This is a genomic window from Solibacillus sp. FSL K6-1523, from assembly GCF_038005225.1.
Taxonomy (GTDB): Bacteria; Bacillota; Bacilli; order Bacillales_A; family Planococcaceae; genus Solibacillus.
In genome coordinates this window covers 1,090,418-1,148,088 of record NZ_JBBOSU010000001.1, presented here as the reverse complement: position 1 = coordinate 1,148,088, position 57,671 = coordinate 1,090,418, and the positions used below count along the sequence as shown (strand labels likewise).

General features: G+C 36.7%; 50 protein-coding genes. 4 read left to right on the top strand and 46 right to left on the bottom strand.

Annotated features, from left to right (window positions below):
• Positions 1-169: 169 nt before the first annotated feature.
• From rfbB to MHI10_RS05055, 44 genes are all read right to left on the bottom strand, one after another.
• The gene (gene rfbB, locus MHI10_RS05270) at positions 170-1,213 is read right to left on the bottom strand and encodes a dTDP-glucose 4,6-dehydratase (RefSeq protein WP_340783613.1); all 1,044 of its coding nucleotides are present in this window, start codon (positions 1,211-1,213) and stop codon (positions 170-172) included.
• 42 nt (positions 1,214-1,255) lie between these two features.
• Positions 1,256-2,146 carry a glucose-1-phosphate thymidylyltransferase RfbA gene (gene rfbA, locus MHI10_RS05265; RefSeq protein WP_340783611.1) on the bottom strand — a complete coding sequence of 297 codons (891 nt, stop codon included), beginning with the start codon at positions 2,144-2,146 and terminating at the stop codon, positions 1,256-1,258.
• Positions 2,147-2,198: 52 nt separating this feature from the next.
• Positions 2,199-3,326 (bottom strand): DegT/DnrJ/EryC1/StrS family aminotransferase, encoded by a 1,128-nt coding sequence (locus tag MHI10_RS05260; RefSeq protein WP_340783608.1) that lies wholly within the window; start codon positions 3,324-3,326, stop codon positions 2,199-2,201.
• Positions 3,327-3,335: 9 nt separating this feature from the next.
• Complete coding sequence (locus MHI10_RS05255; protein ID WP_340783607.1) at positions 3,336-4,307, bottom strand: hypothetical protein; 972 nt, start codon at positions 4,305-4,307, stop codon at positions 3,336-3,338.
• Positions 4,308-4,427: 120 nt separating this feature from the next.
• Positions 4,428-5,648, bottom strand: a complete 1,221-nt coding sequence (locus MHI10_RS05250) for an ATP-grasp domain-containing protein (protein WP_340783604.1) — start codon at positions 5,646-5,648, stop codon at positions 4,428-4,430.
• Positions 5,649-5,663: 15 nt separating this feature from the next.
• Positions 5,664-6,878, bottom strand: coding sequence for an ATP-grasp domain-containing protein (locus tag MHI10_RS05245; protein ID WP_340783602.1), 1,215 nt, complete (start codon positions 6,876-6,878; stop codon positions 5,664-5,666).
• Positions 6,879-6,982: 104 nt separating this feature from the next.
• Positions 6,983-8,089 (bottom strand): GNAT family N-acetyltransferase, encoded by a 1,107-nt coding sequence (locus MHI10_RS05240; RefSeq protein ID WP_340783600.1) that lies wholly within the window; start codon positions 8,087-8,089, stop codon positions 6,983-6,985.
• Positions 8,090-8,219: 130 nt separating this feature from the next.
• Complete coding sequence (locus tag MHI10_RS05235; protein ID WP_340783598.1) at positions 8,220-9,695, bottom strand: lipopolysaccharide biosynthesis protein; 1,476 nt, start codon at positions 9,693-9,695, stop codon at positions 8,220-8,222.
• On the bottom strand, positions 9,680-10,651 hold the full coding sequence (locus tag MHI10_RS05230) for a glycosyltransferase family 2 protein (protein WP_340783596.1): 972 nt from the start codon (positions 10,649-10,651) through the stop codon (positions 9,680-9,682). The genes MHI10_RS05235 and MHI10_RS05230 overlap by 16 nt, the downstream gene beginning before the upstream one ends.
• Positions 10,652-10,706: 55 nt before the next feature.
• Positions 10,707-12,086: a sugar phosphate nucleotidyltransferase gene (locus MHI10_RS05225; RefSeq protein ID WP_340783594.1), complete on the bottom strand. Its 1,380-nt coding sequence runs from the start codon at positions 12,084-12,086 to the stop codon at positions 10,707-10,709.
• Positions 12,087-12,182: 96 nt separating this feature from the next.
• Positions 12,183-13,385, bottom strand: coding sequence for an O-antigen ligase family protein (locus MHI10_RS05220; protein WP_340783593.1), 1,203 nt, complete (start codon positions 13,383-13,385; stop codon positions 12,183-12,185).
• Positions 13,386-13,711: 326 nt separating this feature from the next.
• Positions 13,712-14,782: a glycosyltransferase family 4 protein gene (locus tag MHI10_RS05215; protein WP_340783591.1), complete on the bottom strand. Its 1,071-nt coding sequence runs from the start codon at positions 14,780-14,782 to the stop codon at positions 13,712-13,714.
• A 7-nt stretch (positions 14,783-14,789) separates the two neighbouring features.
• Positions 14,790-15,608: a WecB/TagA/CpsF family glycosyltransferase gene (locus MHI10_RS05210; RefSeq protein WP_340783590.1), complete on the bottom strand. Its 819-nt coding sequence runs from the start codon at positions 15,606-15,608 to the stop codon at positions 14,790-14,792.
• 50 nt (positions 15,609-15,658) lie between these two features.
• Positions 15,659-16,735 carry a GDP-mannose 4,6-dehydratase gene (gmd, locus tag MHI10_RS05205; RefSeq protein WP_340783589.1) on the bottom strand — a complete coding sequence of 359 codons (1,077 nt, stop codon included), beginning with the start codon at positions 16,733-16,735 and terminating at the stop codon, positions 15,659-15,661.
• 14 nt (positions 16,736-16,749) lie between these two features.
• The gene (fcl, locus tag MHI10_RS05200) at positions 16,750-17,700 is read right to left on the bottom strand and encodes a GDP-L-fucose synthase (RefSeq protein WP_340783588.1); all 951 of its coding nucleotides are present in this window, start codon (positions 17,698-17,700) and stop codon (positions 16,750-16,752) included.
• A 14-nt stretch (positions 17,701-17,714) separates the two neighbouring features.
• Positions 17,715-18,407, bottom strand: a complete 693-nt coding sequence (locus tag MHI10_RS05195) for a sugar transferase (protein ID WP_445683211.1) — start codon at positions 18,405-18,407, stop codon at positions 17,715-17,717.
• Between the two features lie 195 nt (positions 18,408-18,602).
• Positions 18,603-19,571, bottom strand: a complete 969-nt coding sequence (gene galU, locus MHI10_RS05190; RefSeq protein ID WP_340783586.1) for a UTP--glucose-1-phosphate uridylyltransferase GalU — start codon at positions 19,569-19,571, stop codon at positions 18,603-18,605.
• 253 nt (positions 19,572-19,824) lie between these two features.
• Complete coding sequence (galE, locus tag MHI10_RS05185) at positions 19,825-20,832, bottom strand: UDP-glucose 4-epimerase GalE (protein ID WP_340783583.1); 1,008 nt, start codon at positions 20,830-20,832, stop codon at positions 19,825-19,827.
• A 197-nt stretch (positions 20,833-21,029) separates the two neighbouring features.
• Positions 21,030-21,827, bottom strand: coding sequence for a TIGR00282 family metallophosphoesterase (locus MHI10_RS05180; RefSeq protein WP_340783581.1), 798 nt, complete (start codon positions 21,825-21,827; stop codon positions 21,030-21,032).
• A gap of 137 nt (positions 21,828-21,964) precedes the next feature.
• On the bottom strand, positions 21,965-22,699 hold the full coding sequence (locus MHI10_RS05175) for a PHP domain-containing protein (protein WP_340783579.1): 735 nt from the start codon (positions 22,697-22,699) through the stop codon (positions 21,965-21,967).
• Between the two features lie 97 nt (positions 22,700-22,796).
• Positions 22,797-24,098: a glucose-6-phosphate isomerase gene (locus MHI10_RS05170; RefSeq protein ID WP_340783577.1), complete on the bottom strand. Its 1,302-nt coding sequence runs from the start codon at positions 24,096-24,098 to the stop codon at positions 22,797-22,799.
• Positions 24,099-24,269: 171 nt separating this feature from the next.
• Positions 24,270-25,178 (bottom strand): LCP family glycopolymer transferase, encoded by a 909-nt coding sequence (locus tag MHI10_RS05165; protein ID WP_340783575.1) that lies wholly within the window; start codon positions 25,176-25,178, stop codon positions 24,270-24,272.
• Between the two features lie 94 nt (positions 25,179-25,272).
• Positions 25,273-26,037: a tyrosine-protein phosphatase gene (locus MHI10_RS05160; RefSeq protein WP_340783574.1), complete on the bottom strand. Its 765-nt coding sequence runs from the start codon at positions 26,035-26,037 to the stop codon at positions 25,273-25,275.
• Between the two features lie 339 nt (positions 26,038-26,376).
• On the bottom strand, positions 26,377-27,930 hold the full coding sequence (gene rny, locus MHI10_RS05155; protein ID WP_340789148.1) for a ribonuclease Y: 1,554 nt from the start codon (positions 27,928-27,930) through the stop codon (positions 26,377-26,379).
• A gap of 329 nt (positions 27,931-28,259) precedes the next feature.
• Complete coding sequence (gene recA / locus MHI10_RS05150; RefSeq protein WP_340783572.1) at positions 28,260-29,333, bottom strand: recombinase RecA; 1,074 nt, start codon at positions 29,331-29,333, stop codon at positions 28,260-28,262.
• A gap of 177 nt (positions 29,334-29,510) precedes the next feature.
• Positions 29,511-30,764, bottom strand: coding sequence for a competence/damage-inducible protein A (locus MHI10_RS05145; RefSeq protein ID WP_340783571.1), 1,254 nt, complete (start codon positions 30,762-30,764; stop codon positions 29,511-29,513).
• 185 nt (positions 30,765-30,949) lie between these two features.
• The gene (pgsA, locus tag MHI10_RS05140; RefSeq protein WP_340783569.1) at positions 30,950-31,528 is read right to left on the bottom strand and encodes a CDP-diacylglycerol--glycerol-3-phosphate 3-phosphatidyltransferase; all 579 of its coding nucleotides are present in this window, start codon (positions 31,526-31,528) and stop codon (positions 30,950-30,952) included.
• A gap of 47 nt (positions 31,529-31,575) precedes the next feature.
• Positions 31,576-32,490 (bottom strand): helix-turn-helix domain-containing protein, encoded by a 915-nt coding sequence (locus tag MHI10_RS05135; RefSeq protein ID WP_340783566.1) that lies wholly within the window; start codon positions 32,488-32,490, stop codon positions 31,576-31,578.
• 64 nt (positions 32,491-32,554) lie between these two features.
• Positions 32,555-33,352, bottom strand: coding sequence for a DUF3388 domain-containing protein (locus MHI10_RS05130; RefSeq protein WP_340783565.1), 798 nt, complete (start codon positions 33,350-33,352; stop codon positions 32,555-32,557).
• A 434-nt stretch (positions 33,353-33,786) separates the two neighbouring features.
• Positions 33,787-34,515 (bottom strand): elongation factor P 5-aminopentanone reductase, encoded by a 729-nt coding sequence (gene ymfI / locus MHI10_RS05125; RefSeq protein WP_340783564.1) that lies wholly within the window; start codon positions 34,513-34,515, stop codon positions 33,787-33,789.
• Entirely contained in the window at positions 34,512-35,816 is a 1,305-nt protein-coding gene (gene yfmH / locus MHI10_RS05120; RefSeq protein ID WP_340783563.1) for an EF-P 5-aminopentanol modification-associated protein YfmH, read from the bottom strand. The genes ymfI and yfmH overlap by 4 nt, the downstream gene beginning before the upstream one ends.
• A 3-nt stretch (positions 35,817-35,819) precedes the next feature.
• Positions 35,820-37,082, bottom strand: coding sequence for an EF-P 5-aminopentanol modification-associated protein YfmF (yfmF, locus tag MHI10_RS05115; RefSeq protein WP_340783562.1), 1,263 nt, complete (start codon positions 37,080-37,082; stop codon positions 35,820-35,822).
• Positions 37,083-37,259: 177 nt separating this feature from the next.
• Positions 37,260-38,219: an ABC transporter permease gene (locus MHI10_RS05110; RefSeq protein ID WP_340783559.1), complete on the bottom strand. Its 960-nt coding sequence runs from the start codon at positions 38,217-38,219 to the stop codon at positions 37,260-37,262.
• Position 38,220: 1 nt separating this feature from the next.
• On the bottom strand, positions 38,221-39,267 hold the full coding sequence (locus tag MHI10_RS05105; RefSeq protein ID WP_340783557.1) for an ABC transporter permease: 1,047 nt from the start codon (positions 39,265-39,267) through the stop codon (positions 38,221-38,223).
• Positions 39,268-40,809, bottom strand: a complete 1,542-nt coding sequence (locus MHI10_RS05100; protein ID WP_340783555.1) for an ABC transporter ATP-binding protein — start codon at positions 40,807-40,809, stop codon at positions 39,268-39,270.
• 423 nt (positions 40,810-41,232) lie between these two features.
• Complete coding sequence (locus MHI10_RS05095) at positions 41,233-42,315, bottom strand: BMP family lipoprotein (RefSeq protein WP_340783553.1); 1,083 nt, start codon at positions 42,313-42,315, stop codon at positions 41,233-41,235.
• Between the two features lie 61 nt (positions 42,316-42,376).
• Complete coding sequence (locus tag MHI10_RS05090) at positions 42,377-43,105, bottom strand: GntR family transcriptional regulator (protein WP_340783552.1); 729 nt, start codon at positions 43,103-43,105, stop codon at positions 42,377-42,379.
• Between the two features lie 206 nt (positions 43,106-43,311).
• Entirely contained in the window at positions 43,312-45,615 is a 2,304-nt protein-coding gene (locus MHI10_RS05085; protein WP_340783550.1) for an FtsK/SpoIIIE family DNA translocase, read from the bottom strand.
• A 184-nt stretch (positions 45,616-45,799) separates the two neighbouring features.
• Positions 45,800-47,467 (bottom strand): ribonuclease J, encoded by a 1,668-nt coding sequence (locus MHI10_RS05080; protein WP_340783548.1) that lies wholly within the window; start codon positions 47,465-47,467, stop codon positions 45,800-45,802.
• A 256-nt stretch (positions 47,468-47,723) separates the two neighbouring features.
• Positions 47,724-48,638: a 4-hydroxy-tetrahydrodipicolinate synthase gene (gene dapA, locus MHI10_RS05075; RefSeq protein ID WP_340783547.1), complete on the bottom strand. Its 915-nt coding sequence runs from the start codon at positions 48,636-48,638 to the stop codon at positions 47,724-47,726.
• Between the two features lie 15 nt (positions 48,639-48,653).
• Positions 48,654-49,694 (bottom strand): aspartate-semialdehyde dehydrogenase, encoded by a 1,041-nt coding sequence (locus tag MHI10_RS05070; protein ID WP_340783546.1) that lies wholly within the window; start codon positions 49,692-49,694, stop codon positions 48,654-48,656.
• An 82-nt stretch (positions 49,695-49,776) separates the two neighbouring features.
• On the bottom strand, positions 49,777-50,367 hold the full coding sequence (locus MHI10_RS05065) for a dipicolinate synthase subunit B (RefSeq protein WP_340783545.1): 591 nt from the start codon (positions 50,365-50,367) through the stop codon (positions 49,777-49,779).
• A complete protein-coding gene (locus tag MHI10_RS05060) occupies positions 50,360-51,136 on the bottom strand; it encodes a dipicolinate synthase subunit A (RefSeq protein ID WP_340783544.1) in 777 nt (258 codons plus the stop codon). The genes MHI10_RS05065 and MHI10_RS05060 overlap by 8 nt, the downstream gene beginning before the upstream one ends.
• Positions 51,133-51,402, bottom strand: coding sequence for a YlmC/YmxH family sporulation protein (locus MHI10_RS05055; RefSeq protein ID WP_340783542.1), 270 nt, complete (start codon positions 51,400-51,402; stop codon positions 51,133-51,135). Before MHI10_RS05055 ends, MHI10_RS05060 begins: the two co-directional genes overlap by 4 nt.
• Before the next feature lie 151 nt (positions 51,403-51,553).
• Here MHI10_RS05055 and MHI10_RS05050 point away from each other — a divergent pair, with 151 nt between their 5' ends.
• From MHI10_RS05050 to MHI10_RS05035, 4 genes are all read left to right on the top strand, one after another.
• Positions 51,554-51,925 (top strand): GntR family transcriptional regulator, encoded by a 372-nt coding sequence (locus tag MHI10_RS05050; protein ID WP_340783540.1) that lies wholly within the window; start codon positions 51,554-51,556, stop codon positions 51,923-51,925.
• A gap of 2 nt (positions 51,926-51,927) precedes the next feature.
• Complete coding sequence (locus MHI10_RS05045) at positions 51,928-52,773, top strand: ABC transporter ATP-binding protein (RefSeq protein WP_340783539.1); 846 nt, start codon at positions 51,928-51,930, stop codon at positions 52,771-52,773.
• 191 nt (positions 52,774-52,964) lie between these two features.
• Complete coding sequence (locus MHI10_RS05040; protein ID WP_340783538.1) at positions 52,965-53,366, top strand: hypothetical protein; 402 nt, start codon at positions 52,965-52,967, stop codon at positions 53,364-53,366.
• On the top strand, positions 53,363-53,983 hold the full coding sequence (locus tag MHI10_RS05035) for a hypothetical protein (protein ID WP_340783536.1): 621 nt from the start codon (positions 53,363-53,365) through the stop codon (positions 53,981-53,983). The genes MHI10_RS05040 and MHI10_RS05035 overlap by 4 nt, the downstream gene beginning before the upstream one ends.
• Positions 53,984-54,025: 42 nt before the next feature.
• On the opposite strand, the gene MHI10_RS05030 is transcribed toward MHI10_RS05035, so the two are convergent.
• Positions 54,026-55,252: a M16 family metallopeptidase gene (locus MHI10_RS05030; protein ID WP_340783534.1), complete on the bottom strand. Its 1,227-nt coding sequence runs from the start codon at positions 55,250-55,252 to the stop codon at positions 54,026-54,028.
• Positions 55,253-55,417: 165 nt separating this feature from the next.
• Entirely contained in the window at positions 55,418-57,529 is a 2,112-nt protein-coding gene (pnp, locus tag MHI10_RS05025) for a polyribonucleotide nucleotidyltransferase (protein ID WP_340783533.1), read from the bottom strand.
• Positions 57,530-57,671 lie beyond the last annotated feature (142 nt).

The following is a 57,671-nucleotide window of genomic DNA, read 5'->3' as shown; positions in this document are numbered from 1 at the left end:
TGACCTGCATCACGCAGGCCTCCTTAAAAATCTGTGACATCCGCCGGAGCTTGGGCCAACACGATGTTGGTCACTCAGGCATTGCCACACGATGTGGCGTTCTTAGCCTGGGTTCATCTCCTTCAGCCAGGGTTTGAACCTCCACTGAATAAAATTACCTTTTTGGCATTCATCTCCCACTTATAGAAGTAGGGGATTTCTGCTGAATTAAGTTAAAAGAGCTTTGATATTGCTTACTTATTATGTGCTGCCACCATTCCTCATGTTTTATATACCAATGAATCGTTTGAATCATACCTGTTTCAAATGTATAGGAAGGGTTCCAGCCCAATTGTTTTAACTTCGTCGAATCAATGGCATAACGCTTATCATGACCTAAACGATCTTCGACAAATTCAATCAGTTCTTCGGATTTCCCTAATGCTTGAATGATTGTTTTCACAACTTCTAAATTGGTCCGTTCATTATTTCCACCTACATTATAAACCTCACCATTCACACCTTTGTGCAATACTAAATCAATCGCCGCGCAATGATCAAATACATGTAACCAATCTCGAATATTTTGCCCGTCTCCATATATAGGAACCTTCACATCATTTAATGCGCGCGAAATAGTTAAAGGAATTAACTTTTCTGGAAAATGATAAGGTCCATAGTTATTTGAACAACGCGTAATATTAACGGGTAAACCATATGTTTCGTGATACGCCCTAACTAATAAATCTGAAGATGCTTTACTTGCGCTATAAGGGCTATTTGGTTGTAATGGGGTTTCTTCTGAAAAAAAGGTTGTTGGGTCAAAATCCAATTCCCCGTATACTTCATCTGTTGAAATATGAACAAATTTTGTAAGCTCCACTCGCCTCGCTGCTTCTAACAATACTTGGGTCCCTAATACATTTGTTTGAACAAATATACCAGGATCAGTAATAGAACGGTCCACATGACTTTCAGCAGCAAAATGGACGACATAATCGAATTGTTCTTTTTCAAAAAGGGAAAGAACCACATCATAATCCACAATATTAGCTTTGATAAAATGATAATTATCCTTCATTTCAATCATATGATGTTTTGTTAAATCTCCAGCATACGTTAAGGCATCTAAATTATAAAGATCATATTCAGGATATTTTCTGTCCATAAACTGAACAAAATTCCCTCCGATGAAGCCTGCTCCACCTGTTACGAGGATTTTTTTCTTTTTCACCTAGCTCACCACTTTCAAACTTGTTCAACTGAATAAACAACGCTACATTGTCACATGTGCGTTGTTTATTGAATGTGAAACTTCTACCAAATATTTACCGTACTCTGTTTTCAAAAGCGGTTGAGCGAGTTCAATTAATTGTTGTTTTGTAATATATCCGCTTCTAAACGCAATTTCTTCAATACAAGCAATGTATAATCCTTGTCTTTTTTGTATCGCCTCAACAAAATTTGACGCTTTTAAAAGGGATTCGTGAGTGCCTGTATCTAACCATGCCAACCCGCGTCCAGGTAATTCCACCTTTAATTCATCCCTCCTCATATATTCCTTAATAATTGAGGTAATTTCCACTTCTCCTCTCGCTGAAGGCTTTACGCTTTTGGCTATCTTAACAACTTTATTATCAAAAAAGTAGAGACCTGGTATTGCATATGATGATTTAGGATTTTCTGGTTTTTCTTCTATTGAAATGGCGTTCTTTTGTTCATTTACCTCTACGACACCATATGCTCTTGGATCATTTACATAACATCCAAAAATGACGCCTCCATTCGTTAATGACGCAGCATCTTTTAATACATCACTCCAATTAGAGCCATAAAAAATATTATCCCCTAATACTAATGACACTGGAGAATCACCGATAAACTCCTCACCAATAATAAAGGCCTCCGCTAAGCCATTGGGATATTTTTGAACAGCATATTCAAAGCACATCCCTAATTTACTTCCATCTCCTAATAGTTCTTTAAATAAGTCAACATCTCTAGGGGTGGAGATAATTAATATTTCCCTTATTCCTGCCAGCATTAAAACAGATAGCGGATAATAAATCATCGGCTTATCATATACCGGCAATATTTGTTTGGAAACCGACTTTGTTAGTGGATACATCCGCGTTCCCGAACCTCCGGCTAAAAGTATACCTTTCATATTTCACATCCTCCTCTTGGATTTTTACTGAACTTTCTAATCGATCAATATCTCACCTTGGGATGATTAATTGTAAGTTCTGATGATGTGTTTTAATGATGGCACAAATTTTATCAACATCTTCTAGGTTCAAATCTGCATATAATGGGAGCGTTAAGACATTTTCAGCGATATATTCTGCGACTGGGGTATGATTAGGAATGAATTTTCCTTGGTAACATTCCAAACTATTTGTTAAGGGGTAAAAATACTTCCGTGCAAAAATATTTTGTTTCTTTAGTTCTTCAAATATTTCATTTCGTGAACGTGAGAAGCCATCAAATACAACAGGTAAATAGGCAAAATTGCTTTTCGTGTTTTTTGGAGGTAATGATAATTTAATGCCTTTCATTTCACTGAGATGTTCAACATACCGATTGTAATTTTTTTCTCTTTTCTTTATCTCTTGATCTACATTTCGTAAATTGCAAATGCCCATAGCTGCCTGAAACTCATTCATTTTTGCATTGCCACCAATGTACTTGACCGTTTCTGGTCCAGTTATACCGAAATTTTTATAGGTGTTTAGCAATTCACTTATGCTAGAATCTGCACACGTTATTGCCCCACCTTCTATCGTATTAAACACTTTCGTCGCATGGAAACTGAACATAGAAGCATCACCAAAGTTAGCTACACCTTCCCCATTCACAGTAACCCCGAAAGCATGAGCAGCATCATATATGACCTTAAGTTTATATTTTTTTGCTATTCTCTCAATTTCCTTTACATTACAAACGTTGCCGTAAACATGCACTGGTATAATTGCCGATGTTTTCTCTGTTATTAAACTTTCAAGATATTCCGTTTGAATCGTATAATCATCTGGATTAATATCACAGAAAATGGGCGTTAAACCATTACGGACAATTGCATGGGTTGTTGAGGCAAAAGTGAAAGGTGTTGTAATGACCTCTCCTTTAAGATTTAGGGCAGCAATTATATATTCAAGTGCAAGATGACCATTTGCAAATAAAGCAACGTTTGAGGTGTTTAAATACCGAGCTAACTCTACTTCTAATCGTGTATGTTTAACCCCCATATTCGTTAGCCACTGTGTTTCCCATAGTTCCTTAATTTCTTCTATATACTCATCAAAGCCCGGCATTGATGAACGTGTCACTTGTACTGGATGATTCATCTAACTACCTCATTTCATGGTCGTTGAAATTTCTATTTCTTCATTTATACATCTTACAATATACTCCATATCATCTTCTCCATAACGTTGATCACATGGTAACGGTAATATATTTGAGGAATATTGATACTCAACACTATTTTCTAATGTAGATTCAAGTACATTTGGCCATAACGTTGGAATAAACAACTTCTTCTTAACTAATTTCACTCTAATTTCAACTGCATTTTCAGCATAAAAGGGATATGCAAATGCTCCATAAGGCGTTATGAGTTTCAATTTATTTTTTTTCTTAAGTGTTCTTTCCAAAAACGCATAGTTATCACGTCTGACTTTACGTACATTCTCGTAATCAATTGCACCGAGAAGGTTATGCGTAAGTTTTGACATATACTTTAAGGGTTCTCTATCAAGCAACTTATCTGCTTCTTGATAGTTAAAATAATAATCCGATGCTGCCCCTTCATAACGTCCCAAAATATGTGTCATTCTCTCTTTGGAAACATCCGTCTCTAGTACTTCACTTAGTTTGGTATTCGTTGAAAGATACGCTCCATCAGGCACCCCAAAAAACTTTCTGCAAGAATAGATTGTATCTACCCCATTCAAAGGTTTTTGAAAAAAGGCATGCGTATTATCGATTAATACATGCTTATATGTTTGTTTCAACAGAAGGATTTTTTCATTAGAAAGCTGTCCATAGTAATTGACAATATAAAGAATCTCATCGTCATCAATATTTTTATTAAAAATAGGGCTAAAATGTGCGTCTATTTTATAATAGTCAAATTCATAGTTATTTTTATTCAACATATTGCTTACTGATTCACATAAGTAGTAAGGGATATATACTTTCCGAATTTTTTTTGACTTAAGTAAGTATAACAAGGCATTCCGTGCATTATTTAATGCAACTAACCCCTCATGATATTCATTATTTACTAACTGCTCCATACCAAAGTAACCACCTAAGTCTTTCATTCCATCACCTCTAAGAAGATAAAAAATCCGATGTCTATTTTTGGTAAGCTTTAAAATATTTAAATTTTCAAAAAATTCGAATTAAAAAAATTCTTCAAAATCCACATGTACGATATATTATTAGTTATTCGTAATGGACGGTTCTTCAACGATAAGCTTCACCCAGTCAGACATGTTATTTACTTTATCTAACATTTCTTCGGTTGATGAAAATTTCAATATCATGATTCCAACTTTATCATGCGCTCCTGTAAGTGCAGTAATCTCATCACCTAGTTGTACTACTAATTCATGTTCTACAAGATTGTTATTTTTAAAATCTTCCTGAATCTCAATCCCTTTAAAAATCCCACTTTTCCCACTATTCAATACATAACTCCCCCAATATCCTCGAGGTTCTACCATAGTTAAATTACTACAATCTTCACCCAATGCTGCCTTCATCGCATATTCAATCGTATCTATACCCGTTGCGTATTTTATTACATTAGGATTCCAATCTCCACCATTTCTTGGGGCAATTTCTATAAGATATACATTTTCATTGTTATCAACACGAACATCAAAATTGTAAGCACCTGTTTGCATATTGAGTAAACTTAATGCTCTTTGAATTTCCCTATGAATCTGATTGTGTAAACGCGCCGGCATCATATATGGCCAACTCGCAAATATCGAAACAAATGGATTAAAATTAGTCGTTGAAAAATATTCATTTGAAAAACAACGAAATACAAGTTTACCATCTACAGAAAAGCCATCTCCTCCAACATGAGGACCAAAATTTTCGATATACTCTTCTATAAGAAAACGTTTGGCTCTAGAAAAACTTAAAGCAGTCTCTACTTTTTCTTCAAGCAGTGTGATTGAATCAATTTTCGAAACGCCTTTACTCCCTGACGAATCAACGGGTTTAATCATGACAGGCATGTTAAAGTTATGAAAATCAGCTTTAGCTTCTTCCAATGTGAAATATCCCTTTGCCCTAGGTATATTAAAACCGTTTTCCTTTTGGAACTCTCTAAATTTATCCTTATTAGTTAGTATTTCCACAGATTTATATGGATGTGACGGCAATCCTAATTGCTCAGCAACATAGGCTACTGTTGGTGCTCCTGAATCCGCTGCATAACAAACAATTCCGTCTATTTCCAACGACTTTGCTAAATGTAAGACAGCCTCTTTATCAGTAGTGCTAATATTATAGGATTCATCAGCGAATTGGTGGCCTGGATTATCTTCTAAATAATCACAAGTTATTACGTAATAGCCCATCTCTTTTGCTTTCTTTATCGCAGGAATTTGAAAATGTGAACCACCTAGCATAAGTAATTTTTTCATTTTGCACCTCGTTTATTATTTCAAAACATCGCTCACTATACTTTCTTCAACAATTACATTCAACGAATTTTCTATATTTTCCATTTTGTTTAGCATATCCTTCATTGAATCAAATTTTAATATCATTTTCCCCAATAAATCACCGGGTTCTACCAATTTACTTTCTTGATTTAATTGAACTTCTAATTCAATAATATTATGTTTAAGAAACTCATCTGCAATAGTAATCCCTCTGAATAAACCACTCTTCTCACTAATCACTGAATAATTTGACCAATATTCTTCTGTTTGGCCCATCATTAAAGACGTACAATCCTCGCCCAATGCCGCTTTAATTGTAAATTCGATTAAGTCAATGTCATCTGCATACTTTATTATTTGCGTTAAATCTCCACTATTTCGCACACCAATATCCAAAATATAAACATTTTCTTTGTCATCAAATTGAATCTCTACATTACAAGGACCCGTCTTTAAATCTAACAATTCGATTAATCTTTGAATTTCATGATGAACTTTATTCTGCATACCCTTCGAAATATTACTAGGATAACTTTCTCCTACTGGAAAAAATGGATTGCTCAGTCGGGATTCAAAATGGTTATTTGCAATTCCGGAAAAAACTAAACTTCCATTTACAGAAAAACAATCTACCCCAACCTGAAAACCGGATTTTTCAATATATTCTTCAATAATAAAACGTTTAGCTCTTGAGAAATGTAAAGCATATTCGACCTTTTCTTTAAGTAACTCCGGTGAATCTATTTTCGAAATCCCTCTGCTTCCTGATGCATCAATTGGTTTAATCATCACCGGCATTTTAAAGTGATGAAAATCTGCAGTTGCTTCTTCTAACGTGGAATATCCTTTTGCATGTGGAACGTTAAAATTATTTTCCTTTAAAAAGGAGCGAAACAAATCTTTACTAGACAGGATTTCAACAGATTTATATGGAAATGCTGGCAAACCTAACTGTTCCGCAACATAGGCTACTGTGGGCGCTCCTGAATCTGCCGCATAACACATAATTCCATCTATTTGTAATGACTTGGCTAATGCTAAAACTGCTTCTTTATCTATCGTGCTAACATTGTAGTATTCATTAGCAAATTGATGGCCGGGATTCTTTTCAAGATAGTCACATGTTATAACAAAAATCCCCATCTCTTTTGCTTTCTTAATAGCTGGAACTTGTGATGGTGCACCACCTAGCATTAATAACTTTTTCATTTTCTACACCTCTATAAAAAAATTTAAGTACTATGACAGTAATCCAAAATTTGTCACACCCGCATTTTTGTGATGAACGAAGTATTTCTTGCAATTACTAAAGTTTAGCTTCTATAGATTGGAAAATACTGTGTTTCTTCATTAAAGTCATCTGCTATTCTTCTAATTTCAACTAACTCCCCATACTTCTCTTCATTAAAAATTTTTTTTCCGAGTATGAAATTAGTTGCCGAATTTTTGTTGAACGCCTTTTTAAAATGATATAAACTATCCTCTTTCCCTCCTACACCTCCACCCATATGAAGCGTTTTATACCCATTTTCGCTCCCCCAACAAGCGACTTCATACATGATTAAATTAGTTAGTGCAAGATGATCAAGCTCTTTATTTGATGCAGACAAGAAACAGTTAATTTGTTCGTTTATATATAAGAAAATTGCCATTGCTACGATGTTTTCTTTATTATCAACAGCATAAAATACGGATGAATTGTATTTTAAATCATAAAGAATACTTTCAAAGAATTCACTTGTAAAATAGTAATAATCTGCAGCATGATTATTCTCCATCGTAGAATTATACAAACGTATAAATTCAGCAATTAATTTTGGTGATCTGCCCCAATAAATTTCAAATCCTAATTTCTTCGCTTTTCTAATCCGTTTTCTTTTTTCACTTGTAAGGTTACTCAAAATTTGATTTTGTGAACTTAATGGCATTGTAATCGTTTTTCCAAGTAGTGAAATATCATAAATCTCCTTCATATACTCACTATTGTTTTTAACAGGATGAAAACGAACAAATTCACTAATAATTCCTTCTTTTAGGCATAGGGTACAATAAGCATGTTCAAGTTTCTTTAAGCTTGCTTGTGTTACATTTCCTTCTATTAAAAAACCACCATAACCATATGGCGTCATAATATCATAAAAAACATTCGACTCTATTTTCCCTCTAAACCGCATATCATTTGATATATCTCTTTTCATCACAACATTGATAGCCTTAAAATTTTCATCGTCATAATAGAACAGCAATGGTACACCATCTCCATGGATTTCGAACGCTTTTATATAACTGGTGAGGTAATAAATATCAAAATTAGTAAAGCTTTTTACAATTGCATCCCATTTTTCCTTTTCATCAAAATTTATTAGATCAAGCTCTGATTTCCGGTTTTTTGTCCCATCAATTGCTTTTATAGTTAACATGTATTCACTTCCCTTACTAATGGTTCGCTGTTCCTATCTTAAATTGAAATCGATTTTTCCATCTGTTTCGCCGTTTTATTGTTCGTACCTATGAAAGCGAACTACCTGACATTATTCGTTTTGATTTATTTTAATAAAGTTCTTTAACCGCTATACCTTTCTTTCTACCAAGCATTTCTCTTATCGTCTCTAATAAATACGTAAAGCACTCTAGTTTGAAAATAGTCGCTAAACTAATATAAAGTACGACTCCCGTTCCGATTTGAATGGTAACTGTTAGCATATCCGACATTCCGAACCACTGAATGGGGTAAATGATCCCCCCCATAACGAACGAAATAAGTAAAGAAGGGAGTATATCTTTCCATTGTTCTTGAATACTATAATTTAATAAATTCAAATTGGGATAGGCATTAATAAATAATCCTATGATACCACCAATGAAAATGCCAATAGCCATCGCATGAACGCCAAATGGCAAGCTTATTCCTAAAATAAGTAGTCCTACTAGTTTCTTAACAATTTCTAATTTCAAAAAAATATCACTTCTACCTAAAGCATTAATCGCTTGTAAGTTCGCTGTATGAATTGGCCATAAAGCATATATAAAACAAAAAATTTGTAAGAATGGAACAGATGGAAGCCACTTTTCGGTTAATAAAATTTTAACAAGTGGTTCTGCAATGACAGCCAAACCAATCATCATTGGAAATACAATAAATGCGCTCGTAACAATCGATCGCCGTACAATGTCCTTTACTCGTTGTTTATCATCTTGATAGGATGACAATGTTGGAAGCATGACAGACTGAATCGAACCATTAATATTACTAACAAGAAAGCTTGGAAATTGATCCCCTCTATTATAAAAAGCTAGGGTCGCGGGGCTATATAATTTACCGACCAATACGTTGCGTATATTCGAGTAAAGCGCATCAATCAATGATGACACCATTAACTTCCAGCCAAATGAAAATAATGTTTTAATTCTTTTCACTGAGAAGTGCAGCTGCGGTCTCCACGTAACGGTAAACCACAAAAATAGCGTGATCATAAATTGATTCAATAATTGGTGTCCAACTAATGACCAAACGCCGAAACCGTTATAGGCCATCCATACTCCTGCTATCCCTGAAATTATATTCGCGCCTAAACTACTCATAAATAGTTTTTTAAACTCCATTTTTTTAGCAATAATCGCATTTTGAATGGAATGAAAAGCGCCTAAAAATAATGTACAGGATAGAACTCGCAAAACCGTCATGAAATTTGGTTGCTCAAAAAAGACGGCAATTAATGGTGCCGTAAAAAAAAGAATGAGGTAAAGAACACTTGCTACAAATAGGCTTAAATAAAAGATAGATGAGTAATCGATGTCATCTACATCTTTCTTCTGAATAAGTGCCGTATTAAATCCACTTTGTACAAACACGCCGGCAATTGTCAGAAATATAGTTACTAGGACAATTAAACCGAACTCCTCTGGTAAGAGCAGCCTTGCTAACACAATCATCACGATTAATTGAATTCCTTGTGTTCCACCGCGCTCCATTAGTTTCCATAGAAGAGATGTAAGAACTTTCGATTTCGTTACTTCACCATCCAACTAATCCATCTCCTTCTAGCTTTAAAGAAGTTCACTACCCATGGACTATATTGTTCCATAAATATAATTAACTTTGTTTTATCGTCTAACTTTAAATAAGTATCTTTATATACTCCTTTTTTTACTTCATCAAACTTTCTCTGTTTTAATAAAATATGGACTTGATCAAGCTTTTTTTTCCTCTTAATCGCATCGTCATACTGATAGTTTGTATACAGATTTAATTCATCAAGCATATTAGAAATTTCATGAAAGTGGGCAGTAACTTTTTCAATAGTGGAAGTGTTTTTGCCAGTCCATGATTCACCGTTTCCTACACGGTAAGCCGACAAAAATTCATCCATATAATGCACTTTTCCTTGTAAAGATAAATTGATTACTAAAGGATAATCTCCAACTGGCGCATTTTCTAAATAACGGGGCCTACTTTGACCTAATTCCGCATGAAACAGCATCGAATTTGTCAAAAAAAGCCCACCACCACCTTCAATTACTTCCTCAACCGTATAAAATTTATCGCCTTGGTTTGGGCGATTATTCCGTTTCTTTTTCTTATCTGTTGCCGAAACGACAGTACCAGCATGGACACTCAAGCTACAATCAGGATGACCTTCCATAAAATCAATTTGTTTTTGTAACTTTTGAGGATCCGTCCAATAATCATCGCCTTCACATATGGCAATATATTTCCCTTTTGCTCTCTTGAAATTTAACTGAGTTACCGATATTCCTTGTGATCTTTGATTTTCTATTTGATAAATAGGATTGATGATGTCGGGGTATTTTTCCTCATACATTTTAATAATTTCCGCTGTTCTATCCGTTGAGGCATCATCATGAATTAATATTTCAAACTTAAAATTTGTTTTTTGCATTAAAAAACTCTCAATAGCATCAGCTATATAATGCTCATGATTATATGTGGGACAGTGAATACTTACTAAAATTTCCCCCATAAGTTCTCTCCTTTTTTAATAAATGGGTGTTTAAATCGAAACCCCTCTATATTAATTAATTATTTAATTCATAACAATGCTCTTCCACTTCATCCCATGTCATGAATACTCTTACTATATCTTCTTCAATTAACTGCGCCCCTGTTTGAATTTCAATGATTTCTAAATCCGTTACTGCTTTTAATCCATGCTTTTCGCCAACTGGAATTTGTAACACATCTCCTGGGCGGACTACACGTAATTGATCATTGTGGACAAATAGCCCCTCACCTTTAATCACGGTCCAAATCTCACTTCTTTGTTGATGATATTGATAGCTAAGATTTTTACCGGCTTTCACACCTATTCGTTTTGTAAGCACTTCGTAATCTTCTTCCGTTTTTAGATGATCTAAAACTTTATACCATCCCCAACGACGCTCCTCATACATTGGGCGATTATGTGATTGACCTACAATTTCTTTAATGCGAGGACTTTTGTCTTTGTCCGCAACTAAAATTCCATCTGGACTTGCTGCTACTATGACATTGGAAACACCTAATACAACGATAGGAATATCTAGTTCATTAATTAAATGCGTTTCCTCACAATCTTCCGTAATAATTCCTTTACCAATTTGTGTTGTACTCATTTCTTCAGTTAATGTCCTCCAAGTACCTAGATCTTTCCAATAGGCATCGTAAGGTAGAGCAATTATATTTTCTGTTTTTTCAACAACTTCATAGTCAAAACTAGTATTAGGAAGTTTGTCATATTGTGTTCGTAATTCATTATAATCAAGTGGAAATCCACGCTCTTCCAGGATGGATAGGATAAAACTTAATTTAAATGCAAATACACCACAGTTCCATAGTGCATTTTGTTCGATTAAACTTTCTGCTAAAAGTTCTGTCGGTTTTTCTATAAAACGTTGAACACGAGTATAATTAAGTGAGTGAGTAGGATTTGTACTAGGTATAATGTAGCCATATTTAGAGGAAGGATAAGTAGGTGTAACACCAATAAGTGCGATTTCTGCTTCTGTTTGATTTAATATATTTTCTAATTCAGTCACTTGTTCAAAAAAGGTTTCTTGTACAAATGGATCCACCGGCAAGATGGTAACTACTTCATCTAGCGGTAACTTTTTTTCGGAATAAAGGAAGGATGCTGCTAATGCAATAGCTGGAAAAGTATCTCTCCTGCTCGGCTCGATTACTAAGTCCACTTTTTGACCAAGCTGATTTTGAATCATATCTACTTGCGTTTTACACGTTGCAATGATGGTTGATTCCGTTAAATTTACATTTTTTAATTGCATCCATACACGCTGGACCATTGATTTTAATTGACCATCCTCATTTTCTAATACTTTAAGAAACTGCTTTGACCGCGCATCATTTGATAACGGCCAAAGACGTTTACCTGAACCGCCTGAAAGTAAAATTAATTTCATTGCATTTACTCCTTTTGAAGGTCGTCTTTGTCAATATTTCTAGATTTTTTAGCAGCATATTCGTCATCATTTTTTGGTCGTTCGGAACTTTCCCACTTAATCCCTCTGACTTATCAGCTGTCCTAATAAAACACTACTAAAAATATAATGCTGATATTGATACAATCCATTAAGCAACATTGGGGCTACTATATATAAAGTAAATAGCATAAAAATAATAAATTGGACTTTAGAAAAATCAATCCTAGGTCTTTTAAAGAAATTATTAATATACTTAAACCAAATATATACATACCCTAAAGTCCCGATTAACCCTATCGATATTAAATTATTTATAATATCATTATGTGCCCAAATTTTAATGCCGACTTTCAAATAATTATAATTATATATATACTCAAATCCCCGACCGAATAATTGGATAAAAAAATTGGAGTTGAAAAATAAATCTAAATCATACTTCCAAAATTCGGATCTACCGTTAGTAATAGAATCTAACATATTTTTTGCATACACATTATTAGAAGTAAACTCGAATTTACTAATCATGCTACTATTAAACAAGGCGAAAATAAATGAGCTTAAGATGACCAAAAGTGTCATATTCCGCATGAGCTTACTATTTTTCTTCATATATACATTAATCATTATTAAAATTAAAACCGAAATTAAAAACGTCCTAGCCCCAGAAAAGAGAATACTGTATATAGGTAATATATAATACGCATATTCCATCAAACTTATTTTCTTATCTTTATAAACTGTCATAATTAATACAATTAAAAGACAACAGGCACTTGCTAAAGTATGACTATGTGTTGCAAATCCAACAAAATAACTTGCATCTTTTCCCCATCCAACATCATTTCCATAACTAGACGGAGTGATAACAGCCATTAATAATATGAGCTCAATTACGATAATTATCATTTTCATCCATTTTTTATTTCTCTTAATAGCTTGTTCCAGACCGCTACGAAACTTTTGATCGGAAGCTATTCCTATTATTAAAACAGTAGTAACAATCCATAATAAGTCATTAATATTATCACTTGAATATTCAGATATAATGGTCGTATATATAGAAAAAAATAAACAGAATAACAATATTATGATTCGTTCTAAAGTAATTCTTTGAATATATAAATATAGTATTGTAAAGGCAACAATCATTGCAAACAGCTTATTGACTGGAATATTCGGGATTAATGAATAAATTAAAGTTGCCAAAGTATATAACGCTATACTAAAAAGAAGAATTGAATATACACTGATTGTTACATTTTTAGCTTTATTCATATGCGTTTCTCCATCTTTAGTCAAAATGTAGGCTCATTTATTTCCCTAACTTATATATAAGTTAAACAAAAGATTCTATCCTTATGATGTAAATATTTTAATAAAACTTCTAATAAAGTATTTGCTAGTTTAGGCTGGCTAAGCACATGAGGCGCACAGCTTTGTTGCACAAATCCGTACGACTCATCTTTGTGCTTTGTGCAAGACCAGCCTTGTATAAAGTTTTTGGTTCTAAAAGATCCTACTTAATCGAGTGCGTCGCTGCCGTGGGAGGCGACGTATTCTTAGTCAGATTTTCATTCTAATGGGATGTTAGTTTCATAAATTCAACATATATAGGTTAAATATAATTTTTCAAGTGATTTTATATGCAAATCTAAAGAATAGTTCTCCTCCACTATTTCATAACTCCCATTACTAAAATCTCTTAACTTTTCTCTACATAACAGTAATTCAATCATGTAATTTGCAAAACAGTCCGTATCTCCTGGTTCGCAAGTATATCCGTTTTTACCATTCACAACAATTTTGGGAATTCCACCGACATTTGTACTTACAATAGGTAACCCGTAACCCATCGCATCTAATATAGACATTGGCATCCCTTCATTATAAGAAGGTAAAAAGAAAATATCGCTTTCTCTAAGCAATTTATCCTTTCCAGTCCCTCGAACCCATCCAGGGAATTCTACGTATTTACTCATTCCTTTGTCCTCAAGAATTCGTTTTAATTGCTGGATGTCGCCGCTTCCTGCTAGAACAAATTTAACTTTTGGAATGATCTTTGACACCTTTTCAACAACATTAGGTATATCATAGCAACCTTTTCTCTTGCCAATCTCGCCTAAAAATAGCACTTGATAATTCAGTTCTCGTGTATCTCTATTTATGACGACATCATAATGTGGATGACTATAATTATGGATGATAATAATGGACTTTTCAGGTACAATCTTCATCAAATTGTCCTTCCATTCATCGGATAGCGCAATTAACTTTGAGCACTTGTTATATATCTTTCGAATTAATTTTTTCTTCTTTTGAGAGGCTTTCGTATAAAAAGTTTCAAAATCTGCTCCATGAATATGATTGATTATCGGGATCTTTTTAAAATGAGCAAAATAAATAAATGGAATTTTTCTATAAAAACTAGGACCAAAAGAAGAGTGGATATGAACAACAGATGGTTTATAGAACATTAAAATAAACATAAAATGAAAGTACCCCAAAATTACTTTACAAAGTTTCGATAACTTCCCACCATCTTTATAAGACTCTATATAATAAATATTAAACGCTTCCTCTAGCTTCGAAGTACGGTATCCATTTACTACTGCCGCAATACCTCCCCTAACTAATGGCTCTTGCACGACCATACATATATTTACTTTTCTCATTAATCCATCAACCCTTACTAAAACTATCTAATATTACGTAATAGATAAACTTAATGTTCGTAACTACATATCTCTTGAAAAGCCTTTTCGGTTCTTGTATCAACCGATAAAACCACTCCATATTATATTTTTGCATCCAAATAGGAGCCCTCTTAATGTTTGTAGCAACATAATCAAAACCGGCCCCTACCCCAATCATCAATCCATTCACTTTCCCTTGTTGTGATGCCATCCATCTTTCTTGTTTCGGCGCTCCAAGTCCAACCCAAATAAAATCAGGATTCGTACGATTTATTTCTTTAATTATTTCTTCCTCTTTTTTAGGTTCAAGTAAGCTAAATGGGGGACTGTACATCCCTACTATTTGAATTCCAGGGTAGTTCCTTTGTAGAATGTGGTTCATTTTTTTTAATGTATCTTCCGTAGATCCATAAAAGTAGTGTTTATATTCATTTTCAACGCTCTGTTTAAATACTTCCTCCATCAGGTCTGGTCCAGTCGTTCTTTCCATATTTTTATGTCCTCGTCTTCTACCAATCGTGGACAAGGGCCCTCCATCAGGAATGGACATTAAGCTCTCATTTTGAATTCTCCTATATTCTGAATCTTCATTAGCCATCACTGTAGCATGAACGTTACAAACACATATATATTGGCCAGCTAAAATATTTTCCAACGTCCCCCGCAAATTATTAGCCAAAAATTCCATTAACCATTTCATATTAATCGCCGCAATATGAACGCCAATAATTTCACATGTAGGAATTTCACTTTTATCTATGTGAGAATTATATTGAATTTTATTGTTTACATTCGTTTGATGCATCGATTATTTCTACCACCTTTAAAACTCATTAATCGTTCCTCGACACAACTCTAATCAAACATCTCGAATAAGCGCCATTCATTTGACACTTTTTCTACATCATGACGAACCATTATTTCTACCAATTTCTCAAATGACGTTTTCGTCGGATTCCAGCCTAATAACGTCCGCGCTTTTGTAGGATCCCCTAATAATTGGTGCACTTCTGCTGGGCGGAAATATTTCGGATCCACTTCTACTACGACTTCACCTGTAGATTTATTGATTCCTTTTTCCTCAATGCCTTTTCCATCCCATTCCAATTCGATCCCGACATGTTTAAATGCCAGTTCGACAAACTCTCGGACACTATGCATTTCACCTGTTGCGATAACAAAGTCTTCTGGTTGATCGTGCTGCAAAATTAACCACATACATTCTACATAGTCTTTCGCATAGCCCCAATCACGCAAAGAGTTTAAATTCCCCAATTGTAATGTTTTTTGTTTTCCTTGTGTAATTCGTGCAGCTGCTAACGTTATTTTTCTTGTCACAAACGTTTCACCACGTCGTTCAGATTCATGGTTAAACAATATGCCATTCACTGCAAACATGTTATATGATTCACGATAGTTTTTCGTGATCCAGTAGCCATAAATTTTAGCAACCCCATATGGAGAGCGTGGATAAAATGGGGTTGTCTCTTTTTGTGGTACTTCTTGAACTTCCCCAAACAATTCAGAAGTGGACGCTTGATAAATTCTCGTTTTTTCAGTTAGATCAAGAATACGCGTCGCTTCTAAAATATTTAATGTTCCTTTCGCATCGACATCCAATGTATAACTTGGCATCTCAAACGAAACGTGGACATGTGATTGAGCGGCTAAATTATAAATTTCATCCGGTTGGATTGCACCAATTAGCTGAGTAATATTCAAGGCATCTGTCACGTCACCGTAGTGAAGATGAAAGTTCTTGTGATTTACGAATACTTTTGAGTGTTCAGATAAAAGACCTTCTAATCTTTCTTGATTGTAAGAAGAACTACGACGAATAATCCCGTGTACTTCATAGCCTTTTTCTAACAAAAACTCTGCTAAAAAAGAACCATCTTGCCCGGTTACACCTGTGATCAAAGCCTTTTTCATGTAATTCCCCCCTACTAATTCCGGACATTTACTGTATTTTCTACATGATTTAAAAACCAATCGTATACTTTTTTTAACCCTTCATCTAATGAAATCGATGCTTGCCAGCCAAGCTCATTTATTTTTGTAACATCTACTAATTTTCGTGGCGTTCCATCTGGCTTCGTTGTATTAAATTCAATCTGTCCTTCAAACCCTACTACTTCTTTAATTTTTTCAGCTAATGCTTGAATCGATATATCTTTTCCAACACCGACGTTGATTAATTGATTTTCATCATAAGATTGCATTAAGTAGATTAATGCATCGGCCAAATCTTCGGAATGTAGAAATTCCCTTCGTGGCGTACCGGTTCCCCAAACTTCAACAGTACGTTGGTTAGTGACTTTGGCTGCATGGAACTTACTCATTAAAGCAGGCAGAACATGAGATGTCTCCAAATCAAAATTATCATTCGGCCCATATAAATTCGTTGGCATAACAGAAATATAGTTTGTTCCATACTGTTTGTTATACGCTTCACACATTTTGATGCCCGCAATTTTGGCAATGGCATACGCCTCGTTCGTCGGCTCTAAACTCCCCGTCATTAAACACGCTTCATTAATGGGCTGTGGTGCAAATTTCGGATAGATGCAAGTACTGCCAAGAAACAGTAATTTTTTTACGCCATATTGATACGCTGCGTCGATTACATTCATTTGAATAAGTAAATTATCTCGAATGAAGTTAGCAGGATACGCATTATTCGCAACGATTCCTCCTACTTTTGCAGCAGCAAGAAAGACATACTCTGGCTTTTCCTCTTCAAAGAAGGCTAACACATGATCGCTATTCCTCAAATCCACCTTTTCACTTGTTCGATAGACTAGATTCGTATAACCTTTTTCTTGTAGTTTCCGAACAAGCGCTGATCCAACTAATCCTCTATGCCCCGCTACATAAATTTTTGCAGTCAATTCCATATTAGCGCCACCTTTTAATACGCATCTTTTGAACCGAATAACACAAAGATTGTCTTTATAATGAGCTTACTATCTACTAAATAGTTTCTTTCACGAATATATTTCATGTCCAAATCCATCCATTGTTCAAAACCTAAATTACTGCGTCCACTAACTTGCCAATAACACGTAAGTCCTGGCGTAACATTTAATCGTTGTCTTTCATAACTTGTATATTGCTTCACTTCTTCTTGTAGGGGTGGCCTTGGACCGACTAAACTCATTTCGCCTTTTAATACATTCAACAGTTGCGGTAATTCATCCAAACTTGTTTTCCGTAAAAATCGCCCAACTTTTGTAACTCTTGGGTCATCCTTCATTTTAAAAACTGGACCTGTTGCTTCATTTTGATGTAATAAATAAACTTTTAATGTCTCTGCATTCGTTACCATCGAACGAAATTTATACATATAAAATGGTTTACCATCTTGACCAATACGAATTTGTTTGAATATCGCCGGACAATTACGATCTTCTATTCTAATCAGAAGGACAATAATAAAAAAAATAGGTGTTAATACAATAAGACTAAGTAAAGAACAAATAACATCCGTTACGCGTTTGCTAATTAAATAACCTTTTCTATTGTTTATTAGCACTTTTTGATTCGGATTTTCTATTGAAAACACTGTAGACTTTTCTCTATTTGACGGTTCTTTCGAAGTAATACTGGACAAAATGGATTCACCAACTTTCTATTAATCGATTTATTTATTTATTTATTTATTTATTTATTTATTTATTTATTTATGAGTGACTTAATCTTTTAGCTCCAGTTCATTTATAAAAAGTTTTGTATATTTTTAGCATTTCCAACAACATTAATTATGGTATAATTCAACAAGATTGATTGTTTCCAGCAGTCAATCTTTCGTGCCAACTGGTACGTTATATTCGGTCACAACAATCGTATCTTTCTTCGCCGTTCGTGCAATTGTTGTGGCTGTTTTTTGTTTCAATTCCCTATTATCAAGTATAATCTTCTCGAGCATTTTTAATATATCTGGACCATGCTCATTATTTCTTAGTGCAAACTCAATTGTTGTACGAATAAACCCAAGCTGTTCCCCGATATCATACCGTTTCCCTTTGAAGTTATATGCATATACAGATTGGATTTCGTTTAACTTTTGAATCGCGTCTGTCAATTGGATTTCACCACAAGCACCCACCTCTTGTTTTTCTAGTAAATCAAATATTTCTGGCATTAACACATAGCGCCCCATGATCGCTAAATCTGATGGTGCCGTTCCTTGTTCTGGTTTTTCAACAAATTTTCGAACTCGATACATGCCATCTTCATTTTTAATGGGGTCGATAATGCCATAGCGGTTTGTATCTTCATATGCTACTTGCTGTACACCTATGATTGAACTATTCGTTAATTCATACTGATCCATTAATTGTTTTGTACATGGAATATCTGCTTGGACAATATCGTCCCCTAATAGGACAGCAAACGGCTCATTCCCTATAAATTTCCGTGCACACCATATTGCATGCCCTAATCCTTTAGGCTCTTTTTGACGGATATAGTGAATGTTAATATTTGAAGATTTATTCACTTTTTCTAAAAGGTCGAACTTCCCTTTATCTTTTAGATTTTGTTCCAACTCAAAATTCCGATCGAAGTGATCTTCAATAGCTCTTTTACCTTTTCCTGTTACGATAATAATATCTTCAATACCAGATAAGATTGCTTCTTCTACAATATACTCAATTGTAGGTCGATCAATAATTGGCAACATTTCTTTAGGCATCGCTTTTGTTGCTGGTAAAAACCGCGTCCCCATGCCCGCTGCAGGAATAATTGCCTTTTTTATTTTTTTCAAAAAACACCCTCCTGATCTTTCATATTGAGAAAGCTGAAACTATCTATCATGTACACTTGTTTCCATATTTCACTTCTACTAATTAAGAGTGTATGGAACAATATTTTCATGTTTGTTTATTTCTTTCATTTAAAACTATTCACTAGTAATATTATTCCTTTTCAATATATGCTTTGATTGAATAGCTATATTCCTATTATGTTTAATATTCTGACTTTATGGGTATTGGGCACTGAAAATACTTTTCGCTCATCTATCGTATCTTTATTTGTTCTCTATTGTTTTCAAATCGCCACGCGTCTCTGCACATCGCGGTAATATCGTGTTTTGCTGTCCAACTTAATTCGCGTTTCGCTTTTGATACATTCGCGTAGCTGCTAGAAATGTCACCTGGTCTCCTATTAACAATTTCATAAGGGATTTCAAGCCTATTTGCTTCTTCAAATGCTTGAATCAATTGTAAAACACTCGTGCCTTGCCCTGTTCCTAAATTATAAATATGAACACCTGCTGTAAGGTTATCTAGTGCGGCAACATGCCCTTCTGCTAAATCCATTACATGAATATAATCACGAACACCGGTGCCATCAACGGTAAAAAAGTCATTGCCAAAAACACTCAATTTTTCTCGTTTTCCGCTTGCTACTTGAGTGATATACGGCATTAAATTATTTGGAATTCCATTTGGTGCCTCACCAATCAGTCCACTTGGGTGGGCTCCAATTGGATTGAAATATCTAAGTAAGGATACTGAGAAAGTGGGATTCGCTTTTGCAATATCTGTTAAAATACGTTCACTCATTGCTTTTGTTTCTCCATATGGATTGGTTGTAGGTAAGGGTTCCAAAGTTTCTATAAAGGGTACCTTTTGTTCTCCATAAACGGTTGCAGATGAACTAAATATAAATCGATTCACTTGATGTTTTAGACAAACTTTCGCAAGTAACATTGTGCTGACAATATTATTAAAATAATAAGTTAAAGGGAGCATTATAGATTCGCCCACTGCTTTTAAACCTGCAAAATGAATGACACCATCTATTTTATGTTGTGAAAAAATAGATTCTAGCGCCTGCTCATCCGTCACATCGATATGGTAAAAAACAATTTCCTTACTTGTAATTTCCATTGCCTTATTTACGCTATCTACCGTACTATTGCAAAAATTATCAGCAACAATAACGGTGTGCCCTTTTTCCAATAAAGCAACACATGTGTGGATGCCTATATAACCTGCACCACCAGTAACTAGGACATTCATCCCTATACCCCCAGCTCATTTTTCACATTAGAATCTTGTATATTAACAGTATTAAATAGTTTATGAATGATTTATCTACTATATTCCTAATTGATAATTTATCATCTGACAAAAAAACACCTTCTCGAAGAAGGATGGATTCGCCCCATCCTATTCAACGAAAGGTGTTTCATTTAGTAAAATTTTGTATTCTTTATTTATGGCTGAAACGGATTGTCTTCATTAATATATACACGTTCGTGACGTACAGCTTTTCCTGTTTTATCATCTAACTCGACAAAAAATGCGCTTAATACTTCACGGCCTTTTTTCGGTACTTCATAACGTACGGGCATGTTCGTTTGGAATTTATACAGGACATTTTCTTTCCCCATACCTAAAATTTCATCGTACGGGCCCGTCATACCAACATCGGTAATATAAGCAGTACCTCCTGGGTAAATACGATTGTCTGCTGTTTGTACATGCGTATGCGTACCTACTACAACGGATGCACGCCCATCTAAATGCCAGCCTAGTGCAATCTTTTCACTCGTTGCCTCCGCATGAAAATCGACAAATACTAATGGAGATGTTTTGCGTGCTTCCGCAACTAACTCTTCTGCCATCGCAAACGGATCTTCATGAGGTGGTAAGAAAACGCGACCATGAAGATTAATAACTGAAATTGTGACGCCATTTTTCGATACTTGTGTCATCCCTTTACCTGGCGCATCTTTTGAGAAGTTCGCTGGACGAATTAAGTAGTCCGCATCATCGATAAAATCAAAAATGTCTTTGTTGTCCCACGTATGGTTACCCATCGTAATAACATCCACACCCATTTGTAATAAATCATTATAAATGGCACGTGTAATACCGCGACCTGCCGCAGCATTTTCACCATTTGCAATAACAACATCTATTGCATACTTTCTCTTTAAACGCGGCAAATATTTTTCTACTGCGTCACGACCTATCGAACCGACGATATCGCCGATAAATAAAACCTTCATTTGTATAACCACACTTTCTATCTTGTAGCATTTATTTTAGCATTTAAATGATTGAAAACGCAAACCGCGCTAGAATCTAATAGAGCAAAGTAAAAAATTACCCTTCGAAAATTCCAAAGGGTAATTTAGTCATTTCTTTACTCAATCCTCTGTTTACCTTGCTTCACTTTTCCAAAAAGCATCATTCTCACTTCAGTAAAATGTCCCTGCCTCAATTTTTTAATAGCTGTCACCCATTTCGTCACCTTATATGCCTGTGGTATACACGGCTGCTTCACATGCACAACAGATGGGACACTCCGCATGAATTGTTCGGCATTTCGAAAGTTAGGAATCAAATTATAATTTCGACCTAGCTCAAAAAAAGTATGTGCATCACTTCCAACTAGCCGCTGCAATTTTGGATATTTTTTAGCTATTAAAAATTGTTTTTCTGAAAAGTAACTTTCGCTATTTCTCCCATTATGAATTTCAATAAGATCGATTAAATCGATATTTTTGCTAATTTCAATTTCTGGTAATACTGTTTGATATCTTTGTTCATCATATGGATGTGGAATATACACAAGTCCACCCTGCCGTCTAATTTGTAACATCGTTTCTCTCACCGGTAATCCTGGCTCAATTTTTTCCTGAAGAAACAGTCCAATAACCTCGCCTTTTTCTGTAAAAATTTCTTCTCCAATAACGACCGCTATATTATATTTCTCTAAAAATTTACGATATCGTAATGCCCCAGCAATTTCATTATGATCTGTAATCGCTACGACATCGATCCCTCTACGTTTTAACATAAATAAATACAACCATTTATTTAACAAACTATCATGTGAATATGCAGTATGTGTGTGTACTTCAAATCTTTTTTTCATCTAATAGTCCTCCTTTTTTACATTGAATTAACGATTATTGCTACATCCGTTATGTTTGCTAAGCCACTTTAATTTTTAGGTGATCCAAGGCATACCTTTAATTTTTGTATATGACGCTGTTAATGAGCAATTCGAGCGTTTTTATTTTGTATTGCTCTACTCCTGGTTGATCAAATGGATTTACCTTTAATAAATAGGCACTCATTGCGCATGCCTTCATAAAAAAATACAACAGAAAACCGAAATGATATGCGTCGAGCTTTTTTAGCTGAATTTGAATAATCGGGACACCTGCATCTGCATGAGCAGCAGTCACCCCTTCTTTTGCAACTGTATTAATTTCATTAAAACTTTTATCTGTTAAATAATTGAGCGCATCTTCATCGCGTTCTTCAATTGGCAAGAAATAATCCATATCAACTTCATTAAAATGAAGCAACGTTTCGAATAATATCGGACTCCCATCTTGAATAAACTGACCCATTGAATGCAAATCGGAAGAATAACAAACAGAACTAGGAAATAGCCCTTTTTGCTCCTTGCCCTCACTTTCAGCAAATAGTTGCTGCCACCACTGCTGCAACTTTGCTAAAGAAGGTTCAAAACATGCGAGTAATTCCATTTGATATCCTTTTTTATACAGCTCATAGCGAATAACAGCATAACGGTAAGCCATATTGCGCTCCACTTGCTCTTCCTTAAAGTGAATAGCTGCATCTTTTGCCCCTTCTAATAACTGATTAATATCAATTCCTGCCGTAGCAATCGGAAGTAACCCTGCTGGTGTTAATACGGAATAACGTCCACCAATATTGGATGGGATTGCAAATGTTCGATATTGGTTTTGGTCAGCAATTTTCTTCAAAGACCCATTATTTGATTCTGTTGTGACGATGATTCGATTGTTGTGCGTATTGCCATATCGATTTTTCATATAGTTTCGAAGTACGCGAAAAGCTAGCATCGTTTCCATCGTTTCACCAGACTTTGAAATAACATTCATATAAACTTCTTTATTATGCAGATGATTGATAAGTTGCTTCATATACGTGCCACTCAAATTGTGACCAACATAGAGCACTTCTACACCATTTTCTTGCAGTCCAAAATACGGTGTTAAAGCATCTTGTACCGCCTTTGCCCCTAAATAAGAGCCACCTATACCAACTACCACTAATACATCCGCATTTAATTGGATTTCGTGTGCGGTTTCATTAATAGCTTGAATCAGTTTCGGGCTTTGCTGTAACGGATCATCTACCCAGCCATTCAATTGCTCCGGAACATTTTCTAAATGCCTGTGTATAAGTGCGACTGTCGGAAAATACATAGACCAGTTCACATGTATACCAATTAATGATTCATCTAAACTCATATTTGCAAGTAATCTATTGACCATATTTTCACTCATTTCATGCTTATAGGTTTTATTCTTATTAAATCGCGCTTAGTTGGATGTTTGTGTAAGTTAGTAGTGTTTATTTTTCGAGTGTGATTGCTGGGGTTAGGCGTTTTATGACACCGTAAGTAGGGAGTTTCAATTGCTACAGATGGGCTAAGGTTTTCATCTTTAATCGAGTGCTAAATGTTTTTTTAATGTCTCTTGTAATAATTTGAGTTCTGTATCATTTACTAAATAATAATAAATGCCGTTCATCTTTTTTCCTGTACCATTTATTAAATAAAGTTGCTCAATGTTCTTAAAGCTAGTCGAATAATTTTTACGCATCGCTAGCATCTCATCTAGCATTACATTTGTTTCAACATTGTTTTCCATTGTTTTTAATATCGATTTATAATTCAAAATGGTATTGACATGCAAACTATTTTGCATGACTCCTTGAATAATTTGTTTTTGCCGATTTTGTCTTCCAAAATCTCCTTCTGGATCATCGTAACGCATGCGAACATATTTTAATGCACTTTCACCATCAAGTTGTAATAGACCTTTTTGAAAATGTTGCCCTTCGTATTCAAAGTCTAATTTATTTTCAACCGAAATATCTCCCACAATATCAATCAGCTCAACAAAGCTTTCCATATTGATTTTTGCGACGTAGTCAATCGGGATATCTAATAAATGTTCCACGCTTTTCACTGACATTTCAATCCCACCAAAGGCGTATGCATGATTAATTTTGTCTTGCATGTTTTTCCCGATAATTTCCGAATACGTATCACGCGGAATACTTAATAGTTTTGTCGTTTCTAATGATGGATTCACCGTTAAAACAATCATGGTGTCAGAACGTCCCGAGTCCCCTTGTCGTTCATCCACGCCTAAAATAAGTGCTGAAAAAGGGTCGCCTAAATCTACATCCACTACTACTTCCCTAGATGCGGGTAACTCAGCAATGACTGGGATATACATTTCATTTGCGGTCGTTTTAATGTCATGATAGATTGTAAAAAATACGGAAGCAACTGCGCCAATCGTAACGAATATTAGTATTACTACAATTTTATATATTCTTTTCATCGCACCCCTCCGTGAGTTATCTAAACAAATCAATCTATTAGGCATCTTTAAACTTATGTTTTTTTATCGTATTTTATTCGTCACAATCTATTTTTTAGATGATTTTCCACCATTTCGTAGATTCTATTTTTTCTGGTTCATAATAAATAAACGGTTCGTTTTTCAGGATTCTACTATTATTTTCAAGTAGAAGATCTACTGCTTCCCCTTCCTTTTTCTTTTCTAAATAAAAGAGCCCCTCATTAAATAAAAATGGGCGCGTCGAATCATTATGAACATCCGAACCATACGTATGCACTAAGTTTGCTCTTACTAAATTTAATGCAAATTTTTGTACGGTCCTTCCAAATTGTCCAGTTAAACTGCCCGCAGTAAGCTGTGTTGTAGCACCTGCATGGACAAGTTGTTCTAATTTTGTCGGATTTTCCTGGAATACTTTATTACGCTCAGGGTGAGCAATGATCGGGATAATCCCCTTCTCTAGTAATAGTTGAATGATTTTTATTGTGAAATGTGGCACGCTATAGGATGGAAGTTCAATTAGAAGATAACTGGAATTAGCTAATGTAAAAATTTGCTGCATCGAATAATAGGAAAGTAATTTATCATGTAATCGTACTTCATGTCCGGTATGAATCTTCAGCGGTAGCTGATTTTTTTTTAGCTCCTCTTGTAATTGCTGGATGCCCTTTGTAGTAGTGGCTACATCAACATGAAACTGTGGATGCATAAAATGTGATGTAGCAATAATATCTGTTATTCCTGCTTTTAAAACTTGTTCGACAACGCGTAAAGCTTGTTCCTTATTTTTTGGACCATCATCAACATTCCACAACAAATGACTATGTGTATCGACCATTGCATTACTCCTTTCATTTCCTACTTAATTTCTCGAATCTTTTTCATCATTTTAATATCATTGTGGTATAGATGTATTTTTCACACATCTGGATCATTCTATGGTGTAAAACCCACATAATGGATTTACTATTTATTATAGAGTGAAATCATCAATATTATTCATAAAACTGGTAATATTACTTGTTCCTTCATAACTTTCTATGTGATTTTGTAGTCTAAGTTGAAATAAGAAACATAAAAAAACACCCATTTGATCATAAATAATCAAATGGGTGTTTCGTTATTTTTCGATATAATTGCAAATTGCTCTTATATTACCTACGTAAAATATAATGAATTATTTTGCGTATTCGACAGCACGTGTTTCACGGATTACAGTCACTTTAATATGCCCTGGATAATCGAGCTCTTCTTCAATTCGTTTTCGAATATCACGCGCTAAACGATGTGAAGCTAAATCATCAATTTTCTCCGGGTGTACAATAATACGTACTTCACGACCTGCTTGAATCGCAAAGGATTTTTCAACGCCTTCATAGCTTTCAGAAATTTCTTCTAGCTTTTCAAGACGACGAATGTAGTTTTCAAGCGTTTCACTTCGAGCACCTGGACGAGCCGCTGATAATGCATCCGCTGCCGCAACAAGCACTGCAATAACAGAAGTAGCTTCCGTATCTCCGTGGTGAGAGGCGATCGAGTTAATAACAACTGGATGCTCTTTATACTTCGTTGCTAGCTCCACACCAATTTCTACGTGACTTCCTTCTACTTCATGGTCAATAGCTTTTCCAATATCATGCAATAAACCTGCTCGACGTGCTAATGTCACATCTTCACCTAGCTCAGCAGCAAGTAAGCCTGCTAAATGTGCAACTTCAATCGAGTGCTTCAAGACGTTCTGACCATAACTTGTACGGTATTTCATGCGTCCTAAAATTTTCATTAAATCTGGGTGTAGGTTGTGAATGCCTACTTCAAATGTCGTCTGCTCTCCCGTTTCACGGATTTGTTCATCCACTTCACGGCGAGATTTTTCAACCATTTCTTCGATACGCGCTGGGTGAATACGACCATCTTGCACTAGTTTTTCAAGTGCTAGACGTGCTGTTTCACGGCGAATTGGATCGAAGCCAGATAAAATCACTGCTTCTGGTGTATCATCAATAATTAAATCGATACCCGTAAGCGTTTCCAGTGTACGAATATTACGTCCTTCACGTCCGATGATACGACCTTTCATCTCATCGTTCGGTAAGTTTACAACCGACACTGTTGTTTCTGCAACGTGATCAGCTGCAAAACGTTGTAAAGCAAGCGATAAAATTTCACGCGCTTTTTTGTCAGAGTCTTCTTTCGCGCGCGTTTCAGATTCTTTCGTCATGACTGCGATATCCGTTGAAAGTTCTTTTTCAACTTCCTTCAGAATAATATCCTTCGCTTCCTCACGAGTAAGTGCTGCAATGCGCTCCAGCTCTGTTTTTTGACTTGCAACCAGTTCTTCCACTTTGCTTTCTAACTGTTCAATATGCTGTTGTTTGCTTGTTAGCGCTTCATCTTTGCGCTCCAAGCTTGTCTCTCTTTTGTTCAGAGCATCATCTTTGCGATCAAGATTTTCTTCTCTTTGCAATAAACGGTTCTCTTGTTTCTGAAGCTCGCCACGACGGTCACGGATGTCATTTTCTGCTTCAGTACGAAATTTGTGAGTTTCATCCTTTGCTTCAAGTAGTGCTTCCTTTTTCAATGCATCTGCTTCACGTTTCGCCTCTTCAACGATTTGCTCTGCAATATGCTTGGCACCAGTCACTTTTGATTCATTCACTTTTTTCATGTAAACATAGATAACAGCACCACCGACAGCGAGTCCTAGCAAAACAAGGAGTATTGATTCCATCATAGCATTCTCCTCCTAAGCCCATATGTCTGATGTTCAAGACGGCAAAATCGCCCTAAAAAAGACATTTTGCCTATTTCATTTCAAAATTTAGAAATTATACATGTTAATTGTATAATTCCATTTTGGCAATGTCAAGATTAGCCGCATTGCATATGATTTTTATATCTTAGTTCCTGCGCAATATGAATCATTCTAAATGTTGTAAAATGATTTCCGCGTTTATAAATAGTATCCCATATGTAAAAAAATATCATTTCGACAGTTAGTCAAAATGATATTTTCTACCGAATTTATACGCTATATGTTGTTACGTGGGAAATTTCAAATTACTTATTTTCTTCTGTCAATAAGTCTAATTCTAGCTCTTCCTCTTCTTTTTCTTGGTGATCATGAGCGCCAATTGTATAGCCTAACTCACCAATTCCAAAGTTTTGACGGATTTTTTCAGCAACTTCATCACGAATTGCTGGATTTTCCTTAAAGAATTGCTTCACGTTCTCGCGGCCTTGGCCAATGCGGTCATTGTTATAAGAATACCATGAACCACTTTTTTGGATAATATCTAACTCTGCACCAATGTCTACGATTTCGCCTTCTTTTGAAATCCCCTCACCGTACATAATATCAACTTCCGCTGTACGGAATGGTGGTGCTACTTTATTTTTTACTACTTTAATCTTTGTTTTGTTACCAACGATATCCGTCCCTTGTTTAATCGCTTCACCTCTACGAACTTCTAAACGGATTGACGAATAGAACTTTAACGCACGTCCACCAGTAGTCGTTTCAGGATTTCCGAACATAACACCAATCTTTTCACGAACTTGGTTAATGAAAATAGCTAATGTATTTGATTTATTAATAACACCCGATAATTTTCGTAATGCTTGAGACATTAAACGTGCTTGGAGACCCATATGTGAGTCACCCATTTCACCTTCAATTTCCGCTTTAGGTACTAATGCTGCTACAGAGTCAACAACAATAATATCAATTGCACCTGAACGTACTAATGCCTCAGCAATTTCAAGTGCCTGCTCTCCTGTATCCGGTTGTGATAATAATAACTCGTCAATATTAACACCTAATTTTTGCGCATACACTGGATCTAAAGCGTGTTCGGCATCAATAAATGCTGCTGTACCACCATTTGCTTGAATTTCTGCAATGGCGTGAAGCGTGACAGTTGTTTTACCTGAAGATTCAGGTCCGTAAACTTCTACAATACGTCCACGTGGATATCCGCCTATACCTAGTGCTGTATCAAGCGCGATAGAGCCTGAAGAGGATGTTTCCATCTTGCGGTCAGTTGCTTCCCCTAGCTTCATAACAGAACCTTTACCGAATTGTTTTTCAATTTGTTTTAACGCCATATCTAACGCTGTTTTACGATCGCTCAAATTATTTCCTCCTTAAGAAAAAAACCTAATTTGTAATTTATATTCCTATTATACTCGGTAATGGCATCACATTGCAAGAAAAAAGCGAACGTATTTTCGGTTTTCACTTCAAACTGAAGAAATCAGCCTCATTTTTCATTTAAAATGATATTTTGCTTAATTTTATTTAAATAATTTTCACTTTTTATAACCACTTTTCACTAATTCACGCATTAAAAAACTATACGTAAATTTCACAGCCCGCAATCGATTCGTATTGCGCGAGCCAGAAAGATGTAATTGATATGTGAGTGGTTGTTCATCCCCAATACAAATCGCTATCCATACCGTACCCGCTGGTTGACTCCCATGACCAGTAGGACCCGCCGCACCAGTCAAGCCAACACCAATAGCAGTGTTGAATCTTTCCTTAACTTGCACGGCCATAGCTGCCGCGCATTCACTACTTACAACACTATATTGATCGAGCAAAGCTTTTGAAATGCCTAATTGTTCGATTTTCGCCTGCTCCGTATAAGTAATAACACCACCAATAAGTGCCCCACCTACCCCCGGAACTTCGGCAAGCTCTGATTGGAATAGACCTGCTGTTAAACTTTCCGCTGCTGCAATCGTCAAGTCATTATCCAGTAATCGCTCTACTAATTTTGATGCTAGTGAATCATCATCATTGCCATAATGATAATCCCCTACAAGCGCTAGGACTTGCTGTTTTTTGTCGTTAATTAATTGCCAAGCAGTTAGCTCGTCGTCAGCCTTTGCTGTAATGCGGAGCGTCACCTCGCCATCAGAAGCCAATGGCGCCACTGTTGGATTAGACTGATCATCTAAAATCGCTTGTACTTGCACTTCTAATGCTGCTTCACCAATGCCATAAAAACGTAGGACATGTGAAATGATAACTGCACCATCATGCATTTTCGCTGCTAATTTTGGCTTCGCTTCAAACTGAAACATCGGCTCTAATTCTTTTGGCGGTCCAGGTAATAAAATATACGTATGATTGCCATTTTCGAACAGCATTCCAGGTGCCATCCCATGTCGATTTTCGAGCACGTCACACCCCTTTAAAACAAGTGCCTGCTTACGATTATTTTCAGTCATTGGTTGTTTATGTTTTGCAAAAAAGGCTTCAATCGAACGAATAGCTACTTCATCCATAACTAATTCTGTTTTCAAATGCTTGGCAATCGTTTCTTTTGTTAAATCATCCTTCGTCGGACCAAGCCCACCAGAAAAAATAATTAAATCCGCACGACTTTCCGCAATTTTAATCGTCTCCACCAATCGCTCGGCATTGTCCCCTACCACTGTATGATAAAAAACGTTAATGCCTAATTCTGATAATTGATTCGAAATAAATTTCGCATTTGTATTAGCGATTTGACCGAGTAATAATTCCGAGCCTACTGCAATGATTTCTGCATTCATGAAACGTCACCATCCTATCCAATTTTATCTTGTCTTTATGAAAAGCTACATAATCCAAAAATCATCATTTCGGTTAAGAACCAAAATGATGATTTTTGACTGTATTACTTGATTGCATACTTGTTTATGCGCACAATTCACAGCTTGTTTCAAAAGCGACCCCTCGCACTAATCAAAATTTTACTTTATTTTGATTCTAACAATGCACGACGGTTAATATAGAAATAATCCCATCCTGACCATACTGTGAAAATTAATGCGATGTACAACATAATATCGTCAAATGGAATACCTACTAATGTGAAAATCGTATTGTGTAAAATTAATGCTGAAATCGCGACAATTTGTGCCCAAGTTTTAATTTTTCCAAGTTGATTTGCGGCTACAACTTCTCCTTGGCCAGCTAAAATTAAACGTAAACCTGTAACAGCGAACTCACGAGAAATAATAATAATGACAATCCAAGCAGGGGCCAATCCGATTTCAACAAGTAAAATAAATGCTGCTGAAACGAGTAATTTATCCGCTAATGGATCTAAAAACTTCCCTAAATTTGTAACTAAATCGTATTTACGTGCATAATAACCATCGACCCAATCCGTTGCTGAAGCAAAAATAAAAATCAACGCTCCGATAAAATAGTTGACTTGCATTTCTGCACCAAACAGCGTCATAGTACCCCAGCCGAAATCAAACATCATTACAATCACAAATATTGGGATTAAAAGTATGCGTGAGACTGTAATCTTATTTGGAATATTCATTTTCTAACACCTTTCATTTGAAAGAAAATAGCCATCTTAGACGATGACTATTGTTCCTGTTGTTCTGTAACTAGCTTCAAAATAATGTTTTGTGTAGTACGATCTTGTGCATATGTTAATTCTACATCATTCACAAAGACTTTTACCACTTTTGAATTCCCTAATCGAATTCGTGCATAGGCATTTGCTGTCGAATCATTTTCAACAACTTCTCCCGCTTTATATACTCGGTCCGTAATTTGTTCTGTTGCTCTTTTCCCTGCAGTAGCTTCATCTCGGATACCTAACCATGTATCACCCGATACTACTAAGCGAATATTTAACGTATCTGTTCCTGATACTTCATAAACTGTATTCTCTCCATTTACGACACCTGCACTAATGGCTTGTGTCACGACAGGTTCTTCTACAATCGGTACTTCTGGTTCGTTATTCGTTTCAGTATCTTTCTCGTCCGTTGAGTCAATTACATCTTTTGGTTGATCTTTATTAGCATTGTTTTGTGCATATTCAAATGGTTTATTAGTATCATCTGTAGTATCCGGATTTTTCCCCGTCTTTTGTACCATTAATGTCCAACTAACGACAATTATAACAATCAAAAATAAGCCCGCAATAACTTTTGGCATTGCTTCCATCGTTTTACTTGAAGTTCTTGAAGCCATTCTACGACGACTTGGGCTTTGTGAAAAGGACTGTGCCACTTCCTCTTTTTGCACTTCTGGTACGTCTTGTCGATAGTCCATAAATAGTTGATCTGCATCGAGTCCAACCGCTTCAGCGTATTGTTTAATAAATGCTCGTACATAAAAAGAACCTGGCATAATTGAATAATTGCCTTCTTCAATCCCGATTAAGTACCGCTTTTGAATTTTCGTTATTTCTTGTAAGTCATCTAAGCTATGGCCTTTAGCTAATCTCGCCTCTTTCAAGCGAGCTCCTAGTTCTGTCAAAAAAAACACCTACTTCTTAATATATTCAATTTCTAGTATACCTTATAGGAAAAGGTAGCAACATCCTCTATGTTTATAGGTTAAAACTACCAAATCCACCAAAATTATTAGTTTCAGATAATCCATTATTTTTTTCAATAATTTCATATGTTATTTCTTCGTCGGGATGATGACGCAATTCAATAATATAATCAAAATCCTCTATTTTATATGGGGAATGTTGGACAAATAAATCGGGATGTTCAATTACTTTAATTGTAGACATACCCATCATTTCTCTCACAAGTTGCTGATGTCGTTCATCTGTCGCACGACGCGTTACCGCTCCATCCAAAATAAAAATATTATTGCCATTAAACTCATCGCCCATCAGTGTGTTTCGAATTGTTTGCTTAATCATTGTAGAAGAAATAAATATCCATTTTTTATTCGCACAAACGCTGGCCGCAACAATGGATTCAGTCTTTCCTACACGTGGCATTCCTCGGATCCCAATAAGCTTATGTTCATCCTTTTTAAATAATTCTGCCATAAAATCAACTAAGATTCCTAACTCATCACGGACAAAGCGAAATGTATTTTTTTCATCAGCGTCTTTTGGAATATAATGACCATGACGTACAGCCAAACGATCGCGCAATTTTGGTTGGCGGAATCTTGTTACATTAATATTTTCCATTGTCGATACAATTGAAATAAAACGTTGAATGGATTCTTCGTTGTTTGTAGATAATAGCATTCCGCGATGTGCCTCATCTACACCATTAATCGAAACAATATTGACACGAAGCATACCAAGCAATGAAGCGATATCCCCTAATAATCCAGGTCTATTTACTTGAATTTCATATTCGAAATACCATTCACCCATTAAAATCTATCCCTTCATTGAATCAATTACGCCTTAGCGTAATTGCGTCCAGATTTTTTTCGAGCTCGCTCGAAAAACTCCCCTTAAAATCTGTGACATCCGCCAGGGCTTAACTTAATACAGCTGGGATTTGAACCCCGACTGAATAGATTTGCATATTCGGCATCCACATCATACTTAAATTTGAAGGGAATTTCCGCTGTATTAAGTTAAACGTATAATTTCTTTATTAGTTCCATAATAGCCGATTTTCTATGCAATTAAAAGTTCGATTGTACTGTTTTTCGCCTTATTTTTAATAAATTTATCTTCATTCAACAAAATCTGCAGCTGTATAGATTATTCTCCCATTATTCTACCTAAAAAAGATGCCGCTCACTTTTGCTGAGTGACATCTTATTCTGGAAAATGATTTTTTTAGTGACCGTTCGTCATTATATGTACCATCCACCATTTACGCGCAATATTTGCCCCGTTACATAATCTGCTTGACCGCTGAACAAGAATGCGACCATATTAGCAATATCATCTGTTTTCCCAAATGTTTGTAACGGAATTTGTTCCACTATATCAGTTCGTTCCTGCTCATTCAGCATGCCATTCATTTTCGTATCAATAATCCCTGGTGCAATGCCGTTTACACGAATGCCATTATAGGCTGCTTCCTGAGCATATGCCTTCACAAAGCTATGTTGCGCGCCTTTTACAGCTGAATAAGCAACTTCACCAGCCGCGCCAGCATCTCCCCAAATGGAGCCAATTAAAAGGATATAACTGCTCGGATTGGCTCTTAGCTTCGATGCTAGCAAAGCTGTTGTCTGCATCGGATTTTGAACGTGTACCTTCCAAAGTTTCGCCATTTCATTCACAGGTGTGTCTTCTAATAGCCCATAATATGCATGACCATTTGCAAATAGTATGGCCTGTAACGAGAATATTTGACTCGCTAACGTTTGTGCACCATCATCTAAACTAAAATCCGCATGTACGATTAAAAATTCTTGTTTAGGATAGCGCACGACTAATTGCTCTAGCAACACTTGCACCTTTTCTACATTCGCGTTGTAGTGCAAATACAGTGACCAGCCATCCTCTGCTAACTTGTTGCAAATGGATTGGCCGATTTCACCCGAAGCACCACAAACTAATGCGAATTTTTTCATTGTGCTGCGCGTTCACTCACCGGTAAAACCGTAAATACCGTTTGTTGTTCTTCCCCTTGAATCGTTTTAAATGCTTCTGTCACATCCTCGACTGTCAGCTGTTCCAAAGCAGGTACGACATCAAATAAATTCATGTCATTAAATTCATAGCGTGTAAATTGATTTGCAATAAATTCAATCGAGTTCAATGCACGTAGGAAGAAGCCGATTTTTTTACGCTTAATTCGCTCTACATCATCCGTCGTGAATAAATTTTCTTGCGTTGCTTGCGCTAATTTATCTTTGATCGCTTGCACTAACTGATCAGGTTTTTCCGTATCCGAGCCAATAAGCGCAAACCCATAACCCTTTTCAAGTGAAAAATCATACGCATACGATTCATCAATTAAGCCACTTTCATAGATATCTGTATAAAACTGAGCTGCGCGACCAAACAAGCACTCTAAACCAATTTGTACAGCTAGCTCATGCTTTAACATTTGCTCGCCACTCAAGTTTGTTTCTTTAGCTTTTAAACCGACATACACTTTTGGCTTTTGAACATCCATATGAAGCACGCGCTCTTTAATGGCAACCGTTGTAGGCTCCTCATCAAATAAACGTGTAATTTCAGTCGCTTCTGGGAATTGCTTTTTATTTTGGTCCTCTTCAATAAACTGCATCATTTCCTCAGGGTCAACTGCACCAATAACGAATAAAAGCATATTGGAAGGGTGATAAAACGTATTATAGCAAGTGTATAAATGTTCTGCTGTAATGCCATCAATCGATTCAATTGTACCTGCAATATCAATTTTCACTGGATGTTGGTGATACATATTTTCAATCGCACCAAAATAAAGACGCCAATCTGGTGAATCATCATACATCGTAATTTCTTGCCCAATGATCCCTTTTTCCTTATTGACCGTTTCTTCCGTAAAATACGGTTCTTGAACGAAATTCAATAATGTTTCTGTGCTTTTATATAAGTGGTCTGTTGCAGAAAATAAATACGCTGTTCTTGTAAATGACGTATAGGCATTTGCTTGTGCACCGACTTCACTAAACTTTTGGAAAACGTCGCCATCTTCTTTTTCAAACATTTTATGCTCTAAAAAGTGAGCAATGCCGTCTGGAACGGTAATCGGTTCTGTTTCACCAAGCGGCACAAATGTACGATCAATCGAACCGTATTTTGTTGTAAACGTTACAAACGTTTTGGAAAATCCTTTTTTAGGCAAAATATAGACATCTAAACCGTTTGCTAATTGCTTATAATAAAGTGTTTCATCTAGTTGTTTAAATTCAATCGTTTTCACGGATTAATCCTCCTTACCGCATAAGAAATACGTTGCCTCAAGCTTCAATTGCTGGGCCATTCGCTGTACATCTTCTTTCGTTACTGCCTGCCATCGCGCTGTCCATTTCTCTAATGTAAATGAATCTTTTAATTCTTTGTATTGGTCAAAAATTTCAATTTGACCACGCGCTGAATCAAGTGCTTCTTTTAATTGATTGATTAACATCGCCTTTGTTTGCGCTAATTCTAAATCGGTAATTTCACCATTTTGAAGTGCAACTAACTGCTCTGCAATGACTTCTCGCGCCTTTGCTTCATTTGCAGGCTCAATTCCCGAAACAACAAACAATAAGCCGTATTGTGCAGCGTAGGAGCTTGAAGCATAATATGCTAAGCTTTCACGTTCACGTACATTCATAAATATTTTTGAATGAGCATACCCGCCAAAAATCCCATTAAAAATTTGCATTTTAGGGAAATCTTCGTCACCAAAAACAACGGGTGTATGATAGCCGATATGCAGCTTCCCTTGCTTCATCTCTTGCGTTTCTTTTGTATAGCCTTTTATGTTTTCAGGTACTTCCTGATTGCGTTCGGTTTTCTTTACTTCACGATTTATAAATGGCAATGCTTCTTTAATTTTAGCTGTCATTTGCTCAACATCGATATCCCCAACGACATAAATATCAATTGCATCCTGATTTAACATGTCTTCATACGCTGCCGTTAAAGACTCTGGTGTAATCGCTTTTATTTCGTCAATTGTGCCATTCGCTGAAATCGATGCTGGGTGGTTTGGACGTAATATTTCCATTATGCGCTTTTGTGCAAAACGAGATTTATCATCAAAAATGGATTGAATCCGTTGAATAACCATTTCCTTCTCACGTTCAACAATCGATTTTATAAATACATTGTGTTCAAAGTTTGGCTTAAAAATCGCATCATGAAGTAATCCAATTACTTCATTTAATACGCTATCATGCGCTAAATAGTTATCATTTACTGTTTCAACATTCATTAGTACTGTATGCTCTTCTCCACGTTTTGTCGTATCAAAATAGAGCACCGCCCCAAATAAATCATCTAAATAACTACGGTACGCAGCAGACGTTGTAAACCTTGCATTACTATGCTGAAGTACATTGGATAATACTGTACGTTCAGAAGCATTTTTTTCGGTTAATTGTGTTCGCCATTTCACCGAAAAATTGACCGTCTTAAATTGGGCTGTTTGTCGTATATGAAGTGAAACACCCTTCGCTAATTGTGTCGTTAAAAACAAAAAAACCCCTCCTGATTACCTAAATAAATACTTATACTCCTACTATACATCTGTTTTGCCATTTTGTGAAAATTATTCTTACTCTACACCATTCTATTGTATTGTTCCCAAATCAAAAAAATTATAAGCAAGAAAAAACTGCCCACACATTTTTTTGCTTTGTGTAGGCAGATTTTTTTATCGTTTCCCCTTAATATACGGTTGGCCGGACGCTTTTGGCGCAGTAGCTTTCCCAATAAATCCTGCAAGTGCAAGAATTGTTAATACGTAAGGTAAAATTTGAAGATATACAGCTGGAATGTCTTGAACGTATGGAATTAATGAACCCGTGATACTTAATGTTTGTGCTAAACCGAAGAACAGTGCTGCACCTAATGTACCAAGTGGATGCCATTTACCAAAAATCATTGCTGCAATCGCCATGAAACCTTGCCCTGCAATCGTTGAACCTGAGAAGTCTGAAGATACCGTCATCGCTAATGCGGCACCACCAATACCACCAAGTGCACCTGAAATCATAACCGCAATATAACGCATTTTCGTCACATTAACACCCATTGTATCTGCTGCCATCGGGTGTTCCCCAACTGAGCGTAAACGCAAACCAAATGGTGTTTTGTAAATAATAAACCACGCTAAAATCGCAACTGCAAATGCTAAAATCGACACACTATAAACATCATGGAATAATAATTTACCAAAGAACGGGATATCCGCTAAATATGGAATTTCAAAGCGTTGAATCGGTGCTTGAATCATATCTGTTTGTCCTTTTTGATAAATCAATTTCACTAAGAATACTGCGATCGCAACGCCAAGCATATTTAATGCGACCCCTGTTACCGTTTGATCGGCGCGGAATGACACCGCCGCAACTGCTAGTAATAGGGAGAATACCGCTCCCGCAACTAATGCTGCTAAAATACCAACCCATATAACATTTTTTCCAAATACATCATAATACTCTAAATTGACATAAATCCCTGTGAAGGCACCAATAACCATAATCCCTTCTAACCCGATGTTAACAACACCTGAGCGCTCAGAGAATACCCCGCCGATACCTGCAAAAATTAGCGGTGTTGCGTATAATATCGCGGAAGGGACAATGAAATATAACACATCTAAGAAGCTCATGTTACTGGCCCTCCTTTTTCTTTCCGAATTTTTGTAAAGCTAATCGGATAATATAACCACTTGCTACGAAGAAAATAATTAAGGCGATAATAATCGATACGATTTCTTCTGGAATACCGGCTTCGTTTGGCATATTTAATGCCCCGTATTTCAATGAGCCAAATAAAGAGGCACCAAATATAACTCCAAGCGGCGTGTTTGCACCAAGTAAGGCAACCGCAATTCCGTCAAATCCAATACCTGAGAATCCTGCTTTAATCGATGCATTTTGGAACGTACCTAAAGCTTCCACCGCACCGGCAAGACCGGCAAATACACCCGAAATCGTCATCGCTAAAATAATGTTTTTGTTGACACTCATCCCAGCATATTCAGCAGCATTTTTATTGAAACCTACTGATTTTAGCTCGTAACCACGTGTCGTCTTTTCTAAAATAAACCACATGACAAACACCATTAATAACGCAACGATAATTCCTAAGTGTAAGCTCGAATTATCGGTAATTTCGCGTAACCATGGCATGCGTAATGTTGCACTTTCTAAAATTGTTGGCGTTTTAAAACTACCATCTGTTAAGCTTCGAATAACAGCATTCGTAATATATAGTGCTGTATAGTTTAACATGATGGAAGCAATTACTTCATGCACCGATAATTTCGCTTTCAAGAAGCCCACAATAAATGCCCAGAAAGCACCCGCTGCTGCCGCTGCAACTAAAGCTAATGGCAAGTGGATGAATCGCGGTAAGTCAAATGCATAACCGACGTATGCCGCAGCTAACCATCCCATTAATAATTGCCCTTCTACCCCAATATTAAATAGTCCTGTACGGAATGCAAATGCTACCGCTAAACCTGATAAAATATACGGTGTAATTTGTCGAATTGTATTTCCGATTGAATAGGAATCTCCAAAAATACCGTTCCATAACGCCGTATAACCTAATACTGGATCATAGCCACTGGCAAGCATAACAATTGCCCCAACGATTAAACCAATAATGATTGAAACAATAGGAACGAGTATATTTACTACACGATTTGACATTTATTCGTTCCCCTCCTTAATAGCCTTCTCTTTTCGTTCTTCGCCGGCCATTAATAGTCCTAGTTCTTGCTCAGTTGTTTCTTTTGGATTTACCGTATCGATAATTGTTCCATCATAAATAACAGCAATTCGGTCTGAAACATTCATTACTTCATCCAGCTCAAATGAAATTAAAAGAACAGCTTTTCCTTTATCACGTTGTTCAATTAAGCGCGAGTGAATAAATTCAATCGCTCCTACATCTAAACCACGCGTTGGTAATGCAGCGATTAATAAATCTGGATTACGATCAATTTCACGCCCAATGATTGCCTTTTGTTGGTTACCACCAGAAAGCGCGCGTGCTGGTGTCGTTTCCCCTTGCCCTGAACGAACGTCGAACTCTTTAATGATTTGACGTGCTTTTTCACTTATTTTTTTGTAATTCATAATGCCGCCCTTAGAAATCGGCTCTTTGTAATACGTTTGTAATGCGATATTATGACCGATTGAGAAGTCCAATACAAGTCCGTGCTTATGGCGGTCTTGTGGAATATGTCCAATACCTGATTCGGTAATTTTACGCGGCTTTAATCCCGTAATTTCCTTGCCATTTAACGTAATTTTACCGCTCTTCACTTTTCGTAAACCTGTAATCGCTTCAATAAGTTCTGATTGTCCATTGCCATCAATACCCGCAATTCCGACAATTTCACCTTTGCGAACGTTTAAATTTAAACCTTTTACTTTTTCAATATTGCGGTAATCGGTTACAAATAAATTTTCGATTAATAAAATTTCTTCGGCTGGTGTCGCGTCTTTTTTCACCGTTGTAAAGTCTACTTGGCGTCCAACCATCAATTCCGCTAGTTCATCTGGATTCGTTTCAGCTGTAATAACCGTCCCAATTCCTTCACCTTTACGAATAATCGTTACGCGGTCGGATACTTCCATAATTTCTTTTAATTTATGGGTGATGATGATGATTGATTTCCCTTCTTTTATAAGAAGCTTTAAAATGCTCATCAATTCCGTTATTTCTTGTGGTGTTAACGATGCTGTTGGTTCATCGAAAATTAAAATTTCTGCACCGCGGTACAATGTTTTTAAAATTTCAACACGTTGTTGCATCCCTACCGAAATATCTTCAATTTTTGCATAAGGATCCACATCTAAATTGTATTTTTTAGATAGTGCGGCAATATCATTCGCTGCATCCTTTATATTAATGACACCTAGTTTAGTAGGTTCACTGCCTAAAATAATATTTTCTGTTACAGTGAAGTTCCCCACTAACATAAAGTGTTGGTGTACCATCCCAATCCCTAAATCATTGGCTTTATTAGGGTCTGTAATTTTTACGGATTCCCCACGTACTTTTATTTCACCAGCTTCCGGTTGATAAAGACCGAAAAGCACATTCATTAAAGTCGACTTACCTGCACCATTCTCTCCTAGTAGCGCATGAATTTCGCCCTTTTTTAATTGGAGGGTGATATTATTATTTGCTACGAAATTACCAAACTCTTTGCGAATTCCGAGCATCTCAATCACATGTTCCACTTGATTCACTCCCTTAGGCTTATATTAGGATAATTTTTTTAAATTAACACATGACAGCTTTTCTATCCTCACTCGAATAAAGAAAAATCTTTCATCTATCAACTTTTCATTATTATAACTTTCGCTAAACATTAAAAATAACCTTCTTCTTTAGAACTTTCACCGAACACCTGTACTTTCCTACCTTTAAAAAGAACGCTTACATCTTCAAACATATTGATGTGACCATGCAACGGATTGAAAATTACAAAAAACCACAAAATCATCATAGGAGATATTTTCCCCTATGATGATAATCGTACCTAAATCAATTACGCCCCTGCGTAATTGCGTCCAGATTTTTTCGAGCTCGCTCGAAAAACTTCCCTTAAAAATCTGTGACATCCGCCGGGGCTTAACTTGATTCTGCTGAATCAAGATAAATTATTTAAGTGATTCAGAAACCTTAATTTCACCAGAAGCGATTTTTTGTTTATATTCTTCTACTACATCTAATACATCTTGTGGAATAGCACCACGAGAGTCAGCTAAGCCAACACCGTCTTCAGCTAAACCGTATACAAGTGTTTGTCCACCAGGGAATTTTCCATCTTTTGCATCGTTAGAAACTTCCACTACTGCTTTGTGAACACCTTTTAACATTGAAGTTAATGTAATGTTCGTTTTGTCATCCACTCGACCTTCTTCGTATTGGTCAGCATCTACGCCGATTACCCATACATTTGCATTCGGATCTTTTGCTTTACGCTCTTTTGCTTCAGAGAATACACCGTTACCCGTTTGACCAGCTGCGTGGAAAATAATATCTACACCTGAAGAGTACATACCATTTGCAGTACTTTTACCTAAACCAGCATCATCGAATTTCTCTGTATAGATACTTTTAATTTCGATATCAGGATTTACTGCTCTTGCACCTTCAAAGAACCCTGCTTCGAAACGGTTAATTACTGGGATACTATTCCCACCTACGAACCCTAATTTACCTGATTTAGACATTTTAGCAGCTGCAACACCCGCTAAGAACGCACCTTCTTGCTCTTTGAATAAAAGGTTTACTACGTTTGGCGCGTCTACTTCAGCATCAATTAATGCTAACTGAGCATTTGGATTTTCATTTGCGATTTCTTCAATTGCATCACCCATTAAGAAACCAACACCGAATACTAAATCGAAATCACGGCGTAATAATTTGTTTAAGTTTGAGTTGTAGTCAGCATCTGATTCTGATTGTAAGTAATCATAACCTTGTTTTTCAGTTAAATTGTTGCTAGCTCCGAAATCTTTAATTCCTTCCCAAGCTGACTGGTTGAATGATTTATCATCTACGCCACCAACGTCAGTTACCATTGCAACTTTAAATTCATCACCAGTTGTTTCTGATTTTGAATCAGAATCTGCATTGTTGTTTGAAGTATCTTTTTCTTTGTCGCTACCGCATGCTGCTAAAATAGCACCTGTTGCTACTACTGATGTGATTAATAAACCTAATTTACGCTTTTTCATGAATGAGTCCTCCTCAAAGGGTTTTGTAATTAGCAGGAATTAAATAGTTGAATCACTTGTTCTACACCCGTTTACGTACTACATGGAAACTGAATTTGTCAGCTCTAAAATAATTTTTTGAATAAAGTACGACGCGATCATTCTCGTCGTAATGAAGTTGTTTCAAAATAAGCAACGCCGATTCTGGCCCACATTTTAAAATAGGTGAGACTACATCGTGGAAACCAACTGGATCAATATATGTGACTGCGTATGCAACACGGATGTTCCCAGTTTGTTCTAATGCCGAAAAAATTGAAACGTTTTGGTTACTAATAAACTCTGCCGGCAATAAGCTCGCAGGAACACGATCAACACAATATACAACTGGCTCGCCATCTGCTGTTCTAACACGTTCAATCGTGACTACATTGTCATCAATGTCTGCTTGGAATCGTTCGGAATCTTCCTCGGTCGCCTTTTCTTCCTGCGCACTCATAAAAATCGTACCTGGAACCATCCCTGCATTTTCAATCATCGAAGAAATACTCGATAAATGTTCAATGCCTGAAGTGAAAAGGGGCTTCGGATTTACAAATGTTCCTACACCGTGGCGTCTTACAATAATGTTTTCTTCTTCCAATAGTCGAAGTGCTTCACGAAGCGTTGCACGACTCACACCAAGTGTTTTTGAAAGTTCAAATTCAGATGGCAGTTTTTCATTCTCTCGATAAATTTCTTTATCGATATCTGACTTTAATCGGTCAATCACTTGTAAATACAAATGACGATGATCCGCCTTAATTGTCATTTTGTATCACCACCATAATATAGAGATCAGACATCTGATGTACAACATTCCTACTAATTCGTGATTAATATAACATTTTCATCGATAAAAGAAAACATATTTATAGTAATGTGACATACAATAATTCATTTTTAGTCATTTTAATTGCTATTTGTACGGAAAAATTAACAATTTGAAAGTTGAGAAACTTGTGAATTAACGGACTTCTACAGGCGATTTCCTAATACTTGTCTTGGTTTACTACCTTCTGGTGGTCCAACAATTCCCCGTTGTTCCATTTGATCAATTATTCTCGCTGCACGTGAATAGCCGATGCGGAATTTTCGTTGCAACATTGAGACAGAGGCGGTTTGCATTTCATAAATAAGTCTTACCGCATCATCATATAACTCGTCCGTTTCATCTAGTTCGTTGCGAATCGGTTCATCGGTTGGAATCATCGCCTCTTCATATTGTGCCTTTTGCTGTTGGATCACACTATCGATAACATGTCCTACTTCCTTATCGCTTACAAAGGCCCCTTGAACACGCGTAGGTTTCGATGCACCTGCTGGTAAATAAAGCATATCCCCTCGCCCAAGTAAGCGCTCTGCACCGCCCATGTCCAAAATCGTACGCGAATCGACTGCCGAAGAAACAGCAAAAGCAATACGTGATGGAATATTTGCTTTAATAATACCTGTAATGACATCGACAGAAGGACGTTGTGTCGCAATAATTAAATGGATGCCCGCTGCACGTGCCATTTGAGCAAGACGTGTAATCGCATCCTCTACCTCATTTGACGCAACCATCATCAAATCTGCCAACTCATCAACAATGACAACAATGTATGGCAATTTTGGTTGGTGTTCTATTGCTTGTTCATTATATTGATTAATATGCTCATTATAGCCCTCTATATTCCTTGTGCCCGACATGGAAAATAAATCATAGCGTCGTTCCATTTCTGAAACGACTTTCTGTAACGCTTGTGCCGCTTTTCGTGCATCCGTTACGACAGGTGCCAATAAATGAGGTATACCATTATAAACACTTAATTCCACCATTTTCGGATCAATCATCATCATGCGAACTTCGGAAGGTGTTGCTCGCATAATAATCGACACGATGATGCCGTTAATACAAACACTTTTCCCACTACCGGTTGAACCTGCAACGAGTAGATGCGGCATTTTATTTAACTCCGCTGTAATCGCTTGTCCTGTGACATCTCGTCCTAAGCTCACCATTAATTTTGAATCAGGTTTGTACTGTTCCTTGGCCTCAATCACTTCTCGCAAAGTCACCATCGATACTTCACTATTGGGCACTTCTATCCCAACAGCGGATTTCCCTGGAATCGGTGCCTCGATTCGAATATCCTTCGCTGCTAATGCAAGGGCTAAATCATCTTGTAGCCCAACAATTTTACTTACTTTCACACCCGTATCTGGCATGACCTCGTATTTTGTCACCGCAGGACCTAAATGTACTTGCGTTACTTTTGCCTTTACTCCAAAACTAGAAAATGTTTGCTCTAATTTTTTTGCATTTTGTTGAATAATCGAATATTCACCACTTTGATCCTGTTCTGGTGGCGGGTTTAATAATGTGATTGGCGGTAAAATATAGGACTGCTCTGAAGCAGTGTTTGGCACATGATTCACTTCTTCAAGTGATACTCCTTCTTCTTCAACGACTGGTTCTCTCATTTGTTCATTTCTTATGTTTTCCACAAAGTTTGAAATAACCGGCTCTTCTTGTATTGGTGTGTTCAAAATAACAACCTGTTCTTCATCTGCCGCTTCCTCCGCATAGCTTGGCTCCTCTTGTCTACGCCGCGAACGGTTTCCTCGTGCGGCCCTTGGACTTGGGTTTGAGCTTGGGTCTGGGTTTCGATTCGTTCTCCTTAACACTCCCTTTAGTTTAGGTGCCTTTTCTATTAATAAAGGGACAAAAGCCTTTCCCGTAATTAGGATAATACCGATTGCCATAATGACTGTTGCTGCTATTTTCGCCCCAGCTGCATCAAACAATACGTGTAACACGCTAAATAGAAGTCCACCAATCATCCCACCGCCTAATGCATTACTTCGATTGACGATGCCTTCTGTGCTAATTAAAATACGCCATGTTTCCTTTAATATTGAATTTGAAATTAACGCATTTGCTGTATAAAGTTGTTCAAATAATAGGCTATGACTGAAAATGGTTAAGCTTGCCCCGACAAATAAAACACCATAAACAATGCGATTATTAAAAGCAACTCCTCTTCTACGTACCATTAGCATGCCCGCTATTAAAAAACACAACACTGGTACAATAAAATGCAAGTTCCCAAAAAGGAAAATAGCAATGGAAAATGTCCACCTTCCAATAATGCCAAATTCAAAAAATTCAATGACAGCAAAAGCAATTAATAATAAACCAATGATTTCATAGGCAAGCGGATGTAGCTCTTTGTCTTGATTCGTTGCCTTTGTTGTTGGTTTCGACTTTGCTTTTATATTTTTCGTTTTACGTTTCAACGGGTTATTCACCTACTTTATTTCAATGAGAGAAAAAAAGGATTTCCTACACCCTTCGGCAAGAAAACCCTTTTATTATCAATTATACATTGGCATAATTGCGTCTTTCAGCGTCTATAGACAACTGCTGATAGACGTTATTAATCAATTACGCCGGGGCTTAACTTGATTCGGCCAAATCAAGTTAATATTCCATAATAATTGGAATAATCATTGGACGACGCTTCGTTTTTTGGAATAAATATTGGTTTAAAGAATCACGAATTTCTTGTTTAATGTTTGTCCATTCGAACGTTTCTTTACCAACATATTTTTCAATTACTTCACGCGCGATATCTGCTGCTTCTTCCATCAATTGCTCTGATTCACGAACATAAACGAAACCACGTGATAAAATTTCTGGACCCGATGCAATTTTCTTTTGTGCGCGGTTTAATGTTACGACTACGATGAAAATACCATCTTGAGATAATAATTTTCGGTCTCGTAATACAATATTCCCAACGTCACCTATACCGATTCCATCGATTAAGACGTTACCAGCTTGTACACGTCCTGTCATACGCACTTTACCGTTTTTATACTCGACAATATCGCCTTTATCTGCGATGAAAATTTGTGATTTTTGTAAGCCAACTTCTTGCGCAAGCTTAGAGTGAGCAATTAACATGCGGTACTCACCTTGAATTGGCACAAAATACTTTGGTTTCATAAAGTTTAACATTAATTTTAAATCTTCCGCACTACCATGACCTGAAACATGCACTTTCTTGTTTGAAGTCAATACAGTTGCACCAGCTTTAGCGAGTTGGTTCATCGTATTAAACATTTGCACTTCCATGCTTGGAGACGGTGTAAATGTAATTAATACTGTATCGGTATTTCTAATTTTGACATCTCGGTGGTGTTTACGCACAATTTTATCAAGTACATCAAGTGGTTCACCTTTGTTACCTGTTGCCATAACAATAATTTCATCATCTTGATATTTATGAATTTCGTTAACAGGGATTACTAGATCCTCGTCTACCTCTAAATAGCCAAGGTTTACACCGATATCAACGATTTTTTCTAAAGATTTTCCGACAACTGCCACTTTACGATAAGATTTAGCAGCTTGACTGAATACTTGTTGAATACGGATAAAGTTTGATGCATATAGCGCAACGATAATACGACCCGGCGCAGAAAGGAATGTTTTTTGAAGTTCCTCTGCAATGACTGATTCACTCGTAGTATGTCCTGGACGTTCTGCCTCCATCGATTCAGAAAGTAGCATTAATACGCCTTCTTCACCAAGCATCGCCATTTTCGCTAAATTTGGTTTAAATTTACCTGTTGCAGATTGGTCAAATTTAAATTCTCCCGTATGAACAATCGCCCCTTCAGACGTATGGAATACAATTCCTAATGAATCAGGGATACTATGTGTCGTATGGAAGAACGTCACATGTGTCGTAACGAAGTTCATACGGCTATTGCTTGTTACTTCAAAGAACTTTACTTGATACGGTACTGGTAATTCTTTTAAATGTTCTTTCGCTAATGCGATTGTTAATTTTGAACCGTATACTGGTGCTTTTACTTTTTTCAATACATAGGCAATCGAGCCAATTGCATCTTCATGTCCATGTGTTAAGAAAATTCCTTTTACACGATCTTTATTTTCTTCTAAGTACGTAATATCTGGAATGACAATATCAATTCCGAGCATTTCGTCCTCTGGGAACATGAGCCCACTGTCTACTACGAAAAGCTCTTCGTCGATTTCGATTACATACATTGATTTTCCGATTTCGCCAACTCCGCCTAACGGAATGACACGGATTAGTTCATTTTTATTTTTTGTCACTTCTTTTTCCTCCTAAATTGTTCCGAACAGCAACCACTTAATTTTCATTATACGGTGAGAATGATAAGAGTACAAATAAAAAAAAGGGAATTTCTATTTGAATGTAAATTCGTCATTCCTTTCCAACCTATTTTTCCCGTTTGATACTTTCAAATATTATATTAGGATAGTCTTTGTGAGGCGCTTAATCCTATAAACCTGATAAAAAAAGTGACATTTCGACATATTGTCAAAACGCCACTTTTTGTTTTTTAGATTATTTTTCTTCTTGTAAAGCGCGGAATTTCTTCGCTTTTTCTTGATACGTATCCCATACTTGATCGAATGCCACTTTTTCTTCCGGTAACATTTCCATCATCGGGAGACGCACATCTAATGTATCAAATCCAAGCTTTGTCATTGCATACTTGATTGGTGACGGATTCGGCTGAGCAAATAGCGCACGCACTAAAGGCAATAATGCGCGGTGAATTTGTCCTGCTTCCTCATGTCGCCCTTCTTCAAACGCACGAATCATTTGCTGCATATCATTTCCTACAACATGCGAAGCGACTGAAATAATCCCACGACCACCAATTGCAAGTAGTGGTAATGTTAAACCATCATCTCCTGAGTACACGTAGAAATCTGAATCGACATTTTCAATAATATCGCCCATTTGATCTAAATTACCGCTTGCTTCTTTAATGCAAACAATATTTTCAACATCCTTGCTCAAGGCAATCGTTGTTTCCGCTAAAATATTGGCACCCGTACGTCCTGGAACATTATAAAGCATAATCGGGAGCGCCGTTTCTTTGGCGATTGTCTCAAAGTGAGCATACATGCCACGTTGATTTGGTTTATTGTAGTACGGTGTTACGAGCATAATCCCATTTGCACCATTTTCCTCCGCTTTATGCGTCATAGCGATTGAATAGGCCGTCTCATTATCTCCTGTACCTGCGATTACTGGCACACGCCCAGCCACTTTTTCTACTGTAAAACGAACAACTTCAATCTTTTCTTCTGTAGACATCGTTGGATTTTCAGAAGTTGTACCACAAGCAACAATAGTATCTGTTCCGTTTTCTATTAAAAAATCTATAATACGTTCTAGCTCTTGATAGTTAATCGCGCCATCTTTCGTAAATGGCGTAATCATAGCTGTTCCAATACGACCAAAGTCCATGTAAATACACTCCTTTTATAGTAAGTTATCCTCTAACATTGCTTCAGCGATTTGAATCGAATTCAATGCCGCACCCTTTAATAAATTGTCTGCAACAATCCATAGATGGAATCCCTTTTTATTATCTAAATCTTGACGAATACGACCTACAAAAATTGGTTCTTCATTTTCAGCAAAAAGGGGCATCGGATAAACTTGCTGTGTAATATCATCTTGTAAAACAATGCCTGGTGCATCTTGTAATGTCGCAAAAATATCTTGCACAGTCGCTTCCTGTTCTAACTCGATATAAACTGATTCTGAGTGACCAGATACGACAGGAACGCGCACACAAGTTGCTGCAACACTCAATTCTGGTGCTTCCATAATTTTTTTTGTTTCATTAATCATTTTCATTTCTTCATATGTAAATCCGTTGTTCGTGAACTTGTCAATTTGTGGAATGACATTACGTGCGATCGGATAATGTTTTGCATCTGATTTAACAGGCAGAACATTTGCCTCCACATTTTTACCAGCTTCCCACTGCGTACTTTGTTCACGTAACTCATCAATTGCTGCAACTCCAGAGCCTGATACTGCTTGATAAGTTGAAACGACCACTTTTGTTAAACCAAATTTTTCACGGATCGGCTGAAGTGCTGCTACCATTTGAATTGTTGAACAGTTCGGATTAGCAATAATCCCTTTTGGAATATTTTTTAGGACGTGGCGATTCACTTCTGGCACGACTAGCGGCACTTCTGGATCCATGCGGAAATGACTCGTATTGTCGATAACAATTGCGCCTCGTTTTGCTGCTTCTGGTGCAAGTTTTTCTGAAACGGAACCACCTGCTGAGAATAAGGCAATATTGACGCCTTCAAAGCTTTCTGGTGTCGCTTCTTCGATTGTATACGTTTGACCGTTAAATTCGATTGCCTTACCAGCCGAACGTGCTGAAGCTAAAAACTTTATATGTTTAATCGGAAACTTACGCTCAATAAGTTTTTCCATTAATTTTGAACCAACTGCTCCTGTTGCTCCCACTACTGCAACTATCAATTGCTTTGTCATTTCTCATCTCTCCTAAAATAAACTAGATACATAATGTTGGATATTGTAACATAAATAATTTGAATTGTGTAAGTTTATTGGATTATTTAAAAAATTGTATAATTATTGGTTGAACTTGTTTTTTATGAGTGAGAGAATATTCCACAGTTTCGAGCATTTTTGTGAAATCTGCTATAAGCGACGTCGGTTTTAGAACCGGATCATCCTGCCCAAACGGAATAAAATAAATGTTCTTCGCATTCATTAATTTCATTATATTTATGCCATTTAGCCCTAAGGCATCATTCGTTGAAATTCCCAAAACAACAGGTGAACCATTTCGTAATGTCGCCTTTGCAGCCATCAAAACAGCACTATCCGTCGCAGCATTGGCAAATTTACTAATTGAATTTCCTGTCATCGGTGCAATTACCATACAGTCGAGCGGATTTCTCGGTCCAAATGGCTCTGCTTCTACAATGGAACTTACTACTTTTTCTCCTGCCAAAGCCTCAATTTTTTCGATCCACTCTGCTCCTGTACCAAAGCGAGTTGCCGCATGTAATACAGATGGTGTAATGATCGGTACGACAGTTGCCCCTACATCACGAAACTGCTGAATTTTAGGGACAACCTCTTCATACGTACAATGTGAAGCCGTTATTCCAAGTCCTATTCGCTTTCCTTCAAGCATTGTTTTCCCTCCCAATAAGATCGAGCATCGTTTCATACATGATTTTAGCTGCTGCTTGCGGAAAGTATTTCCCAGGTAATGCTGGCAACAACTCATATTGCGATAAAGTGAGTTCTTTCAAGCATCCTGGTGCAGATGCTATGTCATAAATCGGACATTCGATGAATTTTGTATACTCTTTTGTCAACCAAGCATCTGGAATTGTATTAATGATCATATCGGCTGAACATTGATTTTTCTCATCTAAATAAACCCCTGTATAGCCATACGCAATTGCCTCGGCACATTGTGTTTCCGAGCGAACAGCTATATGAATATCGGCATGCATGCGACTTAAAAATAATGCGAGTAATTTTGCCACTCGCCCAAAACCTGTAATCACAATCTTTTTTCGTTGAACACTTATCCGCTGCTGATAAAGGTGAGCTAAAAAACCTTCCGCAGTAAGTGCTGCATTTTTCCAAATAAACGCTTCATTTTGCAAATAAAAAATCGGTTTTGTATTTCTTAAATGTTTGGTCCAATGGTCATCTAAACGACCCGCAAATACGAGGACTTGATTGATACCAAATAGTTCAGGAACCTCAATTTTCAATGGCTGGATTGGTAGCACAAGTATCGTTGGATGAAATTCAAGTGCCGCCTTATTTAAAGCGTCATCCCACTTGTTTGTGCTTTTGTAATATACCGTGCGTTGATGATCCGTTAATTCTTTCGCAAGCAACTTCATCCGTTCATCCGTCCCTACAATAAGCCAACGCTCTGTCATTCGGTCGGATGATTAATCGATGAAGTAGTTTTTTGAAATAAAATACGATCCTCGCCTATTAACAAAATCTCTTCCCAAGGAATATATTTAATCGCTGGTGTTTTCTTTTTTTGAAATGGCATTTTCACCATTTGGGCAGGCATTTCAAATCCAAAAATTTTACCCGTTTTTGGATCAAAAATACATTCTGTCTCCGCTAAAAAACCATAGCGAATCCCCTTTTCCATCTCGATTAATTCCTTTTCAGCAAGCTCAGATAATAGCATCCTCATCCTCCTCTTCAATGAGCTTATGATTACTATATGCATTGAAAGTTTTGATTGTGCTTTCTTACCTTTAAAATTTGCAGTAGACATTTCTAACCCCTACTGTATACACTGTATATATACAGTTATTTAAATGAGGTGTTTTCTATTTATGCTTATCAAATTGAGCAATGCAAGCAGCCAGCCTATTTATGAACAAATTACAGAACAGCTGAAGCAAGCTATTTTATCTGGCGTGCTCGTTGCGGATGATGCACTTCCTTCCATACGGGCATTAGCAGCTGAATTAAAAATTAGCGTCATGACAACTAAGCGGGCCTATGCCGATTTAGAGCGCGATGGCTTTATTGAAACCGTCGCGGGAAAAGGGAGCTTCGTCTCACAGCGTAATCAAGATTTTTTGCGCGAAGAGTTAGTGAAGCAAATTGAAGGACATTTTACAAAAGCGGTATCCATTGCAAAAATGGCAAATATCCAGTCAGAAGAATTATTTGATTTACTAAACTTATTATTGGAGGAATGATGATGAACGCAATTGAGGTAAAACATGTTTCAAAACAATTTAAAAGTTTTCGATTAAATGATGTTTCCTTTACAGTAGAGTGCGGAACCATTGCGGGCTTCATCGGACAAAATGGCGCGGGGAAATCAACGACTATCAAGCTCATTTTAAATTTACTCAAAAAACAAGCGGGCGACATTTTCATTTTCGGCAAGGACCATCTTTTACATGAGACGGCTTTAAAAGCTCAAATAGGTGTTGTTTTTGATGAACTTCACGTGCCAGATAATCTAACAGTAAAGGAACTCAATCACATTTATTCGAAAGTGTACGCGACATGGGATCGTGATTATTTTTACCTTTTACTCGATCAATTAGATGTGCCTAAATATGATAAAGTGAAGGCGATGTCACGCGGGATGAAGATGAAATTAGGTCTTATTTTAGCCTTGTCCTACCGTCCAAAGCTTCTATTATTAGATGAGCCAACAAGCGGGCTTGATCCGATTGTACGTGATGAAGTGCTTGAGCTACTACTGAAATTTATGGAGAATGATGAACATGCAATTTTATTTTCTTCGCATATTACAAGTGATTTAGAAAAAATTGCGGATACCATTACGTTCATTCATAAAGGGGAAATTTTATTTAGTGAAAATAAGGATGATTTATTATACGGTTACGGCATATGGAAAGGGACGCTCGAGCAAGCAACTGTCTTTCCAAAGCATGCGATTATCGGAAAACTGGACTCGACTTTTGGTGTGAAATATTTAGTGAAGCGAGAATTTGTTAACCAGGTCATTGAATTAGAAAAGCCAACGATTGATGAGCTTATGTTGCTGTACGTAAAGGGGCGAAATGAATGATTTCATTTTTACTTCGTTATTATTTTGATGGATTGGCGAATTGGGTCGTGCTCACACCCCTGTTTCTAACTTTTATTATGGCTATCGGATTTTTTCTAGGTGATTCTCTAGCTATGCTTTTATTAATCACACTTATGAGCTTTAGCGTTGTTTGCATCTATTTTCTCGATTTTCAAAAGGAGCACCAGAAAATGTTCGTGTTATTTCCAGTTCCAAAGAAAACTTTTATGTTAGCGGATTATTTATTTTTAAGTGGAATTGCGCTTTGTTATAGCACGTATTCGGTGTTCATTGGCGCATTTTTTAGCACCTTTTTAGATGGACAACTCGTTTTCCCTTCTGTTACACATTGGCTTATTTTGATTTGTGCAAGCCTTACTTTACTCGCTTTCTATATGATTTTACAGTTAATCAATTTGCAGTTCGTCATGGGGATATTTCCTTTTCTCATTCCAGTATTCATTCCAACTTATGCACCTCATTTAGGACAACTTGCTGATTCGATTCCACTGCTTTTTAGTGTGGCCGTCTTAAGTTTCATATTGAGTATATTAATGACAGGGTATTTTGCTACAAGGAGGGATATTGCATGATTACGATGTTGAAGTTGCACTTTTATTTTTCACGGAAGGTATTAGCTCTTATGGGGTTTTTAGTTCTCGTAGCCTTTGGATTCATTAATTATTTTTGGGGGCAATCCACGTATGATTTATTTACATTCATTTTCCTACTTCAAATAGCATCAATCGGTATTTCATTTTATCATGAAAATCACTTTATGCGCATTTTACGGACAATGCCCATTACAACAAAAGTTTTCATTACAAGCGCTTATGTATTTGCATTCACTATTATAGGAGCAATTGGAATCCCTTTCACGATTCTTCATTTTTACCAAGGTAATGGTATGGACACGGACCCATATATGCCTCATATTTTCTTAGGACTTTTCGCTGTTAGCCTCGTCCATATGGGGATGCAGCTGAAACATTATTTTTCCAATCCCACTTCAAATAAGGTTGGCTTTGACTTATCGAATCTCGTATTTTTATTAGTTGTATTATTTTCACCGCACGCCATTTTTATTTTATTTTTTAATGCCTTTTTCTCGATTAAACTAGGCGGCTTGATCATACCAATCGTAAGCGTTTGGATTTACTACAAGCTTTGCCAATCAGCCATCACAAAGTTTGATCACGCCGAGTTATAAAAAAAACGAATCAGAGTTTCACGAAAAACTCCGATTCATTTTTTATTCATTTTCTGGGCCAATAATCGCGATGGCTGGTTCATTTAATAAAACTTTTGTAATTAAGTCATCAATTGTATCCATCGAGATTGCATCAATATTTGCAAGCACATCATCAACAGTGCGATGATGTTGGTGAATCAGTTCATTCACACCGTTTCGATTCATATGTTCATCTGTACCTTCTAAACCTAGCACGAAACTTCCTTTTAATTGCTCTTTTGCATTTTCAAGTTCGGTTTCCGTGACCCCACCTGCCACGACATCGAATAACGTTTGATCGATTTGCTGCTGCAATGTGTCTAAGTTTTGCTTCGAAGTGGAAGCGTAAATCGTATAGGCACCAACATCTTCATAGCATGATTGATAGCTGAATACCGAATACGCAAGCCCGCGCTCCTCACGCACATCTTGGAATAGGCGTGAGCTCATATTACCACCAATAATATTATTTAACGCGATAAAGCTATACGTTTGTGGATCTTTCACGCCAATTGCTGGGAAAGAAATCGCGATATGTGCTTGCTCGGTATCGCGTGTTTTGACAACTTCGCCCGCTGTGAATGCCGGATAAGAAGGCTGTGCGACTTCTGATTCAGCACTTGCGGAATACGTGCCAAATAATTGTTCAATTGCTTCGATTAAACCATCATTAATATTGCCAGCTACTGAAATGACAACATTTTTTGGACCGTAATGCTTTGCCATATACTTTCGAATCATCGCCTCATCAAATGTTGCCAACGTTTCCGATGTCCCTAAAATCGGGCGTCCTAGTGCATCATTTGGATACATAACGGCCCATAGTTTCTCATGGACATCATCCGCTGGGTCATCCTCACTCATATAAATTTCTTCAAGCACTACTTGACGTTCGCGCCCAATATCTTCTTCCGTAAATAATGAATTGAAAAACATATCTGCTAAAATTTCTACTGCTAGTTCCGCGTGATGGTCTAATACTTTCGCATAATAACAAGTATGCTCTTTCGATGTGAATGCATTGATTTCACCACCGATGCGGTCAAATTGTTCAGCAATTTGGCGTGCTGTTCGATTTTTCGTTCCTTTAAATAGCATATGTTCAATGAAATGCGTAATGCCATTTTCCTCAATCGTTTCATAGCGTGAGCCCGCATTAACCCAAATTCCAACAGATAACGAACGCACATGCGGCATTTGCTCCGCCACAATGCGCACACCGTTCTGACATGTAAGTACTTGTACCATGTAATTCTCCTATCTATCAATTATCAATAATTGAACTATTATTTTTGCAATGTATATATGCGAACTTATATGCAAAAATGCCATTTTGATTGTCGTCAAAATGGCATTTTTAAAGCTCATTATGCATTCATTACGCAATTACGCTGAGGCGTAATTGATAATGAATTATGCTTGCTCTGCACGTTCTTTTTCTTCTTTAACAACAATTTTACGAGATAAGTTTACTCGTCCTTGATTGTCAATTTCGATACATTTCACAAGTAATTGATCGCCCAATTTTAATACGTCTTCTACAGCTTTCGTACGTTCTTCTTGAATTTCTGAAATGTGTAGTAATCCGTCTTTTCCTGGGAAGATTTCACAGAATGCACCGAATTTTTCGATACGCTTAACAGTTGATAAGTAGTACTCGCCAACTTTTGCTTCACGGACGATTGATTCAATAATTTCACGCGCACGGTTAATCATTGCCTCATCTGATGAGGCGATATAAATTGTACCATCTTGCTCTGTATCAATTTTTACGCCCGTTTCATCGATAATTTTATTAATTTGTTTACCACCTGGTCCGATAACGTCACGAATCTTATCAGGATTAATTTTAATCACTGTAATTTTCGGTGCGTATTTAGAAAGTGTTGTGCGAGATTCGTTTAATGTCGCAAGCATTGATTCTAAAATATGCATACGACCGATTTTCGCTTGTGTTAACGCTTCTTCTAAAATATTGCGTGATAAACCGTCAATTTTAATGTCCATTTGAAGTGCTGTTACACCTTTAGCTGTACCTGCAACTTTAAAGTCCATGTCACCAAGGTGATCTTCCATCCCTTGAATGTCCGTTAAAATAGAGTAATGCTCGTCCTTTTTAATAAGACCCATCGCAATACCTGCTACTGGTGCTTTTAAAGGAACACCTGCATCCATCATTGCTAATGTTGATGCACAAATCGATGCTTGAGAAGTTGAACCATTTGATTCTAATACTTCCGATACGCAACGAATTGTATATGGGAATGCCTCTTCATCTGGAATAACCGCTAGTAATGCGCGCTCCCCTAATGCACCGTGACCGATTTCACGACGACCTGGACCACGAATTGGGCCTGTTTCCCCTACTGAGAATTGAGGGAAGTTATAATGATGCATCCAACGTTTCGATTCTTCTGCACCAATACCATCAATAATTTGTACATCACCTAAAGCACCTAATGTACAAATTGATAGCGCTTGTGTTTGACCACGAGTGAATAATGCTGAACCATGCGTACGATCTAATAGACCTACTTCAGAAGAAAGGGCACGGATTTCATCTAATTTACGACCATCTGGACGTACTTTATCTTCCGTAATTAAACGACGAACTTCATCTTTGACCATTTGATCTAAAATGCCTTTTACTTGCTTCATCGTCTCATCCGTTACTTCTTGCTCTACATAAGAAGTAATGATGCGTTCTTTTACAACATTGATTGCTTCTTCGCGTGCATGCTTTTCAACTGTTTGAATCGCAGTGTTCATTTCTGATTCACAAGCAGCTTTAATATCCGCTGTTAATTGCGCATCTAATTCGTAAAGTACTACTTCTACTTTTTCCTTTCCAACTGCTGCTACAATTTCTTCTTGGAAAGCGATTAAGTTCTTGATTTCGTCATGACCAAACATAATTGCTTCAAGCATGATTTCTTCTGTAACTTCTAATGCACCCGCTTCAACCATGTTGATGCCGTCTTTATTACCTGCTACTGTTAATTGAATTGTTGATTTTGCAGCTTGCTCTGTTGTTGGATTGATTACAAATTCGCCATCAATGTATCCAACATGTACGCCCGCAATTGGTCCGTCAAAAGGAATATTTGAAACAGCTAATGCTAATGAAGAACCAAACATAGCTGCTACATCTGAAGGGTTGTTTTGGTCATTTGACATAACCATTGAAATGACTTGTACTTCGTTACGGAAGCCTTCCGGGAACATCGGACGAATTGGACGGTCGATTAAACGAGACGCTAAAATAGCTGACTCTGATGGACGTCCTTCACGTTTAATGAAGCCTCCTGGAATTTTACCCGCTGCGTATAGTTTTTCTTCATAGTTGACTGTTAATGGGAAAAAATCTAATGCTTTTGGAGATTTTGACATTGTTGCTGTTGATAATACCGCTGTTTCGCCATAGCGCACAAGTGCTGCACCATTTGCTTGTTTTGCTAACTGTCCTACTTCTATTACTAATGGACGGCCAGCCCATTCATACGAAAAGACCTTTTTTTCGTTCATTAAATGAACCCCTTTCTTATTTGAAACACTTGACGTATCTTTTTATGTACTATTAGTTAGTGTATCAAAAAAGCTATTTCTATGCTAAATTTTTTCATTAAAATTATTCAATAATTATATTTAGGAGCATTATAAAATATAA

Coding starts and splice junctions, on each gene's coding strand:
- fcl (WP_340783588.1), bottom strand. CDS start 17,700: ATGGAATTGACTGCAAAAATTTATGTAGCGGGGCATAGAGGATTAGTT.
- MHI10_RS05105 (WP_340783557.1), bottom strand. CDS start 39,267: ATGTCAAATCGTGTAGTAAATATACTCGTTCCTATTGTTTCAATCATT.
- MHI10_RS05050 (WP_340783540.1), top strand. CDS start 51,554: ATGCTTATCAAATTGAGCAATGCAAGCAGCCAGCCTATTTATGAACAA.
- MHI10_RS05250 (WP_340783604.1), bottom strand. CDS start 5,648: ATGAAAAAATTACTTATGCTAGGTGGTTCACATTTTCAAATTCCTGCG.
- galE (WP_340783583.1), bottom strand. CDS start 20,832: ATGAATGTCCTAGTTACTGGTGGTGCAGGTTATATAGGCATCCACACA.
- MHI10_RS05070 (WP_340783546.1), bottom strand. CDS start 49,694: ATGACAAAGCAATTGATAGTTGCAGTAGTGGGAGCAACAGGAGCAGTT.
- MHI10_RS05240 (WP_340783600.1), bottom strand. CDS start 8,089: ATGTTAACTATAAAAGCAATTGATGGGACAAAAAACCGGAAATCAGAG.
- MHI10_RS05030 (WP_340783534.1), bottom strand. CDS start 55,252: ATGGTACAAGTACTTACATGTCAGAACGGTGTGCGCATTGTGGCGGAG.
- MHI10_RS05110 (WP_340783559.1), bottom strand. CDS start 38,219: ATGAGCTTCTTAGATGTGTTATATTTCATTGTCCCTTCCGCGATATTA.
- MHI10_RS05220 (WP_340783593.1), bottom strand. CDS start 13,385: ATGAATAAAGCTAAAAATGTAACAATCAGTGTATATTCAATTCTTCTT.
- MHI10_RS05175 (WP_340783579.1), bottom strand. CDS start 22,699: ATGAAAAAAAGATTTGAAGTACACACACATACTGCATATTCACATGAT.
- ymfI (WP_340783564.1), bottom strand. CDS start 34,515: ATGAAAAAATTCGCATTAGTTTGTGGTGCTTCGGGTGAAATCGGCCAA.
- MHI10_RS05165 (WP_340783575.1), bottom strand. CDS start 25,178: ATGAAAAGAATATATAAAATTGTAGTAATACTAATATTCGTTACGATT.
- MHI10_RS05180 (WP_340783581.1), bottom strand. CDS start 21,827: ATGAAGGTTTTATTTATCGGCGATATCGTCGGTTCGATAGGTCGTGAC.
- dapA (WP_340783547.1), bottom strand. CDS start 48,638: ATGGACTTTGGTCGTATTGGAACAGCTATGATTACGCCATTTACGAAA.
- MHI10_RS05095 (WP_340783553.1), bottom strand. CDS start 42,315: ATGAAAAAGCGTAAATTAGGTTTATTAATCACATCAGTAGTAGCAACA.
- MHI10_RS05245 (WP_340783602.1), bottom strand. CDS start 6,878: ATGAAAAAGTTATTAATGCTAGGTGGTGCACCATCACAAGTTCCAGCT.
- MHI10_RS05055 (WP_340783542.1), bottom strand. CDS start 51,402: ATGCTATTATCTGAGCTTGCTGAAAAGGAATTAATCGAGATGGAAAAG.
- MHI10_RS05060 (WP_340783544.1), bottom strand. CDS start 51,136: ATGACAGAGCGTTGGCTTATTGTAGGGACGGATGAACGGATGAAGTTG.
- MHI10_RS05225 (WP_340783594.1), bottom strand. CDS start 12,086: ATGAAATTAATTTTACTTTCAGGCGGTTCAGGTAAACGTCTTTGGCCG.
- pnp (WP_340783533.1), bottom strand. CDS start 57,529: ATGAACGAAAAAAAGGTCTTTTCGTATGAATGGGCTGGCCGTCCATTA.
- pgsA (WP_340783569.1), bottom strand. CDS start 31,528: ATGAATATTCCAAATAAGATTACAGTCTCACGCATACTTTTAATCCCA.
- MHI10_RS05255 (WP_340783607.1), bottom strand. CDS start 4,307: ATGAAAGACTTAGGTGGTTACTTTGGTATGGAGCAGTTAGTAAATAAT.
- MHI10_RS05230 (WP_340783596.1), bottom strand. CDS start 10,651: ATGGGGGAAATTTTAGTAAGTATTCACTGTCCCACATATAATCATGAG.
- gmd (WP_340783589.1), bottom strand. CDS start 16,735: ATGAAAAAGGCTTTGATCACAGGTGTAACCGGGCAAGATGGTTCTTTT.
- MHI10_RS05065 (WP_340783545.1), bottom strand. CDS start 50,367: ATGCTTGAAGGAAAGCGAATAGGACTTGGAATAACGGCTTCACATTGT.
- MHI10_RS05035 (WP_340783536.1), top strand. CDS start 53,363: ATGATTACGATGTTGAAGTTGCACTTTTATTTTTCACGGAAGGTATTA.
- rny (WP_340789148.1), bottom strand. CDS start 27,930: ATGGAATCAATACTCCTTGTTTTGCTAGGACTCGCTGTCGGTGGTGCT.
- MHI10_RS05145 (WP_340783571.1), bottom strand. CDS start 30,764: ATGAATGCAGAAATCATTGCAGTAGGCTCGGAATTATTACTCGGTCAA.
- MHI10_RS05215 (WP_340783591.1), bottom strand. CDS start 14,782: ATGAGAAAAGTAAATATATGTATGGTCGTGCAAGAGCCATTAGTTAGG.
- MHI10_RS05040 (WP_340783538.1), top strand. CDS start 52,965: ATGTTCGTGTTATTTCCAGTTCCAAAGAAAACTTTTATGTTAGCGGAT.
- MHI10_RS05090 (WP_340783552.1), bottom strand. CDS start 43,105: ATGACAATTAAGGCGGATCATCGTCATTTGTATTTACAAGTGATTGAC.
- rfbA (WP_340783611.1), bottom strand. CDS start 2,146: ATGAAAGGTATACTTTTAGCCGGAGGTTCGGGAACGCGGATGTATCCA.
- MHI10_RS05170 (WP_340783577.1), bottom strand. CDS start 24,098: ATGGTCAATAGATTACTTGCAAATATGAGTTTAGATGAATCATTAATT.
- MHI10_RS05260 (WP_340783608.1), bottom strand. CDS start 3,326: ATGAATCATCCAGTACAAGTGACACGTTCATCAATGCCGGGCTTTGAT.
- MHI10_RS05210 (WP_340783590.1), bottom strand. CDS start 15,608: ATGCATCAAACGAATGTAAACAATAAAATTCAATATAATTCTCACATA.
- MHI10_RS05045 (WP_340783539.1), top strand. CDS start 51,928: ATGAACGCAATTGAGGTAAAACATGTTTCAAAACAATTTAAAAGTTTT.
- MHI10_RS05130 (WP_340783565.1), bottom strand. CDS start 33,352: ATGGGTGAATGGTATTTCGAATATGAAATTCAAGTAAATAGACCTGGA.
- MHI10_RS05160 (WP_340783574.1), bottom strand. CDS start 26,037: ATGGTCGATACACATAGTCATTTGTTGTGGAATGTTGATGATGGTCCA.